Annotated in this window: 67 protein-coding genes (1 of these 67 only partly in view); 39 read left to right on the forward strand and 28 right to left on the reverse strand. The window is 34.5% G+C overall.

What is annotated here, in order from left to right; genetic code table 11:
• Positions 1-137: 137 nt before the first annotated feature.
• Positions 138-776, reverse strand: a complete 639-nt coding sequence (locus FVB9532_RS17070; protein WP_150546400.1) for a DUF2652 domain-containing protein — start codon at positions 774-776, stop codon at positions 138-140.
• A 247-nt stretch (positions 777-1,023) separates the two neighbouring features.
• On the opposite strand from FVB9532_RS17070, the gene FVB9532_RS17075 reads away from it, so the two are divergent.
• Together FVB9532_RS17075 and FVB9532_RS17080 are read left to right on the forward strand one after the other, a co-directional pair.
• Positions 1,024-1,581 (forward strand): Crp/Fnr family transcriptional regulator, encoded by a 558-nt coding sequence (locus FVB9532_RS17075; RefSeq protein WP_150546401.1) that lies wholly within the window; start codon positions 1,024-1,026, stop codon positions 1,579-1,581.
• 79 nt (positions 1,582-1,660) lie between these two features.
• The gene (locus tag FVB9532_RS17080) at positions 1,661-2,461 is read left to right on the forward strand and encodes an SDR family oxidoreductase (protein WP_150546402.1); all 801 of its coding nucleotides are present in this window, start codon (positions 1,661-1,663) and stop codon (positions 2,459-2,461) included.
• 182 nt (positions 2,462-2,643) lie between these two features.
• Here FVB9532_RS17080 and FVB9532_RS17085 read toward each other — a convergent pair whose 3' ends face one another.
• From FVB9532_RS17085 to FVB9532_RS17110, 6 genes are all read right to left on the reverse strand, one after another.
• On the reverse strand, positions 2,644-3,375 hold the full coding sequence (locus tag FVB9532_RS17085) for a helix-turn-helix domain-containing protein (RefSeq protein WP_150546403.1): 732 nt from the start codon (positions 3,373-3,375) through the stop codon (positions 2,644-2,646).
• 60 nt (positions 3,376-3,435) lie between these two features.
• The gene (locus tag FVB9532_RS17090; RefSeq protein WP_150546404.1) at positions 3,436-3,846 is read right to left on the reverse strand and encodes a PTH2-like family protein; all 411 of its coding nucleotides are present in this window, start codon (positions 3,844-3,846) and stop codon (positions 3,436-3,438) included.
• A gap of 13 nt (positions 3,847-3,859) precedes the next feature.
• Complete coding sequence (locus FVB9532_RS17095; protein ID WP_150546405.1) at positions 3,860-4,714, reverse strand: bifunctional helix-turn-helix transcriptional regulator/GNAT family N-acetyltransferase; 855 nt, start codon at positions 4,712-4,714, stop codon at positions 3,860-3,862.
• Positions 4,715-4,733: 19 nt separating this feature from the next.
• Positions 4,734-6,068: a tyrosine-type recombinase/integrase gene (locus FVB9532_RS17100; protein ID WP_150546406.1), complete on the reverse strand. Its 1,335-nt coding sequence runs from the start codon at positions 6,066-6,068 to the stop codon at positions 4,734-4,736.
• Positions 6,069-6,435: 367 nt separating this feature from the next.
• A complete protein-coding gene (locus FVB9532_RS17105; RefSeq protein WP_150546407.1) occupies positions 6,436-7,698 on the reverse strand; it encodes a type II toxin-antitoxin system HipA family toxin in 1,263 nt (420 codons plus the stop codon).
• Positions 7,698-8,018 (reverse strand): helix-turn-helix domain-containing protein, encoded by a 321-nt coding sequence (locus tag FVB9532_RS17110; RefSeq protein WP_150546408.1) that lies wholly within the window; start codon positions 8,016-8,018, stop codon positions 7,698-7,700. Before FVB9532_RS17110 ends, FVB9532_RS17105 begins: the two co-directional genes overlap by 1 nt.
• 509 nt (positions 8,019-8,527) lie before the next feature.
• Between FVB9532_RS17110 and FVB9532_RS17115 the strand changes: the two genes are divergently transcribed.
• Positions 8,528-10,258 carry an APC family permease gene (locus FVB9532_RS17115; RefSeq protein WP_150546409.1) on the forward strand — a complete coding sequence of 577 codons (1,731 nt, stop codon included), beginning with the start codon at positions 8,528-8,530 and terminating at the stop codon, positions 10,256-10,258.
• Positions 10,259-10,835: 577 nt separating this feature from the next.
• On the opposite strand, the gene FVB9532_RS17120 is transcribed toward FVB9532_RS17115, so the two are convergent.
• From FVB9532_RS17120 to rimK, 10 genes are all read right to left on the reverse strand, one after another.
• Positions 10,836-12,098 carry a cation:proton antiporter gene (locus tag FVB9532_RS17120; RefSeq protein ID WP_150546410.1) on the reverse strand — a complete coding sequence of 421 codons (1,263 nt, stop codon included), beginning with the start codon at positions 12,096-12,098 and terminating at the stop codon, positions 10,836-10,838.
• Positions 12,098-13,606 (reverse strand): malate dehydrogenase (quinone), encoded by a 1,509-nt coding sequence (mqo, locus tag FVB9532_RS17125; protein ID WP_150546411.1) that lies wholly within the window; start codon positions 13,604-13,606, stop codon positions 12,098-12,100. Before mqo ends, FVB9532_RS17120 begins: the two co-directional genes overlap by 1 nt.
• A 122-nt stretch (positions 13,607-13,728) precedes the next feature.
• Complete coding sequence (locus FVB9532_RS17130; protein ID WP_150546412.1) at positions 13,729-14,280, reverse strand: HdeD family acid-resistance protein; 552 nt, start codon at positions 14,278-14,280, stop codon at positions 13,729-13,731.
• 26 nt (positions 14,281-14,306) lie between these two features.
• Positions 14,307-15,626 (reverse strand): chloride channel protein, encoded by a 1,320-nt coding sequence (locus tag FVB9532_RS17135; protein ID WP_150546413.1) that lies wholly within the window; start codon positions 15,624-15,626, stop codon positions 14,307-14,309.
• A gap of 205 nt (positions 15,627-15,831) precedes the next feature.
• Complete coding sequence (locus FVB9532_RS17140; RefSeq protein ID WP_150546414.1) at positions 15,832-16,302, reverse strand: hypothetical protein; 471 nt, start codon at positions 16,300-16,302, stop codon at positions 15,832-15,834.
• Positions 16,303-16,313: 11 nt separating this feature from the next.
• On the reverse strand, positions 16,314-16,772 hold the full coding sequence (locus tag FVB9532_RS17145; protein WP_150546415.1) for a hypothetical protein: 459 nt from the start codon (positions 16,770-16,772) through the stop codon (positions 16,314-16,316).
• Between the two features lie 15 nt (positions 16,773-16,787).
• Positions 16,788-17,228, reverse strand: coding sequence for a hypothetical protein (locus FVB9532_RS17150; RefSeq protein ID WP_150546416.1), 441 nt, complete (start codon positions 17,226-17,228; stop codon positions 16,788-16,790).
• Between the two features lie 194 nt (positions 17,229-17,422).
• Positions 17,423-17,701 (reverse strand): Pycsar system effector family protein, encoded by a 279-nt coding sequence (locus FVB9532_RS20065; RefSeq protein ID WP_353681653.1) that lies wholly within the window; start codon positions 17,699-17,701, stop codon positions 17,423-17,425.
• A 741-nt stretch (positions 17,702-18,442) separates the two neighbouring features.
• Positions 18,443-19,324, reverse strand: coding sequence for a succinylglutamate desuccinylase/aspartoacylase family protein (locus tag FVB9532_RS17155; RefSeq protein ID WP_317132302.1), 882 nt, complete (start codon positions 19,322-19,324; stop codon positions 18,443-18,445).
• A 107-nt stretch (positions 19,325-19,431) separates the two neighbouring features.
• Positions 19,432-20,316: a 30S ribosomal protein S6--L-glutamate ligase gene (gene rimK / locus FVB9532_RS17160; protein WP_150546418.1), complete on the reverse strand. Its 885-nt coding sequence runs from the start codon at positions 20,314-20,316 to the stop codon at positions 19,432-19,434.
• A 677-nt stretch (positions 20,317-20,993) separates the two neighbouring features.
• On the opposite strand from rimK, the gene rraA reads away from it, so the two are divergent.
• The gene (rraA, locus tag FVB9532_RS17165) at positions 20,994-21,482 is read left to right on the forward strand and encodes a ribonuclease E activity regulator RraA (protein ID WP_150546419.1); all 489 of its coding nucleotides are present in this window, start codon (positions 20,994-20,996) and stop codon (positions 21,480-21,482) included.
• Positions 21,483-21,486: 4 nt separating this feature from the next.
• Here the strand turns inward: rraA and FVB9532_RS17170 are convergent, their stop codons facing one another.
• A complete protein-coding gene (locus FVB9532_RS17170) occupies positions 21,487-21,948 on the reverse strand; it encodes a universal stress protein (RefSeq protein ID WP_150546420.1) in 462 nt (153 codons plus the stop codon).
• A 1,314-nt stretch (positions 21,949-23,262) separates the two neighbouring features.
• On the opposite strand from FVB9532_RS17170, the gene FVB9532_RS17175 reads away from it, so the two are divergent.
• The 15 genes from FVB9532_RS17175 (at position 23,263) to FVB9532_RS17250 (ending at position 36,612) form a co-directional block, all read left to right on the forward strand.
• Entirely contained in the window at positions 23,263-23,985 is a 723-nt protein-coding gene (locus tag FVB9532_RS17175; protein WP_150546421.1) for an aspartyl/asparaginyl beta-hydroxylase domain-containing protein, read from the forward strand.
• Positions 23,986-24,070: 85 nt separating this feature from the next.
• Positions 24,071-24,601 (forward strand): DUF7000 family protein, encoded by a 531-nt coding sequence (locus FVB9532_RS17180; protein WP_150546422.1) that lies wholly within the window; start codon positions 24,071-24,073, stop codon positions 24,599-24,601.
• Between the two features lie 355 nt (positions 24,602-24,956).
• A complete protein-coding gene (locus FVB9532_RS17185; protein ID WP_150546423.1) occupies positions 24,957-26,081 on the forward strand; it encodes a Fic family protein in 1,125 nt (374 codons plus the stop codon).
• 16 nt (positions 26,082-26,097) lie between these two features.
• The gene (locus FVB9532_RS17190; RefSeq protein ID WP_317132303.1) at positions 26,098-26,646 is read left to right on the forward strand and encodes a MepB family protein; all 549 of its coding nucleotides are present in this window, start codon (positions 26,098-26,100) and stop codon (positions 26,644-26,646) included.
• A gap of 453 nt (positions 26,647-27,099) precedes the next feature.
• The gene (locus tag FVB9532_RS17195) at positions 27,100-27,441 is read left to right on the forward strand and encodes a type II toxin-antitoxin system RelE/ParE family toxin (RefSeq protein ID WP_013070214.1); all 342 of its coding nucleotides are present in this window, start codon (positions 27,100-27,102) and stop codon (positions 27,439-27,441) included.
• Complete coding sequence (locus FVB9532_RS17200; RefSeq protein WP_013070215.1) at positions 27,425-27,733, forward strand: type II toxin-antitoxin system RelB family anti-toxin; 309 nt, start codon at positions 27,425-27,427, stop codon at positions 27,731-27,733. Before FVB9532_RS17195 ends, FVB9532_RS17200 begins: the two co-directional genes overlap by 17 nt.
• A 1,001-nt stretch (positions 27,734-28,734) precedes the next feature.
• On the forward strand, positions 28,735-29,598 hold the full coding sequence (locus FVB9532_RS17205; protein WP_150546425.1) for an SDR family oxidoreductase: 864 nt from the start codon (positions 28,735-28,737) through the stop codon (positions 29,596-29,598).
• Positions 29,599-29,610: 12 nt separating this feature from the next.
• On the forward strand, positions 29,611-30,147 hold the full coding sequence (locus FVB9532_RS17210) for a GNAT family N-acetyltransferase (RefSeq protein ID WP_150546426.1): 537 nt from the start codon (positions 29,611-29,613) through the stop codon (positions 30,145-30,147).
• 20 nt (positions 30,148-30,167) lie between these two features.
• Positions 30,168-30,731: an AAA family ATPase gene (locus FVB9532_RS17215; protein ID WP_150546427.1), complete on the forward strand. Its 564-nt coding sequence runs from the start codon at positions 30,168-30,170 to the stop codon at positions 30,729-30,731.
• 891 nt (positions 30,732-31,622) lie between these two features.
• Positions 31,623-32,414, forward strand: coding sequence for a penicillin-binding transpeptidase domain-containing protein (locus tag FVB9532_RS17220; RefSeq protein ID WP_150546428.1), 792 nt, complete (start codon positions 31,623-31,625; stop codon positions 32,412-32,414).
• The gene (locus FVB9532_RS17225; RefSeq protein ID WP_150546429.1) at positions 32,338-32,676 is read left to right on the forward strand and encodes a GNAT family N-acetyltransferase; all 339 of its coding nucleotides are present in this window, start codon (positions 32,338-32,340) and stop codon (positions 32,674-32,676) included. Before FVB9532_RS17220 ends, FVB9532_RS17225 begins: the two co-directional genes overlap by 77 nt.
• Positions 32,677-32,871: 195 nt before the next feature.
• Positions 32,872-33,930, forward strand: a complete 1,059-nt coding sequence (locus tag FVB9532_RS17230; RefSeq protein WP_150546430.1) for a DUF4917 family protein — start codon at positions 32,872-32,874, stop codon at positions 33,928-33,930.
• 688 nt (positions 33,931-34,618) lie between these two features.
• Positions 34,619-35,770 (forward strand): hypothetical protein, encoded by a 1,152-nt coding sequence (locus tag FVB9532_RS17240; RefSeq protein WP_228482383.1) that lies wholly within the window; start codon positions 34,619-34,621, stop codon positions 35,768-35,770.
• A gap of 259 nt (positions 35,771-36,029) precedes the next feature.
• Positions 36,030-36,320, forward strand: a complete 291-nt coding sequence (locus FVB9532_RS17245) for a type II toxin-antitoxin system RelE/ParE family toxin (RefSeq protein WP_317132304.1) — start codon at positions 36,030-36,032, stop codon at positions 36,318-36,320.
• Position 36,321: 1 nt separating this feature from the next.
• On the forward strand, positions 36,322-36,612 hold the full coding sequence (locus FVB9532_RS17250) for a type II toxin-antitoxin system RelB family anti-toxin (protein ID WP_150546431.1): 291 nt from the start codon (positions 36,322-36,324) through the stop codon (positions 36,610-36,612).
• A gap of 150 nt (positions 36,613-36,762) precedes the next feature.
• On the opposite strand, the gene FVB9532_RS17255 is transcribed toward FVB9532_RS17250, so the two are convergent.
• Entirely contained in the window at positions 36,763-36,987 is a 225-nt protein-coding gene (locus FVB9532_RS17255; protein ID WP_150546432.1) for a helix-turn-helix domain-containing protein, read from the reverse strand.
• A 133-nt stretch (positions 36,988-37,120) separates the two neighbouring features.
• On the opposite strand from FVB9532_RS17255, the gene FVB9532_RS20070 reads away from it, so the two are divergent.
• Positions 37,121-37,252, forward strand: a complete 132-nt coding sequence (locus FVB9532_RS20070; RefSeq protein ID WP_150546476.1) for a SymE family type I addiction module toxin — start codon at positions 37,121-37,123, stop codon at positions 37,250-37,252.
• 668 nt (positions 37,253-37,920) lie between these two features.
• Here the strand turns inward: FVB9532_RS20070 and FVB9532_RS17265 are convergent.
• The 3 genes from FVB9532_RS17265 to FVB9532_RS17275 all read right to left on the reverse strand — a co-directional run bounded on the left by FVB9532_RS17265 (position 37,921) and on the right by FVB9532_RS17275 (position 39,281).
• Positions 37,921-38,361, reverse strand: a complete 441-nt coding sequence (locus tag FVB9532_RS17265) for a carboxymuconolactone decarboxylase family protein (RefSeq protein ID WP_150546433.1) — start codon at positions 38,359-38,361, stop codon at positions 37,921-37,923.
• Positions 38,351-38,641 carry a DUF1097 domain-containing protein gene (locus tag FVB9532_RS17270; RefSeq protein WP_150546434.1) on the reverse strand — a complete coding sequence of 97 codons (291 nt, stop codon included), beginning with the start codon at positions 38,639-38,641 and terminating at the stop codon, positions 38,351-38,353. Before FVB9532_RS17270 ends, FVB9532_RS17265 begins: the two co-directional genes overlap by 11 nt.
• A 76-nt stretch (positions 38,642-38,717) precedes the next feature.
• A complete protein-coding gene (locus FVB9532_RS17275; protein ID WP_150546435.1) occupies positions 38,718-39,281 on the reverse strand; it encodes a Crp/Fnr family transcriptional regulator in 564 nt (187 codons plus the stop codon).
• A 247-nt stretch (positions 39,282-39,528) separates the two neighbouring features.
• Between FVB9532_RS17275 and FVB9532_RS17280 the strand changes: the two genes are divergently transcribed.
• The 7 genes from FVB9532_RS17280 to FVB9532_RS17310 all read left to right on the forward strand — a co-directional run bounded on the left by FVB9532_RS17280 (position 39,529) and on the right by FVB9532_RS17310 (position 44,327).
• Complete coding sequence (locus tag FVB9532_RS17280) at positions 39,529-40,179, forward strand: hypothetical protein (protein WP_150546436.1); 651 nt, start codon at positions 39,529-39,531, stop codon at positions 40,177-40,179.
• A 102-nt stretch (positions 40,180-40,281) separates the two neighbouring features.
• Positions 40,282-40,989 (forward strand): hypothetical protein, encoded by a 708-nt coding sequence (locus tag FVB9532_RS17285; RefSeq protein ID WP_150546437.1) that lies wholly within the window; start codon positions 40,282-40,284, stop codon positions 40,987-40,989.
• A gap of 99 nt (positions 40,990-41,088) precedes the next feature.
• Positions 41,089-41,358, forward strand: coding sequence for a type II toxin-antitoxin system Phd/YefM family antitoxin (locus FVB9532_RS17290; RefSeq protein ID WP_041578649.1), 270 nt, complete (start codon positions 41,089-41,091; stop codon positions 41,356-41,358).
• Positions 41,359-41,637 carry a Txe/YoeB family addiction module toxin gene (locus FVB9532_RS17295; RefSeq protein ID WP_150546438.1) on the forward strand — a complete coding sequence of 93 codons (279 nt, stop codon included), beginning with the start codon at positions 41,359-41,361 and terminating at the stop codon, positions 41,635-41,637.
• A gap of 38 nt (positions 41,638-41,675) precedes the next feature.
• Entirely contained in the window at positions 41,676-42,242 is a 567-nt protein-coding gene (locus tag FVB9532_RS17300) for a Crp/Fnr family transcriptional regulator (protein ID WP_150546439.1), read from the forward strand.
• A 61-nt stretch (positions 42,243-42,303) separates the two neighbouring features.
• Positions 42,304-42,756, forward strand: coding sequence for a DoxX family protein (locus FVB9532_RS17305; protein WP_150546440.1), 453 nt, complete (start codon positions 42,304-42,306; stop codon positions 42,754-42,756).
• A gap of 776 nt (positions 42,757-43,532) precedes the next feature.
• A complete protein-coding gene (locus tag FVB9532_RS17310) occupies positions 43,533-44,327 on the forward strand; it encodes a hypothetical protein (RefSeq protein ID WP_150546441.1) in 795 nt (264 codons plus the stop codon).
• Between the two features lie 37 nt (positions 44,328-44,364).
• Here FVB9532_RS17310 and FVB9532_RS17315 read toward each other — a convergent pair whose 3' ends face one another.
• Positions 44,365-44,739 (reverse strand): winged helix-turn-helix transcriptional regulator, encoded by a 375-nt coding sequence (locus FVB9532_RS17315; protein WP_150546442.1) that lies wholly within the window; start codon positions 44,737-44,739, stop codon positions 44,365-44,367.
• A gap of 93 nt (positions 44,740-44,832) precedes the next feature.
• On the opposite strand from FVB9532_RS17315, the gene FVB9532_RS17320 reads away from it, so the two are divergent.
• The 9 genes from FVB9532_RS17320 to FVB9532_RS17360 all read left to right on the forward strand — a co-directional run bounded on the left by FVB9532_RS17320 (position 44,833) and on the right by FVB9532_RS17360 (position 51,462).
• Complete coding sequence (locus tag FVB9532_RS17320) at positions 44,833-45,378, forward strand: NAD(P)H-dependent oxidoreductase (RefSeq protein WP_150546443.1); 546 nt, start codon at positions 44,833-44,835, stop codon at positions 45,376-45,378.
• A gap of 291 nt (positions 45,379-45,669) precedes the next feature.
• A complete protein-coding gene (locus tag FVB9532_RS17325) occupies positions 45,670-45,924 on the forward strand; it encodes a DUF6364 family protein (RefSeq protein WP_150546444.1) in 255 nt (84 codons plus the stop codon).
• A complete protein-coding gene (locus FVB9532_RS17330; RefSeq protein ID WP_150546445.1) occupies positions 45,924-46,346 on the forward strand; it encodes a type II toxin-antitoxin system VapC family toxin in 423 nt (140 codons plus the stop codon). The genes FVB9532_RS17325 and FVB9532_RS17330 overlap by 1 nt, the downstream gene beginning before the upstream one ends.
• Positions 46,347-46,389: 43 nt before the next feature.
• Positions 46,390-46,656 (forward strand): hypothetical protein, encoded by a 267-nt coding sequence (locus tag FVB9532_RS17335; RefSeq protein WP_150546446.1) that lies wholly within the window; start codon positions 46,390-46,392, stop codon positions 46,654-46,656.
• A 449-nt stretch (positions 46,657-47,105) separates the two neighbouring features.
• Positions 47,106-47,888, forward strand: coding sequence for an enhanced serine sensitivity protein SseB C-terminal domain-containing protein (locus tag FVB9532_RS19545; RefSeq protein ID WP_194716573.1), 783 nt, complete (start codon positions 47,106-47,108; stop codon positions 47,886-47,888).
• Positions 47,889-48,064: 176 nt separating this feature from the next.
• On the forward strand, positions 48,065-49,054 hold the full coding sequence (locus tag FVB9532_RS17345; RefSeq protein ID WP_150546447.1) for a hypothetical protein: 990 nt from the start codon (positions 48,065-48,067) through the stop codon (positions 49,052-49,054).
• A gap of 181 nt (positions 49,055-49,235) precedes the next feature.
• The gene (locus FVB9532_RS17350) at positions 49,236-49,796 is read left to right on the forward strand and encodes an HAD family hydrolase (RefSeq protein ID WP_150546448.1); all 561 of its coding nucleotides are present in this window, start codon (positions 49,236-49,238) and stop codon (positions 49,794-49,796) included.
• A 3-nt stretch (positions 49,797-49,799) separates the two neighbouring features.
• Positions 49,800-50,432, forward strand: a complete 633-nt coding sequence (locus FVB9532_RS17355) for an amidophosphoribosyltransferase (protein ID WP_150546449.1) — start codon at positions 49,800-49,802, stop codon at positions 50,430-50,432.
• Positions 50,433-50,463: 31 nt separating this feature from the next.
• Positions 50,464-51,462 carry a DNA-processing protein DprA gene (locus FVB9532_RS17360; RefSeq protein WP_150546450.1) on the forward strand — a complete coding sequence of 333 codons (999 nt, stop codon included), beginning with the start codon at positions 50,464-50,466 and terminating at the stop codon, positions 51,460-51,462.
• A 61-nt stretch (positions 51,463-51,523) separates the two neighbouring features.
• Here FVB9532_RS17360 and FVB9532_RS17365 read toward each other — a convergent pair whose 3' ends face one another.
• Positions 51,524-51,739 (reverse strand): helix-turn-helix domain-containing protein, encoded by a 216-nt coding sequence (locus FVB9532_RS17365; protein WP_150546451.1) that lies wholly within the window; start codon positions 51,737-51,739, stop codon positions 51,524-51,526.
• 95 nt (positions 51,740-51,834) lie between these two features.
• Between FVB9532_RS17365 and FVB9532_RS17370 the strand changes: the two genes are divergently transcribed.
• Positions 51,835-52,044 carry a SymE family type I addiction module toxin gene (locus FVB9532_RS17370; protein WP_150546452.1) on the forward strand — a complete coding sequence of 70 codons (210 nt, stop codon included), beginning with the start codon at positions 51,835-51,837 and terminating at the stop codon, positions 52,042-52,044.
• 75 nt (positions 52,045-52,119) lie between these two features.
• Here FVB9532_RS17370 and FVB9532_RS17375 read toward each other — a convergent pair whose 3' ends face one another.
• The 4 genes from FVB9532_RS17375 to FVB9532_RS17390 all read right to left on the reverse strand — a co-directional run bounded on the left by FVB9532_RS17375 (position 52,120) and on the right by FVB9532_RS17390 (position 54,664).
• The gene (locus tag FVB9532_RS17375) at positions 52,120-52,746 is read right to left on the reverse strand and encodes an FMN-dependent NADH-azoreductase (protein ID WP_150546453.1); all 627 of its coding nucleotides are present in this window, start codon (positions 52,744-52,746) and stop codon (positions 52,120-52,122) included.
• Between the two features lie 168 nt (positions 52,747-52,914).
• Positions 52,915-53,622 carry a Crp/Fnr family transcriptional regulator gene (locus FVB9532_RS17380; RefSeq protein ID WP_228482384.1) on the reverse strand — a complete coding sequence of 236 codons (708 nt, stop codon included), beginning with the start codon at positions 53,620-53,622 and terminating at the stop codon, positions 52,915-52,917.
• Positions 53,623-53,798: 176 nt separating this feature from the next.
• Positions 53,799-54,275, reverse strand: a complete 477-nt coding sequence (locus tag FVB9532_RS17385) for a GNAT family N-acetyltransferase (RefSeq protein ID WP_150546454.1) — start codon at positions 54,273-54,275, stop codon at positions 53,799-53,801.
• On the reverse strand, positions 54,275-54,664 hold the full coding sequence (locus tag FVB9532_RS17390) for a GNAT family N-acetyltransferase (protein ID WP_228482385.1): 390 nt from the start codon (positions 54,662-54,664) through the stop codon (positions 54,275-54,277). Before FVB9532_RS17390 ends, FVB9532_RS17385 begins: the two co-directional genes overlap by 1 nt.
• A gap of 132 nt (positions 54,665-54,796) precedes the next feature.
• Here FVB9532_RS17390 and FVB9532_RS17395 point away from each other — a divergent pair, with 132 nt between their 5' ends.
• Both FVB9532_RS17395 and FVB9532_RS17400 read left to right on the forward strand, forming a co-directional pair.
• A complete protein-coding gene (locus FVB9532_RS17395) occupies positions 54,797-55,228 on the forward strand; it encodes a MarR family winged helix-turn-helix transcriptional regulator (RefSeq protein ID WP_150546456.1) in 432 nt (143 codons plus the stop codon).
• A 147-nt stretch (positions 55,229-55,375) separates the two neighbouring features.
• Positions 55,376-56,004, forward strand: the 5' portion of a protein-coding gene (locus tag FVB9532_RS17400) for a GAF domain-containing protein (protein WP_150546457.1). It continues 496 nt past the right edge of the window; 629 of the gene's 1,125 nt are visible here — the first part of the coding sequence; it begins with the start codon at positions 55,376-55,378; its stop codon lies beyond the right edge, outside the window.

A 56,004-nucleotide genomic window follows, 5' to 3' on the forward strand; every position in this document is an offset into this window, starting at 1 on the left:
GTTGAAAGAAAACTATGGAAATTTATTGACCTTAATTTTAAATGCTATTTTCAGGACAAATTATCTGTGTAAAAAATTGTGTTCGTAAGGTTCGACTATATATGTTGCTAAAAATCTATAATAGCTTTAAACTACTTTTATAATATTTTGGAATATTCGTGAGAATGAATATTATACTGCTCAAAATTGGATTCGTAATCAAAAAATGTGTACTCTAACTTAATTAAATCTCCGTATATTTCATAGAGTTGGCTACCAAAATAATAGCAAGGAGTTAGATGATTTTGATTACTAGCTTTTAAATAACTTTCTGTGAATAATAAATAAGAATTACTTTTAACAGAATTTTTAAGTAACCTATGCGCTTCTATCACAGTTTTACCATACAGTTTTGTGAATTTATTCAACTTGTAAGTGGCGATTCTCCCATAATGCACAATCATTTTAAGAGTGAGGTCAATTTGAATACCAGTATCATTTTTAAGTTGCTTTAGTTTATTGTTAAACTTGTCTAACATTATTTCAAATTGTTTTCTAATTTGAAGTGGGGTGATTGGATTTTTTGAATAAAAAAGCACCGCATCTCCTTCAATTTCTGAAATTTGAAAATTATATATATTATAATCAAGGATTGTTGATAATAATTCTCTGGTTATTTTTTTTCCGATTTCGAATTCGGTACTACTCACGAATTTTGTAAATCCGCTAATGTCTGGAATAAGCACGATGCCATCAAAAGCTTTTGAAGAATCATTATTTATTAAATTTGATGCCATTTTATTAAAGTTTATAAAATCAAATTTCTCTTTGTGACCAGTGAGTTATTGATAGATTTTGAAGAATTCAATTTCGATTAGTAGCAAAATTATAATGCTTAAGATTTTTTAACTTGTATCAAATCACTGTAGTGCATAGCTGTTGATTTTTTTAATATCACCGACATCTCGGAAAAAAAACGTTTAAGTCCACTACTTTTTACCAAATGGTAAATGATTTGAGATTGGTATTAATACTTTTGTATTAATGGAAGAATTTATAGAGTATATTTTACAGTTTGGAGACCTGAACTCTCGGCAAATAGACTTGATTAGAAGCAAAGCAAAGGTTGTAGAACTTCAGAAAGACGACTATTTTGCTGAAGCGGGAAAGGTGCTCAAGCAGGTGGGATTCATTATTGAAGGAGTGCTTCGTATTTGTTATTACAATAATAAAGGCGAAGAAATCACCAAGATTTTCATCGAGGAAAATCATTTACTGTACAATCTGAAAAATGTGCCTTCTACAGAATATATTCAAGCGGCTACAGATTGTAAGCTACTCGTATTTTCAAATAAAGACTGGGTTGAAATTTCTGACACCATCATCGCCTGGGATAGTATCATTCAAAAAATCACAACGAAAGCACTTTTTCAAAAACTAGAGCGCGTGAGTCCGCTAATCTCACAAGATGCAACGACACGCTATCTGGAATTTATGGAGAAATACCCAACGCTGGTCAATCGTATTCCATTATCCTATATTGCTTCCTATTTGGGCATCACCCAGCAATCCTTGAGCAGAATACGGAAGAATATTCGTTAAAATCGCTTTTTACCAAATGGTAAACAGGTTCCTCTTTTTATTGGGGAACTTTGCTGTATAATTTTTTAAAAATAAAAAAATGAACAAGACAATTTTTATTACAGGAGCATCATCAGGACTAGGAAAAGCAAGCGCAAAACTTTTTGCTGCAAAAGGATGGACAGTCATTGCCACAATGCGCCAGCCGGAACAAGAAACCGAGCTTACCCAATTCTCTAATATTCATCTTTTGAAATTGGATATCAGTGACGTTAGTCAGACAGCAGAGATTGCATCAAAAGCAGAAGAAATTAGTCCAGTAGATGTGGTATTGAATAATGCCGGTTATGGCTTGATGGGGCCTTTTGAAGGGACAACTGACGAACAAATAGCGCAGCAAATCAACACCAATTTTTTAGGAACCGTATTGGTAACCAAATCGTTTCTTCCGTATTTTAGAGCACGGAAAAAAGGGAATATTATTACGGTAACTTCTTCAACCGCCAATATACCATATCCTTTTGTAGCGGTGTATGCAGCCACCAAAGCTGCTTTAGAAACGTGGACAGAAGGATTGAGCTATGAGTTAAACAACTTTGGGATTGCTATAAAGACCATTGTTCCGGCTTATATGCAAACCAGTTTTGGAAGTAAGGCGCAACTGGTTTCACATCCCGATTATCAGGAACTTTTCGGTGATTATATGAAAGCTATGAAGGCAGATGCTTCCGCTAAACGTGATACGCCGGAAAGCATTGCCGAAGTCATTTACGACGTAACTCTAAATAATGATACCCAGTTACATTATACTGCCGGTGAACTTTCAGCAACAGAATACAAGTGGCTTAGAAAAGACGGAATAGAAGAAGTGATGGATAAAATGAATAAGCGCTTTTTTTAAAAGAGGCTTAAATTAATTTAACGGATATAAAATGTTGGTTCATTATCATTACAGTGATAACTAACAAAACTATTATTAAAAAACCTCAGAACTAACATATACTGTTGAGTCTGGGGTTTTTTACTTTAGATCGAATCTATAAGGGAGGCAGGATTCCTATGGATTAGCTATTTGAGGGTCAGCTAATATACCTCGATTAAATCGCTATTGTGTTTTAAGGCTTTTGGTGGCATTCCAAACATCTCGTACATATATTTATTTAATTGTGGAAGGTCATAAAAGCCGGTATCGTATGCAATGTCTGTGAGGCTTCTGTCTTTATCTGAAAGAGTGAGATAAATGGCCTGCCGTAAGCGGGTCCACAATAAATATTTTGAGAGACTACTACCAGTTTGTTGCTTAAAAAGTGATGCTAGACGGGACGGAGAAAGAAAAACGATATCGGCAAATGTTTGTGGCGTGATATCAGACTGAAAATAATTGGCTTTGATGTAATCCACAATTTTTGTAATCCTGTCATCATAATCGGTTAAGGGTAATTTGGCGATTAAGGCATCGATTATCTTGTAGATGTCTAAACTATCCTTTTTAGTTCCAAAGAAATTATTTGTTTCTGACGGCGAGTCAAAAACTATATTATCATCTTCTTTAAATCTGCTTGATAATTCTAAGCCAATGGTGGAATAAGGTTCTATATTTAAAACATTTAATGTTCCCTTTTCTGCAACACAAAAGTGGCGAACGTGGGGTTTTATCAGAAAACCGTGAATACGTTCGTATAATGTTCCATCAATAGTAGAATTAAAAGGAGTATCATTGGATAAGACAATTTGATACGCTGAATGATGATGAATTTCAACGGTCAGGTTACGGGCTTTCAATGCTAGAATAAATGGGTTATTCGACTGTTTCATAACTAAATTTAAGTTTGTTTCATATCAACTTATTATAAAATGTGATAAAATAATAAATGGTTAGGAATGGAATTTCAGTTTGTCAATGGCTTTATCGACTTTTTTATTCTCCCCATATATAATAATACCAACTAAATCCAATTCAGCATCGGTATGCTTGGCAACCTCTTTTAAATTACCTTCCTCATTTTTAGTTGAGAAGAGTTCTTTAGTAAAAACACCTATATGCAACTCTCTTTCCTGTGACCTATTAAAAGTTCTTTTCATTTGCTCAGTTGTTTCAGCTGCATAGACAAGTATTGGATGTTTTAAAAAGGGTAGGTAAGGTGTACCTGATGCACTAAGGAGCGCTGCACCGTGTGTTTCAGGAAATGCTATTGCTACTGAACTTGACAGAAAAGCGGTGACATTTAATTTCTGCCAATAAGCCAGATCGTTTAATACGACTATGGCGATCTTATTTTTATACATATTATATTATTTTTTATTTATTCTTTGTGCTAATATTGCAAGCCATCTGAATGTTGCATCTTTCATAAGGGGTGGGATGTCCTGTAATTTTTTTAAACCCCAGTTTTTGATAAAGGTTAATAGCTGGTTTCAATATCGTGTTACTCTCAAGGTATATATTTTTTCCTCCTTGCATCCTTGCCCAATCTAGCGCTGCTTGGCCAAGTAACCAGCCTATATTCTTACCTTGAGCAAGTGGTGAAACAGCCATTTTAGCAAGTTCAAATTCATATTTGCTATCATACATTTTAATCATTGCACACACACCAACTGGTTTATTTTGGTATAGTGCCACCAAAATAGCCCCGCCTTTTTTTAAAATATAACCTTCCGGATCGCTTAAGGATTTATAGTCTGTTTCTTCCATCTTAAAATATGAAGAAATCCATTCTTCATTCAGTGATTTAAATGCTGCTGCATATTTTGACTTATATTTAACAATTTTCACATTTTTACTTTCCCTAAGTTTTTTTTCTTCGGTCACTCTCCGTAGTAAAGATTTTTGTTCGAGTAGAAATTCCCACTCTTCTATAGCCTTCCATAAATTATACGTTGCCTGCGATTCAATAGCTCCAATTGCGCTTTCTAAATCAATATACTGATCTTGAATTTTTTGGTTATAACTCGTTCCTTTTTTAGACAGACGCACCAAATTTCGTCTTCTATCGGCAGGGTCTTTTTTATTCAGAACAAGCTTCGCTTTGATCATTTCACTTACTATGTTACTTACTGAAGGGTGAGAATGTCCAATTTCAACTGCTAGTTCCGTAATGGATTTTCCTTGACCTTGGGACAACGCATAGAAAATCGGAAACCATTTTGGTTGCATTTTTATACCATAAATTTATTTAAAAATTGATTACACTATCCAAAGCATCATCTGCATCTTTATGAATAAAGTTGGCTTGATAATTTAGTGTGGTTTTTAGGTCACTGTGGCGATATAATTTTTGTAGCATTAAAGGATGTATTCTATCACCAGCAATATTCCCAAAACTATGCCGGGCAATGTGGTTTGATAAGTTCTTGTCAATACCACATTGATTAGCTATACGCTTCAGGTATTTATTAAATAGTTTTGTCGCATTTCTTGTCTTTCTAAAAATATCTTCATCATTGTTAGAATTGGTATCTTTTAAGAAAGGAAAGACATATCCATTATTTTCTGCTTTGTTCTTTTTGTAATAATTTAAAATGGTATTGGCTTTATCTGGTATTTTAAGACTTAAAGGCTTTTCATTTTTATTCATAACATAGTAAAGCCTATCATCATTAAAATCTGACCATTTTAATTTTATCACATCAGAGATGCGTATTCCGGCAAAATAAAAAGCAATTAACCATACATTGTGTGTATGCCAGATTGATGATTGAGGTTCAAATTCCAACGATTCTATTTTTTCAATTTCCTTAATCGTAAGACCGATTTTGTTGCCAGAACCAATTCGTATCTTTTCTTTTTCTCCTGCAAACGGATAAAATTTAGAAGCAACAATTCCCTTTTTTATACCAATATTGAAAAGGGTTCTTATGAAAATTAATTGATTAGTAATTGTGCGAGTTTTCTGATTTAGATAAACTGAACAGAAAGTTTTATATTTTTCTATAAGCGATTGATCTATATCCCGGAATTTTAAAGTTTTATTTTTCTTAAAATGATTAATGCCGTCCATAAAAGAATATTCGCCTTTACGAGACTTGCTAACCCTGTCCTTTCTTCTTTGTTGTATATCTTCAATCACTTTCTTTTTGGGTAATGCGGATTTAAGCGTTAAAAACTCTTCAATGTTATATAATATAGAAAGCTCAGATTTGGCTACTGAGAAAGTTCCACGGTCATATTTACTTTTAACTCGTTCTGATGCAACTGAAAAAAAAGATTTAGAGCCTCCAGGTCCTTTCAATTTTTGTTTAGCCTGTTGGGGTGTAATATTATCATCTTTAGAATCAAAATATAGATCATTGGCTTCTGTCAACTTCTTCATCAAAAAGTTGTTTAGCTTTTTATGATTTGGATGGGTTCTTTTAGCTTTCCCAGCAGCACTGTCCCAATCCTTTTCAAGGAGGTACTGCCCCAAAAACTTATAATTTGTTTTATAATTTTCGCTTATTCTTAGTGCTAGTGGAGCAGTACCGTCTTTTCTTTGTTTATTTCTTCGTCGAACAATTTTGATGCTTGCCATAATTACTGCTTTAGAGATGATACAAAGATATAATAATATTAAAAAAGGGGTACAGAATAGGTACAGAATAATTTAATTTTAAATAGTTTTAATTTATTTTTTAAATTATTAATTATCTTAAAAACAATTGATTATAAAGGCTTTTGTGTTGTTTTGATGGTGATGAGTGTCAAGCTCATAACCCGAAGGTCACTGGTTCGAGTCCAGTTCCCGCTACTAGCAATGACAAGGCTTCACAGAAATGTGAAGCCTTTTTTTATATCCCTTAGTACAGAATAAGTACAGAATCATCACATTTTCAATTTGACATTTCCCTTGATTTCAAATGATATTATTTTGTAGCAAGAAATAGTATGGATGAACTATTTTAATACTTAAATGCATTTTTCATTAATTCCATTTCGTTTCTTGGAATACCTAGATCCGTCGCTATTTGTTCCCATTGGGCTACATTCTGACCAATTGTATTGATAATAGCATCGGCCTCTTTTTCTTTTAACCGAAAATATGGAGCTACTTCTCGTACAAGATCAAAATCCAACGCATTATCGGTTTCTGAAATATTAAGTTTTAAACCGTTACCGTTCGGTGTTGGATTGATATCATAAGCTGGCGAAAGTATCCAACCCGAATCCCTCAAAAGGAATCCGTGATTGCGAAGATGATCGTCGGTATTTGATATGGCTATATTAAAAACAATGCGCCTCCATAATTTTTTGAGATCGTTATTAACGTCAGTTCCATTCTGCATCAAAAATTCCACAAGCTCCAAATAACTAACCCCATCTTGATAGTCCGTTCCATCACTATATCCTAATAAGGTCATTGCAGAGGCAAAGTGCGTTCGGGTGCCATTGTTGTTACGATCAAATCGTTGTGTTAGAAATGTATGTTGATGATGCGAAAATTTTTCTACCCTTGACGGTGCCATTTCAATACCAGATTGAATGGCAAGCCGATAGGCAAGCATTTCCCAAGCGCCCATATCCTGACGATCATTTTGACTTGGGAATTTAGCAATCCATAAACTTCCTTCGGTATCCCGAATGTTTGCCTTGGGTCTTGCACCTCCCAAAGAAGATCCTGGTGCCATTAGCATATTAAGCCATTTTAGGTATTCCGGATTTTCTGAGGCATCTTCTTTTTCTAGTTGTAAGCTGGCAAATTCAAGATCCCGAAGTGCAGCAAGAGGTGGTGCGGCCATCGCTTCATCATCATCTAAAAATGCACCATCGGACGTTGTTTTAAAACGAAGTCCTCCCATTCTGTTATTATCATAAACTCCGAGTAGGTAATCCGATTCCATTAAAGTGTTAGGCCGGCGTTCTTCTTTCCTAGCTTTAGCAGCCTCTTTACGCATCATTAGAACTCGACCCCATCGATCAGGTGAGGAATCCAAGAAAATACCGAAATTGGATTTCTCATCAGTCAGGTACTGGGCTCCTTCGAATAATTGTAAATCTGGATCTATGATCTGGGCATAATGCGATTGTAACCATTCTTTAGCATATTCAAAGGAAAATATTTCTTTTCCTCTAGATGGCGTAGCATATAAACTCCCCATTAAGAATGGATCTTCAATTCCATCCCAATGCGCATATACCAATATTTCTTTTCGTTCCTTTGTCATTATTTCTTGGTATTTTTTGGACCACGTTCTTTAACGGTTAGATCGGCATCCTGTATTTTTCTACCCAATGTATCATCTTTGGCCAAAAGCAATATATCCTTCTCCAATCCTAATACTAATAAAACCTGGAGAATAATACCTAAAGAAACTGAAGGACTTCCTTTTTCTAGGGAAGAAAGTGTAGGTCGGGAAATCCCTGCCCGCTCTGAAACCTGATCCATCGTTAGTTTCCTGCGTAAGCGTGCCAACTTGATATTTTCTCCCACTGCTTGTAAAAGCTTCTGGTTTTTAGGTAGTAGTATAAGGCTGTTTCTAGGCATAACGTTAAATATTTTTTACAAATATATCTAAAAAAGTAAATAGTATTTTACGTTATTGAAACAAATAATATAGGGGGCTTAATTTTGTCCCAAAAAAAGTATTTTTTTAGGACAATTGAATTTGTTACATATATTTTCCACTATAGAGTATAATTAGCCATTAAAGCATTATTCTTTTATTGAGTTCACTCAGCATATTCCCCTTCATTCCTCGAAAAGCTACATTCCGGGCGGCAGCGCTTCCCTAAAAAGTCTTGGACACCACCCCCCAATTTCTCCTTTTCATTTCGTTAACCCTCCCGATACTCTGGAAAGGATCACTGCATTCCCAATCCGAAATCGTGAACGGAGTCCGCTCCATCGGAATTCCATTTAATCATTTAAAGCCCTTTTCAACATTTGAAAACTCATTCGGTTTCAAAATTCAATAGTTGAAGAATTACGTACTGCTACCTAAGTAGCATTAGTCAAAACAAATTAGCTTTATTTTTGATTCATAAAATTTCAGAATGTCTAAAAAACTTAACCAACTTGAAGCTACTGCCATTTGTGGAAATGATATCAGCTCGTCTTGTCTTTATGTTTCAGCGCTTGCTATAGTCTATGCTGGGCAGTATGCCTGGGTATCCTTATTAATAGTGGCTGTTGTGCTTTTCTTTTTTAGACGGATTTATGGTGAAGTGGTAGGTGCACTGCCGTTAAATGGCGGAGCTTATAATGCCCTGCTCAACACGACTAAAAAATCTACGGCATCGCTTGCAGCATCGCTAACAGTACTTTCTTATATGGCCACTGCTGTAATTTCAGCCAGTGAGGCGGTAAAATATGCTTATAGTATATGGAACGTTATCCCCATAATACCTACTACTATTGGGTTATTGTTGCTTTTTATGGGGCTGGTAATCATTGGTATTGGTGAATCTTCAAAAGTGGCTATTGGTATTTTTATTTTTCATTTGATATCTCTTACCTTATTATGTGGTTTTTGCTTGTTCTTTTTGTTTGAAAACGGATTTGAAACCTTACTTGCAAATTTTAGCAAACCTGTAAAAGGAGGGATTATTGCAGCTTTATTTTTGGGTTTTTCCGCAGCAATGTTGGGAATAAGTGGTTTTGAAAGCTCGGCTAATTATGTAGAAGAACAGCAAAAAGGAGTGTTTCCGAAAACACTTCGTAATATGTGGATTGTGGTTACGGTCTTTAATCCGTTGATTGCGTTTTTAGCATTGGCGCTTATTCCAATGGATACCGTGGTGGCCAATCAAGATTCATTACTTTCTCTAATGGGTAAGACGGCCTCTGGAAGATGGCTTGCCTACATTATAGGAATAGATGCAGCATTGGTCTTGAGTGGGGCGGTGCTTACCTCTTTTGTAGGAGTAAGTGGTCTTATGCAGCGTATGGCACTGGACAGGATATTGCCAAAACTATTGCTTAAAAAGAACAAGAAAGGTAGCGCTTATTTTATCCCATTAATGTTCTTTCTCTTATGCACTTCAATTTTGCTAATAACGCAAGGTAACCTCGCAAAACTGGCGGGAGTGTATACCATTGCATTTCTTTCTGTAATGTGCTTGTTTGGAATAGGGAATATCTTATTGAAAGTAAATCGAAAGCGTTTACCTCGCCCCGAACGTGCAAGCTGGTTAGTTCTTTTTATAGCGATAGTAGCTGTAGGGTCAGCTATTATAGGCAATATTTATCTGAACCCCGCGTATCTAGCGATTTTTATAGAATATCTTATTCCCACATTGGCTGTTATTTTCTTTATGTTATATAGAGTTAGGATTTATAAGGCCTTTTTACAAGTTTTGGAATATGCATTTCCAGATAAAGGGAAGTTGTTTCACAAGTTAAGGAGCATAACAACTAAGGCTCTTAATGAAGTAAATAGCCAGCAGTTTGTCTATTTTACCAATCACGATAATGTAGCAAAACTTAACAAGATAATGCAATACGTTAAGCACAACGAATCTACTCGGCGTATTAAAATTATAACGGTGCTAGATACTGGTGAAATTGTTCCCGAAAATTTAAAAAATGATGTAAAAGTACTGGATCGTGCGTATCCTGAAATAGCTATAGAATTTTTAGAAGAGCCTGGTGTTTTTGGTCCTGAAAAAATTTACGAATTATCAAAAAGATGGGGAATACCCACTAACTTTATGTTTATAGGTTCTCCTGGAGATTCATTCCCTTATAAAATTGAGGAATTGGGTGAGGTACGCTTGATTATTTAAAATATCCCGATAGAAGAATAAATGAAACTTACTATGTTTCCTGCTCTTAAAAGCTGTAACTATCTGCTTTATTTAATTGAAGTAGTAGTTTCACTTTAATCCACCTTGAAAATTAATATCATAGTGGTAAAATGCTCTTTTTTCCATTTACTATCATGAAGGCAAAATGTTGCTGTTGTGATTATTACTACCTGAAATACCACACTCATCACACTGTGTTTTGTGATCCATCAGACTAATGCCAGTCACAAGCGGAACGATAGCCCTAACAATAGGAGTAAACCGAGAATAAAATAATGAATTTATACCATAGAGATATGATATTTCTAGGCTTTGTCATCTTTATAAGTCACATTGCCTAAAACGCTACCAGAAACGACCATTAAGCCGGCATCAAACCGGCAATGGAAAAATTTATCGAACCAGCAGCGGCAAGAATTTCAATAAGAAACAGTAATCCGTCTCCTGGCAACAGAGGAGCTATATAGACTATGGTATAAAAACAGATACGCCCCAATGAGGATAGGAAGTAGATAGATGACTAAGCCAGTCGTCTAGGTTTGCGAAAAATCTGTTATCATTTGGGTTTAACTTTCATAGGTTTCTGAAAATGAGTTATTACTCTTTCAAGGGATAAGCCCTGTATAATGATAGAAAAAACCACCACGATATAGGTAATGGGAACAATAATATCCCAAGCACTTGTTTTAGAAAGGGATAGTGCCATTGCAATGGAAATACCACCACGCAATCCACCCCAAGTCATAATCATTGAAGTTTTAGATCCAAATGAATTCCATTTTTTTAAAAAGTTAACCAATACTTTTACCGAAATATACCGGGCAATCAGTACAATTGGGATGGCTATTAAACCTGCAAAAATGAGTTGTTTGCTGAAGGTAATAAGCACAATTTCCATTCCTATAAGCACAAACAAAATGGCGTTGGAGAGAATATCTATCAATTCCCAAAACTTATACACATATTCTTGGGTTTCAGCTTGCTTTTTAGATGAAGTATAAGTCTTGTTGCCAAGGAAAAGTCCGGATACCACCATAGCCAAGGGGCCGGAAAGTCCAAGTTTTCCTGCAAGGGCATAACCTCCCATTACCATTCCCAGTGTAATTAGTACTTCTACTTCATACGAGTTAATTTTTAAAATAGCCCTGTGGGTAATTCTACCTAATACGATTCCAAATAAAATACCTCCCAAGACTTCCAAAAAAACCAGTTTTACAATTTCTGTAGTTTCGATAGCTTCGAAACTACCTGCTGAAGCAATTTTTAGTAGGATAATGAAAAGTACCACACCTATTCCATCGTTGAATAGACTTTCTCCTACAATGTTTATCTCTAAAGTTTTATGGATCCCTGCTTTTTTTAAGATACCCATTACGGCCACAGGATCTGTAGGCGAGATGAGAGCTCCAAATAGGAAACAATAAATTAAGGGTAAGCTTACTCCAAACAACGACAAGCTATAAAAAAGTGTAATCCCAATAAATGCTGTGGAAAGCAATACTCCTAATGTGGTAAAGGCAATAACATTCCATTTTTGAGATTTCAGTGCATTGAAATCTACATGTAAAGCTCCCGCAAATAACATAAAGCTAAGAATACCATTTAATAAAAGTTTCTGAAAATCGATAGTGCTTACCAGGCTCTTTTCATAACCAATATACGATGGATACCAAGAAGAAACAACAATTAGGCAGAGCGAAAACAATATAGATATGATCATAATACCAATACTGTTCTGCAATTTTAAAAACCGATAGTTAATATATGCAAACGCAGATACCAGCACCATTAACAGTGCACCTATGTTGAATGTATCCATTATTTTTTTGCAGTTGTTAAGTTCAAGGTGCTTTCTGAATTTTTCAATTGCTCATCAAAAAAGGCTTCGGTAACATCATTATTCCAAAATGGTAACATTTCATTGAGGGTTTTTTTTCCATTTTCAGAAAGTACTATTTCAGGAAATGCTTTTTCCAAAACCTCCATCATTATTTTTACCGCAGTAGATGCACCTGGTGATGCGCCCAATAGACAGGTAATACTGCCATCTTCACTACTTACCACCTCGGTGCCGAATTCTAATTTACCACCTTCAAATTCATCTTTTTTTATGGTCTGTACCCGTTGTCCAGCTACTAAAATTTCCCAGTCTTCATCCTTGGCATCTTTTACAAAGGTGCGCAATGCATTCATCCTGTCCTCAAAGTTCATCGAGAGTTGTTTTACTAAATACTCAGTTAGAGGTAGATTGTGCCAAAAGACCCCCCACATAGAATGAAGATTTTTAAACTTGATGGATTTGAACAGGTCTAAGTTTGAACCTTCTTTTAAGAATTTTGGGCTGAAACCTGCAAAAGGACCAAAAAGTAATTCCCGTTTTCCATTTATATAGCGCGTATCTAAATGAGGAACAGACATAGGAGGATCACCTATCCCTGCTTTGCTATAAACCTTAGCATTATGCTCATTGATGATATTCTCATTTTTGCAAACCAACCACTCACCGCTAACCGGGAAACCACCGTAACCTGCTTTTTCCTTTATTTCCACTTTTTGCAATAATAGCAAACTCCCGCCGCCAGCTCCTATAAATACGTGTTTGGCATCAAAATGTTGGGTCTCGCGGGAATGTGTGTCTTTTATTTTTACCGTCCAATCTATAGTGTTATCTGGGTCAACATCCAGTACTTCTTTGTTGCAATAAACGGGGGTGTCAAATTGTTCTTCTAAAATTTGAAATAGTTGCTCGGTTAACACTCCGTAGTTCACTTCAGTTCCGCGTTCAATTCTAGAAGCAGCCATAATTTCATCATCAGCTCGATCGTGCATCATAAGCGGGAACCATTTTTTCATTTGAGCAATGTCCCTTGTAAATTCAATGGTGTCAAACATAAAATGTTGGCGCATTGACTTATACCGTTTTTCAAGGTACTCAGCATTTGTTTTACCCATTACCCAACTGTGGTGTGGTACATTGCAAATAAATCTTTCAGGATTTTTAATAAACCCTTTTTGGGTAAGGTAGCACCAAAATTGCTTTGACATCTCGAACTGGGTGCAGATGTCTATGGCTTTCTTTATAGTCACATTTCCATTGGCATCTTCAGGAGTATAATTGAGTTCGCAAAGAGCAGAATGACCTGTTCCGGCATTATTCCAAGTGGCAGAACTTTCCTGAGCCACCTTATCCAATCGTTCTACGATAAGAACTTTTAAATTGGGTTGTAATATTTTTGCAAGTAAAGCCAAGGTAGCGCTCATGATACCGCCACCTACACAGATTAAATCATAGTTTACTTCGGGTATTTTGTTTGTTTTTATTTTCATAGTTATTTTCGCTAAGGAACTTTAATAATACATCAATAGAATAGATGTATGTGCTACTGGGGTAGTATTTCTATTGATGGGTTGAGTACATTATGATCAAATAAGTAATGCTTATTTTTTTCTTATCGATTCTGTCGCTGCTGTAATCCTAAAATCAATCGATATATTCCGATAAAGATAAAGGCAAAAGCGGTCATATAAACGATCGATAATTCGCCTATCCCTGGTTTTGCAAGTATAACCAAGCCGATAACTGCTGAAAGCAAAGCAGTTATCAGTAATGCAGAATAAACAGCTTTCGGTCCATTTTTAAGTTCGTAATACATTGCGATTCCCAGAAAAGCCCTAAAGAGAAACCAAAATCCCAAGAATAGAGGTAAGATTTCCATTGTAAGGTTTTCATGAGCCATTAAAATACCTCCAATGGCAATATCTACAATACCACCCACTAAATAAAACCCCCATTGTTTTGAATGTTTGCTGGCGCTTATTGCATTGATAATTTCAAAAAAACCAGAAACAAACATCCAGATACTAAAGTAAATAGCAAGTGTGATAAAGGTTTCTATGGGGGTGAAACAAAACCAAAATCCGGTTCCTATAAAGAATATGCCTAGCAGTATGTTTAACCACCAGTATTTGTTGTGCATTTGTAATGTGAGTACTTTTTCCATTTTTTTAGAATTTAAATTAGTTTTTATTAGGATGGTGTATTATTCTCATTAGGGTTTTCTTCTTTTACTTCTTTGTCCAGCATCTTAATTTGGCGTCCTATTACAGTTGTTAAATGCGAGGCCTTTTTCAATGCGAGTATTTGTGTGGGGTAGATGCTTCGGTTTCCGGTAATAAAAAATGAAATGATACATGCAAGAGAAGCGTAGGGAGCAATGGCAGCGCCAAATAATTCAATGCCCATTATACAAGCTGCGATAGGAGCATTTGTGGTGCCACCTAAAACAGCAACCAATCCTATAGCGGCAAAGAGGGCAGGGTCGTTTCCTGTTAGTTGCCCAATTAAAGCGCCTAAAGTTGCACCCACAAAAAAAATGGGTGTTACCACGCCACCGCTACCGCCAAAGTTGAGCGTAACCGACGTAACAATAATTTTTAAAAAGAACAGGTACCATACTATTTTTACACCATTAAAAATGCCTGTTACGGTGCTGGTTCCAAGTCCAAGTGCTTCGGTTCCAAATAAGGAGCCTATTAAAATAATAATACTACCTCCTATGAGCCCTTTCAGTAAAAAATGTATTTTAATTTTGTTTGTTAATGCTTCCGTCCTATTCATAACCTCAATAAATAAGAAAGCACAAATACCAAAGGCAACACCCGCAAGGGCAACCTTCAGAATAAAAAATTCATTAATACCAGCTGTAAAATCAATGTGATAATCAGTGCGAGTAACCCCCATTAAATGGGTTATGTAAAAGGCTGTGATACCCGCAACAAAAGAGGGGAGTAGTACATCATATAATAATACACCCACGAACAATACCTCAATACCAAACACGGCTCCCGAAATAGGTGTGCCAAAAATAGCGGCAAAGCCGGCACTTATACCGCAAATCACCAATTTTTTACGGTCTTCATCATTAAATTTTAAAATATCTGCTAAAAGGGAAGAAAGTCCGCCACCCATTTGTGCACTCGGGCCTTCCTTACCCACAGAACCACCGGAAAAAAGGGTGAGCAATGTGGTGATGAGTTTTATAGGGATCACTGCAACCCTAATTCTACCGGCTCTTTTATGTATGGCTTCAATTACCTTTTCGGTACCGTGCCCTTCAGCATCTGGGGCGAGGTATTTTATAAGGACGATGTTTGTGATAAAGAACACTGGAGCTATCCAAAAGTACTTGCTGAAATTTTGTGAATAGGCCGTGCCCCAATCAAGAAGTTTAATAAAAAAAGACACCAAAAGTCCAGAACCCAACCCGATAATGGTCGCTAAAAAAAACCAACGAACCACATCGTAAAAAATAATCTTTTCTTCTTTTAAGTATTTAGGTTGGACCATTCGTTGAGTAGCTTTTTTTCATTAAGGTCTTTAGTTGCCTTACTTTTTCCATCCAAGCCAAGATAACGTACGAGTAAATCTGATAAAGAAAAAGCCTATGGCACCAATACGTTCTGTGATCCAGATGGCAAAACCTTCAGGTTATTTTAGGTCGTCTTTAAAAATATGGGTTTTTTAACGGACATTTCGATACGATGGTTAAAAGTTAATCTGTAGTGATGGCCGTTCTATCTATCTGTGCATAAAAAGAAAGTAGCCAATCTTTTACCTTTTTTCCCGCCTGTTCATCTACTAAAGGATTTAAATGCGTGGTATCTTCCCGTTCAATCCAAATAGTAAGCATTACAGAATCTAGACCGTTTTGGTTTAGAAATGGTCTAAACATCGCCATAATATCTACCTTTTCATTGTCTAGAATTGGGAATATCACTTCTTCAGTTTCCATAACCACGACATCTCCATTCTTGATTGGTTCTCCAGATTTTCCTTGATATTGATGTAAAAAATCCCGCCATTCACTTTCTACAAAATCCATTTGTACCCCTGTTATTGTAGCGGTAAAGCTCTTACTTGTACCTGCTTGTGGCGCCTGACCTTCCTGTATGGTATAGTTATGTTGCGCGTTTGCGGTAATTGAGGTTGTTACAATTGCAAGATATAGTAACCTACGTATCATGATTTACGGTATTAATGGGTTCCATTCATCTTCATGATTTCTTGGTCAAAAGCCAGTAACCATTGCTTTATTTTATTTGCCGAATCCTCATGTGTTTTTGAAGAATAAAAAGTACCATCCTTAAATTCTATCCACAGGGTTATCAGGACTCCTGTTCCCCTATCATTAGGCGTAAAGCGAGTATGGAGGGTTACGAGTTCATTTTTTATAAAAGGAAATGCTACGTGTTCACTTTCAAATTCAACATTGGCTTCGTTGTTGGAAACCAGGTAAGTAGTGCCCCCGTGTTTCTCGATATATTTTTGCCAATGGTACATCACAAAATTTTCGCTAGTCCCAATAATATTTCCTGTAAAGCTAGTGGCAAATTTGTTGTAAGGAAGATTTCGTTCCAAAATTTCATAATTAGTTTGAGCAACTAATGTGGAGGTTGCAATTAGTAAAAATGAAATGATACATAATTTTTTCATAATGGTTATTTTAGGTTAGGAATCAATTTCTTGAATTAGGTAATCCATACTAAATTCAAAACTGTTATTTTTTAGATATGTAAAAAGCGCTTTCTTAAATTCTTTTATGCCCAATGCAAGAGTTTTCATTTTTTTGGAAAATGTGATATGGTCTAATCGATATGTTCTATTGTCTTGAAGGCTTCCTGTCAAAATAATTTTTGCTAATAATTTTTCGTGAGAGTACAACTTAGCTAATAAATCGTCTGAGAGTTTAAAAAGTAATGCATCAATGTTTCGATAAATTTCCTTGTGATCAAGATCTATCGTAGTCCTTGTGTCGATTTTCTTTATGATAAGTCCGTTAAGGAAATTCAATTCTTCCGAATAAAATTCAACATCATCAATCCATTCTTTGGTTTGATGATGAAGTTCTTCCTGAGAGGCTTCCAATAATAATTTAGCGGCTATAGTCATATTTTTTGCAAATAGCGTTATTTGGTGTTTGAACTCTTCGAGAGTTGTAACTTAATTATTAGGTAAATGTAATATGGATTGTAAAAAGGAAGTGCTACCTAAGTAGCACTAAGATTATTTTTTATGATTTTTAAGCTTTTCTTACTACTTGTAATTGGTACGGAAAAGTAGTTCAGCATCAAACTAATTACCGTTTACAAACATATCGACATATACAACACGGAAAATAAATGCATTATAAGTGCAACACAAATACCGCCTACTAAAATATAAAGGGAATGTTTTAAATATAGTGGCTTTTGTGCTAATGCTTTACCTAAATAGAAAATGTCTTCAATGATAGCATGATGTATGGCTTCAACATTAGATGAAATAACTGTCATTGCTTTTTTATAGTCAGAAAGCTTTAAATCTTTAAAATTTCCGAAGAACAACGGGTTTCCTTTTTTTGAACTAAGATGGTCTTTAAATATTTAGACATGAGGCTTCTAAGGGGTGATGGCGAGCATACTAGTGTATGCCTTATCACCTATTTCTTTTGATTGGGCAAGTTTCCCTTAGCTTCTTTTTTTGAGGCTTTAAGGTCTCTTTCTCTTGTGCTTTTTGTTCTCGACCATAAAATTGCTATTAAATATGCTTAAGAATAGAGCCGTTCAGCAATTAACAATGCTATGATGACCAAGAGGATCATAATGATGATTTTTGTTTTTTTTGACATTTCGTTTTTAATTATTATAAATCAAAAATAGAAGTATTGATGCAAAGTGAATGCTACTTGGGTAGCACTTAAAACATTTTATGTAATTTAAACTATTATCATACAAGGAATAGATGAACGCGAACAATTAGTAAGATTGCATAAAAGATTTCCAATAATGTTTTATGGTCATTATACCACAGATGAAGATGAAAAAATGATATAACGATAATGAGAACCTTCATCAGTTCCCTGCCTGTTTAACTGAATAGTATTTTGAGTGTGCCTACCTGAATACCCTGTTCTTTAAGTGTATTGGAGTTGCATTTTCATTATTATAACCCATTGCCTTCTGTGTTGATTGTGCCTCGGGGATAAACTTTAATGCAGCAGAATTTTTGCAATAGCGGCTATGCGAAGGTGCCACCTATCATAAAAAGATGCCCAGATGCATTTCTGTAAATTGCGCATTAATACAATGCTATTCCCCCAAAGAAAAATAGCATTGCTAAAATTGTTACGCAGTTTCTGTTGAAATATGGAATATGGCATCACCTTGATATACCATTGGGGCGTGATTGATGTTAATGATATAGCCGTCATTGCTTGCCTCTACGATATGGCTTTTTGAGCCGTAAGGGTCTGATACAGTTGCTAATCTTTGTCCTTTTAGTACATGTTCGTGAATACCAATCTGAACGTGCAAAAACCCTGAGTGGTCTGTACGGATCCAATGGTTTTGAGTTATAAGCACATTTTTATGGCGTTCTTCAGGAGCTTCAAAATTGGAATTTAGCATTTCCAAATAACTCAGAACTCGTTTTATGCCATCAAGTGCTTCCTTGCACATTTCTTTGTCAAGGGCGAGACTTTTTCCACTTTCATTTAAAAGAATTGGGATTCCTTTTTTTGCGCACGTCTCTCGATATGAACCTTCAATTTTATCTTCGAAGAGTGTAAAAGGAGCATCAAAAATAGCGGCTAGTTCTTTCACATCCTCATTATCACGTTCAATACGTATTTGTGCAGAATTAAAACGCTCTCCACCTCCTGTATGAAAATCCATACATAGGTCTGCCACAGGTAAAATCTCGTTTACAAAATGATAAGCAAATCTGCTTGCCAAAGAGCCGTCTTTATGACCAGGAAATTCACGGTTTAAATCTCTACCATCTGGGAAGTATCTTGACTGGTTGATGAATCCAAAAACATTGATGATTGGCATACAAATAATAGTACCCTTATCAGGTTTGTTAATACCGTGCGAGATCACTTCGCGCACTATTTCCATTCCGTTCACTTCATCACCGTGAATGCCAGCTGTAATCAAAACTGTTGGGCCAGGCTTTTGAGACCGTTCCACAAATACAGGCACTTCTACCGCTGTGTCTGTAAACAAATGAGCGATGTTAAAATTCAGTTTTTTACTTTCACCCAAGGCTATAGAACTGCCTAATATTTTTAAGTTTTCTTTATGTTCTTTTAACTTCATATCATTTCTAATTTTTAGTCTGTGTTTTTTTCTATGTATTTAATAATACTTACCGCAATATCTTTTTTGGTAGCACCTTCAATCCCTTCAAGACCCGGTGAAGAATTAACTTCCATTATGAGGGGGCCTCTTTCAGATTGTAATAAATCGACCCCAGAAATGTTTAGGCCCAACATTCTTGCAGCTTTTATAGCAGAGTTTTCTTCCTCATCAGATAGTTGTATTAATTGAGAGGTACCACCTCGATGCAAGTTGGATCTAAATTCGCCTTCTTTTCCTTGTCGTTTCATAGCACCTACCACTTGGCCATCTATCACGAAAGCTCTAATATCTGCACCCTTGGCTTCTTTTATAAATTCTTGTGCAATGACTCTTGCTTGTAGCCCGTTGAAGGCTTCTATAACAGATTTCGCGGCATTTTGCGTTTCAGCCAATACAATCCCAAGACCTTGCGTGCCTTCCAAGAGTTTTATAATGAGTGGTGTACCTCCTATATAAGATAGAATTTGCTCAGTATGATTTGATGAATAATTGGTGAAAACTGTTTTTGGGATTCCTATGTTTCCTTTGGTTAGTAACTGTAGGCTTCTAAGTTTGTCCCGTGATCGAATGAGCGCTTGAGATTCTAACGTGCTAAACGTTTTCATCATTTCAAATTGTCTAATAACAGCAGCACCGTAATACGTATGCGTAGCTCCTATACGTGGAATAACAGCGTCAACATCTTCAAGAAGCCGACCTTTATAATAAATTGTAGGTTTTTTTCTCTCTATTACTAAATCGCATTTCAAATAATCTATTACTTCTACATTATGACCTCTTTTTTTGGCCGCTTCGAACAATCTTTGTGTAGAGTACAATTTTTTGCTCAGCGATAAAATTTTAATAGTTAAGGGCATAATGAGATATAAATATATAAGTAAAGAAAATTATAATCTTATAAAAAAAGTGCTACCTAAGTAGCATTCAAACTATATTTTAATTTTTAGATTTATATCGTTTAATTTGAGGGGGTAGTGATTGGTTTTTTTATAAAGATTTAACCAATTGTCGTGATATTGAAACTAAATAATTTGCTTTTTTGAAGTGTATACTGTCTGGAAAATGACATAAAAACCTAAAAGAAGACTTTGGTTCACTTAGTGATGTTGAAGCTGAGGTAGAAATAAATCAAGTGAAAAAGACCACAAGATGATGAAGAAAGAGCATCAAGATATTAAAAAAGATTAACAGAAGAAATGAAGGAAGCTAAAGAAATGGAGTAATTCTCATAAATCTGTCAAGAAAAAATTCCGTTTAAGCTTGTTTCAAAGAATTTATTTATTTTCAAGATCAAGTAATAGTTGTAGTGCCTTTAAATTTTATCAGCTTCGTTAATTGTGGGTTTTACATAATTAACTATGTATATAAGGTCCAACATTTAAAGATGGTTTTTTTTAGAGGTAAAAGCAGCAATGCTTCTATAATGGACAGAAAAAGAAAAATAAATAGTTGAACAACCTAGATTAATGAAAAAAAGCATCCGCAATTATACCGAATGCTCCAACAATGTTTCAAAACTAAAAATAAGAAAGATATGACATTTAAAACAGCCGATTTATGTGATGCAAACCCCAATACTGAAAGCATCAATATTGTTGACAATATTGGATTTAAGGATTATGGTGGGAATTCAAGATTTTACGGAAATATACAAACCTTAAAGTGTTTTGAAGACCATAGTTGGGTCGAAAAAATGCTTTCTGAAGATGGTACAGGAAAAGTGCTGGTTGTGGATGGAGGAGGATCTTTAAAGTGTGCCATTTTGGGTGATAGGTTGGCCAGTCTTGCCGTTAAAAACAATTGGAATGGTGTCGTTGTGTATGGAGCCATTCGTGATTCGGTTACTATTTCTAAGTTACCCATTGGTGTCAAAGCTTTGGGAACATATCCCATTTCAAACACTAAAGATACGGTTTGGCAAAAAAACATTGGGATTGAATTTGCCGGAACCTATTTCTGGTCTGACCAATACATATATTGTGATGAAGATGGAATGATTACATCACGCTCAAAACTAATTTAAGTTGTTAATCTTGTTTTATAGGAACTACGAGTAGGGGTGTTTTTGAGTGCCTTACAATTTTTGTAGCAATATTTCCCATTAATACGTTTTCCATAAAACTATGACTATGGGTGCCGATAACCAATAAATCTGCACCCCAAGTATTTACGAAATCAAGGATTTCAGAGTCGGCATTAATACCCTCTAAAACTTTAGTTTCTATACTGGGATTACCCAAATATTCAGCGGTGGCTTTTAGAAATATTTCGGTTTCAGCTTTAAGATTATCTACAAGTTTTATATCCTGTTGAATGAAAAATCCTTCATATCCCATTATGGGGTCATAATCGTATTGATACATTTCAACATCATATATGACGTGCAGTAAAACTACTTCGGCATTTAAAGCCTGAGCATATTCATATCCTAATTTTGCAACTTTTTCAGCAGATGGACTGGTGTCGATCGCAATACATATTTTTTTCATATCTATTTATTTTGAGAATAACTTCCTAAGCCAGTAAAATAGGAGCTACACCTAAGGCATAATAGTATGGTCTTAGTATAGCCTAAATTACGATTTATATTTTTATAGTCTTTTTTCATTCATATAAAGCCTCCTATCATAAAAGCAGCATTAAAAATACGCAATGCCATTGATTCATAGATGCCCGAGATTGTAAAATATAATCACAGTACTTATATAATAGCTGCATAAAACCATGCAAAACAGCTGTCTTACTAACTGTGCTTGTCTTCTAAACTGAAAGGCCTCGGTGATTGATTTATTGTTTTTATTAGTATGAAATGACTTTAATTGTTTAATACCGTAAATATAGCGTGATAATTAAATAAATACAGCTACCTAAGTAGCAGTTTGATAATTGTTTAAAATAATTTTAATGCATCGGTATATTCACGGCGGAACCATTGTTTTTAGCTTTTTTACTAAAAAGATAATCGGGATGCAAATTAAAAAGAACGCTCCTAGGGTCATAAATACATCTACAGAAGTAACCAGTTACACCTGCTTGGTAAGCATACCTTAAAAAATGGCCAATACTTGTTTTTTTGCATGAAAATCCTTCATTCCCTTTGCTACAAGATTTACCGTCATTTGGTTCAATCTTTCGAGCACAGTTAGATTAGTATTGCTTAAATGACTTGCTAATACACTTTTATTCTGTACAGTTTTATTGCCCAGGTAGGTGGCGAGTATGGCAACCCCAAAAGAGCCACCCAACTGCTGCTTCCTGTGTATGGGTACTTCACAAAAGACTTTTGAGAATGATCCTTTTCTTCCGTTAAACCATTAAAATCCTTTATAATTTAATTTCCAGTCAAAATCAGTAAAATGATTTTGAAACTCTTAAATAGGAGTTTTATATAACTTATCTCGGTCTAGTAAAAAATGTTGTCGTTTAGCAGAAAAAGTCTGTAAGCATCCAAGACGAAGTTTTTAACTTTCGCAGAAATAAACAGAGTGATGTTTCCTTGTTTTATTTCTTCAACATAGTATTGGGCTAACGTAGACAAAAGTATTTGATAGGTAGAATGAACCCATCTAAATCCTAAAATTATCTTTTATGATAGATGAGATTCTGTAATTCTGGAAACTAGTTTGTTATAAATTTGGTATTTTAGTCTAAATTAATGGATAAGCAGGAATGTAAATTCTGGTTATTAGGTAAGAGGGTGATGCAATAAAATTTACAGTTTTAAAAAAATACAGGTTGCATTTACAAGCATTTGTAAATGAATTATAGAATTGTTGGGTTTCATTAAAATCTTAAGATTGATAATGCAAAAGCATACTAAATATTTAAAGTTTCCTTTTCGGTTTAATAAAGAGAAACTGATCCAAGACTTATCATTAATTCTTGACAGAAATTGGATTGCACATTTTAATAAGTCAGGCTATGATGGAGATTGGAAAGTTATTTCATTATATGCTCATAACGGAGACGAATCTAATATATATGCACTTTCAACAGCTAACTCAATATTGTCTGAAACAGCAATACTTAAAGAATGTCACTATTTTAAGGAAGTGATTGACTTTTTTGAATGTCCCATACTTAGTGCCCGTATCCTAAGACTAGGGGTTGGTGCAGAAATTAAACCCCACAGAGATCATAAATTAGGCTATGAGGATGGCAATTTTCGTTTACACATACCCATCGTAACAAATCCAGATGTCCAATTTATTCTAGATGGTATCCAATTAACGATGTTACCGGGGGAGTGTTGGTACACCAATGTAAACTACGTGCATTCTGTTATAAATTCAGGCGAGTCAGATCGAGTTCATTTGGTGATAGATGGCGAGAGGAATGAATGGTCAGATCAATTGTTTTTCTCATTAGCTCCTAAGGAAAGCTTTCAAGCCATCCCTGAAGAAAGTGATTCTCCAGAAAAAATTAAACAAATTATTGAACAATTAAAACGAAGTAATGAGCCAATAGCAGAACAATTGATTAATGAATTACTGCTAAAATTGACAGAACTAAAGGAAACACAATAAAACCTAAAAATCATTAAAACGCATTTTAGCCAAAACCTTATGCTCAAGCTAGCAAAACTATGAGCTGAAATGTACCAAAAGTTAAATGAAGAATTTAAACAACTACGTAGCGATCTATCAAGAGCAACTTGAAAAAGGAGACATTTTAATAGCATACAATGCGCTTGTAAAATTCGTTATGAGTTTAAGAACAGAATTCATCAAAACGCTATCTGACCATTATTCGTTTACAGGAATTCTTCATGGATATATGGATTTTACCTATTTCTATTATTCAAACGATTTTTTAAAAAGTAAAAAATTAAAACTGGGGATTGTTTTGAATCACTTAGAAATGAGATTTGAGGTTTGGCTTTTGGGAAATACCATACCGATTCAAAAAAAATATTGGGAACTGCTGAAAAACTCAAAATGGAATAAAGAAAAAACAGAAATGCCTAAATATGCGATTCTTGAAACTACTATAGCAGAAAATCCTGATTTTAACAATTTGGATCAACTAACCGAACAACTAGCAACTCAAATGGTTCAGGCTTCTGAAGAAATAGTGGACTATCTTAAAACATTAAATCAAGTACCTAGATATGAAACCGGTAAGCGTTCAGCAAATACCTGAATCTAGATGTTTTCATTCTTTTATTTCTTCAACATAACATTAGACTAACGTGGACAAATATATTTGATTATGTGAACCGGCTATTTTTTTAGGAAAGGTTTTTTTGATGGGCTATTTTTCTCTTTTAAGGGAAACCGTGATTGATATTGGTTTTTTTTGGTAGATTTTATGATTGAACTAAAGTGAATATCACACAACGCTTGTTGGGATATGGCTAGATTGAGCAACATTAAATAAGACACTCGGCTAATTAAGATTTTAAGTATATACTTAACTTAACTCATTCCTTATTTAATATTTTTTTAATATTCTTAATTAAGATGTATCTTTATTTAAGTTTGTAATTAAATAAAAAATGAAAACCTTCAAATCTGGTACCTACATAAACCAAGGTACACATAAAAGCTTTCAACCTACTAAAATAAATCAACAATGGACAATTGAAGATATGGAGGTATTAGCTCTTTTAAGTCAAGCTGATAGACAACTAGGAAGACTAGATATGTATTCAGAACACATTCCAAATATCGATTTATTTATCAGAATGCACGTTTTAAAAGAAGCAACACAATCAAGTAAAATTGAGGGAACAAAAACAAATATAGAAGATGCTTTATTAGATAAGGAAGATGTAAATGATGAAAAACGAGATGATTGGGAAGAGGTACAAAACTATATCGAAGCATTAAATTCTGCTATCAAAAGTTTAAAAAAACTACCTTTTTCCTCTAGATTAATACGTGAAACACATAGAATATTATTGCAAGGAGTTAGAGGAAAGCATAAACTTCCTGGAGAATTTAGAAGCAGTCAAAACTGGATTGGAGGAGCAAGTATTAATGACGCCACGTTTATTCCACCTATACATACGACTGTAAATGAATATATGGGAGATTTAGAGAATTTTGCTCATAATTCCCAATCATTTTTTCCTGATTTATTAAAAATTGCTTTAATTCACTACCAATTTGAAACTATTCATCCATTTTTAGACGGTAATGGAAGAGTTGGTCGATTAATGATTATATTGTATTTAGTTGAAAAGGGAATACTAAAAAAGCCTATTCTCTATCTCTCTGATTTTTTTGAAAGAAACAGAATGCTTTATTATGACAACCTAACAAGAGTTAGAGAAAAAAATGATTTAAATCAATGGTTTAAGTTCTTCTTAGTTGGTGTAATTGAAACTGCAAAAAACGGAATAAACACATTTGAGAGTATTTTAAAACTACAAAAAGAAGTTGAATTTAAATTACAAACCTTAGGAAGTCGTTCACACAATGCGCAATTGATTTTAAATCATCTTTACCAAAGACCAATTATTGATGCTCAAAAAGTTAAAGATTTGACAGGCTTATCATTACCTTCGGTTTACAAATTAATAGAAGAACTTGAAAAATTAGAAATATTAAATGAAATAACTGGAGGAAAAAGAGGAAGAATATATTTATTCGGAGAATATACTAAACTATTTAAATAAATACGTTGCCAAAAAATTGCTTTCTAAAAGCTTTTTAATTTCAAATCAACAAAGCAATCAAGTAGCACAAATGGACAAAAATCTAAGTCAGATTAAAACCGAAATTTACGATAAATGCGCACTTGAGCTCTCCGACTTTAAAACCGAAACAGAAAGCAAAGCATACAATGCCTGTCGATTTCAACTCAACGGAATGCATATTTTGAGCCGAAATGCTAAAATCACACCCAAGAAAGCCGGACAATTTGTGACCTTTTGGAAACGACAAAAGAATGGTCCCATTGAACCTTTTAGCGGGAATGATGCCATTGATTTTTATGTGGTCAACGTACGGACAGAACATAAATTTGGGCAGTTTGTATTCCCCAAATCGGTACTGATAAAAAAAGGAATTCTCGCTACCGAAAATAAAGATGGAAAGCGCGCCTTTAGAGTTTATCCACATTGGGATATGGTGAAAAGCAAACAAGCTGAAAGGACGCAAAAATGGCAACTGAATTATTTTTATGAAATAAGCAGTCTAACCAATTTACAAAAGGTGAATCAATTGTATACTAACCAATAAAGCATTGCTTGGCAGGCGTTCGCCAAACCTTTTTTGATCTTCTTTAATTATTAGCCTAACTCCGCAGCTTATCCTAAAAATAGTATCTTTAATTTCTAATTGACACTTATACAAGTCCGAGAGATAACACAACTCCATCAAAATAGATCGATTACTAGAAACCATAAAGCTCTATACATCCCTTAGTCCGCAGGAAATAATACCGTAAAACCCTCAAATTTATGAATTCACAAGAATACTTTTTTACAGAAGCTTTATAAGAGAACTTCATTTTTACTGTTCTGTAAAACCTGGTTTTGGATGCATTTTTAAGGGAAACAGTAATTGAAATTTAGCGTTTCAGGTTAGATTTATACTGAATAAAATACAACTTGTGGGGTTATAAGTATCCGTGTACGTGTTGCTGAAAAAGGAAAAGTTGTCTTATTGGACTACTTTTTTTACATTTGTACTATGAATAAAAAACGGGAACTTTATTTTTTCAAAAATTACTTTGAGGAATTTTACGAAGCCCAAGCTGATAAAGTAAAGAAGAAAATTATTTGGACTTTAAAGGTAATTGAAGAAATTGATCGAATTCCCGATATTTATTTAAAACATTTGAAAAACACGACTGGTCTCTACGAAATAAGAGTCCAGGTTGGAAATAACATTTTCAGAATTTTCTGCTTTTTCGACTTGGATAATATTGTGGTTGTTGGTAACGGATTTCAAAAGAAAACGCAAAAAACACCAAAACAACAAATTGAAAGAGCAGAACAAATAAAAAGAGAATACTATGAAAGCAAAAAATAAAAACCTGAAGAGTCTTGACCAGTTTGTCGATGAAAAGGTGGGAGAAAGAGGAACTGAAAAACGAGAGGCATTTGAAACAGAATATGACGCTTTCAAACTTGGTGTATTGATTCAGCAAGCCAGAGAGGATAAAGGTCTTACTCAAGAACAATTGGCAGAATTAGCAGGAACAAACAAATCCTATATTTCAAAATTAGAAAGAAATTTAAAAGACATTCGATTTTCCACATTACAGAGAATTATCAACGAAGGATTAGGTGGACATTTAGATATTTCTATCAAATTTAAATAATGCTAAACACTCAAATAAATAAGCGACAGTGAGCTAAAAGAAAGGGATTAATAATAATTGATATTTTCATCATTTTAGGTCATTGTGTAAATTTTCGCAATAATACTTATTTGCGTCATTCCGGGCCTGCCCGTCCGGCAGGCGTGCTCGACCCGGAATCTCATACCGAATTTTAAAAAAAGACTTTGAAGATGAGACCCTGAATCAGACCCGCCTCGCCGGCAGGCAGGCTCAGGGTGACGACAGATTGTGATGCTCCATTCCGGCATACTTTTTATATCCGTAGCAAAACAAATCAATTCCGCAGCGCTGGATGTGTAGGATGGCCTAGCGCAGCGGTTGCCATCCGCAGGATAAGGAATTTGATGTAGTTTTCAAGGATGTAAAAATAAGCCTAGCGTTTCCTGCCCGCCGGCAGGCGGGTTTGTTTCTTTTTTTGGCGATGAAAAAAAGAAAGGGATTATGAATAGAATCTTTAATCTGATAATGTATTGAAAAATATAATCTAGAGAATAAGATTCTGAACTAGAATATTCAACCTAGTTAATCAACATTTCGACTCCGCTCAATGTGAGAATCCGGGGTGACGACGCCAGATTATAATTATTAGAGACGTTCATTCTAAAAGAGAAAATAGAATACCAACTTCAAGGCTGTCAATTCGAGTGGAAATCGGTGACGATTTTTGTATCGAGAATAAGTCTTGAAGTCAATAATTGATATCGGAATGTACGATAGATTGATAGCAATAATAAAGAACAAAGTTGAGGTTGATAGCAAGGTTGTTAGTAAGCATTTTAGGTCATTGAGTAAATTTTCGCAGAAAATTTGTATCTAAATGCTCCAAAATGAAACGCTTTAAACCTGGAATTTTTTACGGGATATCAATAGCATTGTTTTCAAGGATGAAAAAAAGAAAGGAATGTTATTACAACAAAACCAAACTTCTTGACCATCGTCAAGAAAATTCGGTGAGCAAATCCCTAGCTTTGTCTTAAAAAATGAACGCAAAAAAAGTATTGGTTGCTGGCGCCACCGGATATTTAGGTCAGTATTTGGTCAAAGAATTGAAAAGACGAGGCTTTTGGGTAAGAATATTGATCCGTAGAGAAGCCCAAAAACAACTATTTACCAAGGTTGACGATATTTTTGTAGGTGAAATCACCCGTCCCGAAACCCTAAACGGAATCACGCAAAACATCGATTGGGTCATTTCTTCCGTGGGGATCACCCGGCAAAAAGATGGGTTAACCTATATGGATGTCGATTACCAGGGCAATGCAAATTTGCTAAACGAAGCCTTAAAAGATCAGGTCGAAGCATTTCAATACATTTCAGCCATCAACGGAGATCAGCTAAGGCAGTTAAAAATCTTTGAAGCCAAAGAAAGATTTGTCGATGAATTAACCAATGCTGCTATTCAGCAAAGCATTATCCGCCCTAATGGTTATTTCTCTGATATGAAAGACTTTTTAACAATGGCAAAAGGCGGCAGGGTTTACCTTTTTGGAGACGGAAAGCAACAGCTAAATCCCATTCACGGCGCAGATCTCGCCGAGTTTTGTGTCGATAAAATGATCGCCGGCAGCCCGGAAGAAAGCGTGGGCGGTCCCGATATTTTAAGTCAAAATCAACTCGCCAGCATCGCCTTGCAAGCCTGGAGCAAACCCATTAAGATTTATCACTTGCCCGATTGGATAAGAAAAAGCATCATCTGGTCGTTAAGAACTTTTACCTCTTCTAAAACCTACGGACCCATTGAATTCTTTTTAACCGCAATGGCCAAGGATAATATCGCTCAAACCTATGGCACACATCATCTTAACGAGTTCTTTAAAGAAGAAGTGAACAAAGAAAAAGCATAAAATAGAAGCCTAATGATACTGGAAATTGATGACCAACTACAACTGAAAAAGTTAGAAAAAACCGATGCCGAAGTGATTTTTAGAACCATCGATAATCAGCGAGAATACTTGGGGAAATGGCTTCCGTTTGTTGCATTGACAAAAAAGCTAGCCGATACCCAAGCCTTTGTCGATACCGTGGTGAAAGCATCCGAAGAAAAATCTGAATACGTATTCACCATTCTGAAGAATAGCGAATTCGTCGGACTTATTGGCTTGAATGGAACAGACAAAAGCAACCAAAAAACAGAAATAGGCTATTGGCTTTCCGAAGCATATCAAAAGCAAGGCATTATGACAAAATCGGTAGCCAAAATCTGTGAGTTTGCTTTTCAGGAACTCCAACTTAACCGCATCCAAATCAAGTGCGCGGTGGGAAATCACTCCAGCAGTAAAATTCCGCAAAGATTAGGCTTTACGCTCGAAGGAATACAAAGACAAGGAGAGCGCTTAACCGGAAATGTATTTACCGATCTGCAAATTTACAGCAAGTTAAAAAGCGATGATTAAGCTAAAAACGAGCAAAAAGGATGATTCCATTCAAACAACACCCCAATTTTCACATCATCACCGGCGGTCCCGGCGTAGGGAAAACCACCCTGTTAACGGAACTCCAAAACAGAGGATATCCCGTAGTTCCGGAAGTAGCGCGGCAACTGATTAAAGAACAGCAACAAGCCAACGGAGAAGCCTTACCGTGGAAAAATAAGGAATTGTACAAGCAACTAATGTTCGAGCGTTCCGTGGAAAGTTACGTGCAAACCGAAAAACATAGAAACAACCGGAAGCCCGTATTTTTTGACCGCTCGTTTTTAGATACGCTCTGTTATGCCCAACTTATCGGTTCCGCAATTAGCGAAGAAATGCAATCGTATGCGGAACATTGGAGGTACCATACGAAGGTTTTTATACTTCCGCCCTGGCAGGAAATCTACCAAACCGATCACCAACGCAAACAAGATTGGGATGAGGTGCTGTTAACGCATACCAAAATGAAAGAAACTTATAATCACTATGGCTATCAAACCATCGAAGTCCCCAAAACCGAAGCAAAAACCCGAGCAGATTTTGTATTGAAATATACTGGAGCATAAAGCATTTTAGTTCATTGCGTGAATTTTCGCAATAAGGCTTATTTTGCGTCATTCCGGGCCTGCCCGTCCGGCAGACGGGCTCGACCCGTAATCTCATACCGAATTTTAAAAATAGACTTTGAAGATGAGACCCTGAATCAGGCTCAGATTGACGACACATTGTGATGCTCCATTCCGGCATACTTTTTATATCCGTAGCAAAACAAATCAATTCCGCAGCGCTGGGCGTAGAGGATGGCTTATCCAGTGTATTGCCATCTGCAGAATAAGGAGTTGGTGTAGTTTTTATCATTTTGGGGTCATTGAGTGAATTTTCGTAGAAAATTTATATCGAAATGTCACTAAAATGTAAACCGTATCATATAATAGACTATGGCAATAATATAATTTATTGCTTATCGGTAATTTTCAATAAGGCTTATTTGCGTCATTCCGGGCCTGCCCGTCCGGCAGGCGGGCTTGACCCGGAATCTCATACTGAATTTTAAAAATAGACTTTGAAGATGAGACCCTGAATCAGACCCGTCTCGCCGGCAGGCAGGTTCAGGGTGACGACGCCAGATTATAATTATTAAAGACATTCATTATAAAACAGAAAATAGAATACCAACTTCAAGGCTTTCAATTCGAGTGGAAATCGGTGACGATTTTTGTATCGAGAATAAGTCTTGAAGTCAATAATTGATATCGTAATGTACGATAGATTCATAGCAATAATAAAAAACAAAGTTGAGGTTGTTAGCAAGCATTTTACGTCATTGAGTGAATTTTCGCAGAAAATTTGTATCGAAATGCCCTAAAATGAAAACCTCAAAACCACATTTTTTACAGAAATTTGACACCGACTCCAAAATAAACTTCAATCTAATTCAGCAAAGCAAAAAAACAAAAATGAAATACATACCCATACTTTTAATCCTTTGCACCTCTACGCTCCTCGGGCAAAACAGGTTCCAAAATAGTTACGACAGTTTAAGACTCGAGGGCAGCACGACCCTTTACGACTATAAAAACAAACAATGGATCTTTACCGATGCGCAGGATGCCGAAATTCCCACGCTGCCCGCATCCACTTTTAAAATCCCCAATTCCCTTATGCTGCTCGAACAAAAAGCAGTAAAGGACGAAAATGAAATCTATCAATGGGATGGAGAACCAAAATCACATTTTGGATTTCCGTTTAAAGTTTGGGAGCAAGACACCGATTTAAAAACCGCCTACAAGAACTCCACCATCTGGTTTTATGTAAAAGCTTCCCAAAAAATCAAAAGAAGCACCTATAAAAACCTGCTGAACAACATCAACTACGGAAATAACAAGCTAAGTGAAGCAGGAGATGATTTCTGGAATTATGGAAATTTTGCGATATCCCCTAAAAATCAGGTCGAATTTTTAATCGATCTTTATGAAAACAAGCTACCTTTTTCTCAAGAAAATATGGAAAAGGTAAAAGAACTAATGATTTCAGAACACAAGGAAAACTACACCTTTCGCGATAAAACCGGATGGACAAGAACCAACGGAAAAGACATCGGCTGGTGGGTAGGTTATCTCACCACTAAGGATAATGTGTACTTTTTTGCCACCCGACTGACCAAAGCTATCGATGAAGAAAATCCAAATTTCTTTAGCGGAAGAAAGCAAGTCACCCAACAAATCCTCAAAGAACTCAACGCCTACTAAAGACGAAATCGGACTTTGGCTACTTCCCGAATTTTGGGCACAGGGAATAATGACCGAGGCACTTCCTTTAATCACCCATTACAGATTTAAACAACTTCACCTTCACCAAATGGAAGGTTTTGTAGAAACCGAAAACACCAATTACAAAAAAGCAATGGCCAAGCTCGTTTTTAAAGAAGAACGCACCCTACAAGAAGCCGAATTTAAAAGCGGAAAACCCATAAACCTTGAGGATTTTATAAAAATGAATCCTAAAATTTAAAAATAACTAATGATTTGTTTATATACGGGTTAATTTTTTAAGTATTGATAATTAATACCTTATAAGGTATTTTGTCGATTTTTTTAGCCTTTAGGGGAAACCGTAAGGAAGTTTGTATGGTTTTGGTTAGGTTTATAAAGTATAAATAAGATTGATGTTTTTATACAATTTTTGTGTGTAATTAAAACCGATAAAATGGAAATAGAAAAACTAATGACTTACCAAGAAGTTGTAGATTCTTTAAATAAGAAAAAAAGAAAAAAGCATTTATTATTTGGCAATGGATTTAGTATGGCTTTTGATAACAGTATTTTCTCGTATAATGCATTAAGCAAATTTATAGAAGATAGTGGTGACCCAATGGTTGTAAAACTTTTCGAACGACTTAATACGAAGAATTTTGAATTAATAATGCAACAACTTGATAACTTTTGTGAAATCGCTGACCTATTTAGTAATGATAAAACTTTAGTACCGAAGATAAAAGCAGTTACGGAACAGTTAAAAAAAAGTTTAATAGATGCAGTAAAAGAGCTACATCCTGAACACGTCTTCAAAATTCCTGATGAAAAAAGCGAATCTTGTATGAAATTTTTACAAGAGTATCTTTCTCGAGACGGATTGGTATTTTCAACAAATTACGATTTGCTTCTGTATTGGGTTTTAATGAGAAATCAAGTCAAAAATGCAATCGATGGATTTGGTCGAGATTTAGAAACTGATTTAGATAGTGGAGAATTCATTCCATCAGAGGAATTGGAATATTCCGAATTGAGATGGGGGAAATATAAAGAAGAAATGACCATATTCCATCTTCACGGAACTTTGCCAATTTTTGATACCGGAATTAATATAGTAAAAGTGGAATACGATAACGCTCATTATCTTCTCGAAAATGTAAAGGAAAGAATTGACAATAAAGAATATCCCATTTTTGTTACTGCTGGCAATGGAGAAGAAAAACTTAACCATATAATGCACAATAAATATTTAACTCATTGTTATGACCAATTATGTGCTATTGAGGGTTCGCTTATAACATTCGGTTTTAATTTTGGAAAATATGACTACCACATAATAAATGCCGTGAACAAAGCGGCTAAAATGGGGAAAAAAGTTAAGGACAAACTTTGGAGTGTTTACATTGGAGTTTATTCCGATGAAGATTTGGAATATATTAATGAAATTAAAGACAAATTCAAATGCAAAGTAACACCATACAATGCACGAACAGTTAACATTTGGAATAATTAAATTAGAAAATGAAACTTTTAATTTATGAAAAAAAGCTATTTGATTGGTTATGATTTAAATAAATCAGTCAAGACTATACAACACTAACACTAATCGAAGCGATTAAAGAATTAGGAATTTGGTGGCATTGTTTAGATAGTACTTTTATTGTTAAGTCATCGTCAACCACAACTTTAATTAGAGACCATTTAAAACAATTTATTAATTCAAATGATGAACTTTTAGCGGTCTGCTTAACAGGAGAAGGAGCTTGGGCTGGATTTAGCAAAGAGTGCTCTGACTGGTTAAAGAATAACCTATAATAACTAAATAGAAAAATGAATGTAAGTAATTGCTTGTTTTCGCTTACTTCTTAAAAATCGCGAGTATTTTTAGGTTGGTGTTGGCTTGCAGTTTACCGCTAACAAACGTAAATTCTCATAGGCGAAACACTTTTGCATAAGTTTAAAAAACTACCAAAATCAATGATTCATTATTCATCTCATCAATTATCAAATCTGGTTGACTGGAATGTCCAGAAGCAATTCAATTATGTGAAAAAATATACTTTTAATACAAGTTTACGTTCAAAAATGCTATGGCGGATTCGGTTATGTCCAAATCCACTTGAAATTATTAACGCTAAGCTAAACATTTATAAATAAATTTTTTAATAATTCATTATTCCAAAATTTGAAAAGACAGATAAATGATTACTAGGCAAGACATTTTTATAAAAGTAATATTAGAAAGGCTTCCCAAAAATACTTGGATTAATCTTTTGGAAATTTATCAAATAGTAGAAAGTAGCATCGATCATTTCGAACCAGGAGATTTGGAGCCATTGGCTGATTATAATCAACAGGAAAGGTGGAAACGAAATGTTAGAAATGCTTTACAAACTCTTAAGGCAAAAGGTAATATTAAGTGGGACGGAAAGGCTAACTATTTTCTTGGAGTTAATTCTAATAGCGCAGAAAAAAAATCCACAAGCGAAAAATCTAAAACAGAATTAAGCAATACTGATAAATTATATGTGCAACGAGCAAAACTTGCTTTTCCCATTTTGGTAAGACAAGCTAGAGCTGGAAAGCCAATATTTTATTCTGATTTGGCTCAGGAAATTGGAATGTCGAATGCTCGTAATTTGAATTATGTATTGGGAGCTGTAGGTAATTGGATTAAAGAATTACAAAAGAAGACTAATAAAAAAATACCATTATTAAACTTTATAGTTATCAATAAATCAGAAGAAATTCCAGGTTCTGGAATTGAAGAATTTAGTGAATATTCTAATTTTCAATCGCTAAATAAAGGTCAAAAAAGAAAAGCAGTTGACAAAGTACTTACCGATATCTATTTATACAAAGATTGGTATTGGGTGTTAACCGAGCTTAATTTAAAACCTTTAGAAACAGATTTTGACCAAAAAATAAAAGAACCCAGACCAAATTACGGAGCAGGAGGGGAAAGTCAACAACACAAAGACTTCAAAAATTATATTGCTGATAATCCAAAACTTTTGGGACTTTCATCAAAACTAATAGGTATTACAGAATATGAATTACCTTCAATGGATTTGATAGATGTAGTTTTTAAAAACAAAGATGAAATAATCGGTATTGAGGTAAAGTCATATATTTCCAATTCTGCTGATATTCAAAGGGGATTATTCCAATGTGTAAAATATAAAGCTTTATTAGAATCAGAGCAGATAGTTAATGACCATATTCCAAATAGTAGAGTAATACTAGCTTTAGAAAAGGAATTACCAAATAATCTAATTGCAGTAAAAAATCAATTAGGAATAGAGGTTTATGAATATAAAAGAAATATAAAAAAGTTACAAAACAATCATTAAAACCAATTGCTAGTTCTAGCCTAATTCAGAAAACCCTATCGAATTTTTATGCTGATGAATACTTTTTGATATATAAGGTTATTCCTAAAACATACCACTATTTATAGTTTTTAAATTCTTTTCAGCGGAATAAAATTATTGAAAATCAACAATTTCCTGTACATTAAATTTTTAAAAAACGTAACTTAAAAGTTACCTTAGAAAGGAGAGAAAAGTAAGGGAGGTTATAGCGTACAAACATTATTTCGAAGAATTTCTTTTGGCTCAACCAAATAAAGTTCAGGACAAAATATATAAAGTCATCGAAATAATTGAAACCTATGAAAGAGTTCCTTCTAATTATCTAAAAGCATTAAAGGGAACCTATAGACTTTACGAAGCAAGAATTAAGCTTAGTTCGAATATTTGGCGGGTCTTTTGCTTCTTCGATAAAGGAAAGCTTGTTATTCTCTTAAACGGATTTCAGAAAAAAACACAGAAAACACCGAAAAAGGAAATTGATAAAGCGCTGATTTTGATGAAAATGTATTTTCAAGAAAAAAATAAATAAAATGGATACTAAAAGCTGGAAAGAAATAAAAGATACGGTTTACGGAGAAAAAGGAACAGAACGCAGAGATGAACTGGACAGAGATTTTGAGTCTTTTAAAATCGGACTGCTTTTAAGAAAAGCCAGAGAAGATAAAAATTTGACCCAGGAACAACTCGCAGCATTAGTCGACAAAAAACGGACTTATATTTCGAGGGTGGAAAATAACGGAAGTAATTTAACGCTAAAAACACTTTACGACATCGTTGAAAAAGGACTTGGCGGGAAAGTAAAAATATCAATCGAAGTATAAAAGTAGGTTTAGGAATACGTCCAGAATCTTCCAAAATAATTCAATAGTAGTTATTCTAATGTCAAGTATTTTGTTTCATTTACTTGACGTATGATTAATATGTATTACCTTTGCAAAGTAATGGGAGTTACACAAAACAACCAAAAATTCCTAAGACACTTTTAAAAGCTCGTGGAGTGAAAGTTCCAATCCCTTTGCAATTTTTATAAGTGTAAGTAAACGAGGGTTGGTTTTTCCGTTTTCAATCATATAAAGCTGTGTTCTACCTATCTCACAATCAAAGGCAAAAGTTTTTTGATCTAAGTCCTTTTCCTCTCGTAATTGCTTGATTCTAGCACCCAGTTTTTCGAAATATTGTTGTTCTTTCGTGTTCACTATACCGAATTTCAACAATTTTTTTATATCTTGTGTTCGTTATTCCGAACATATGGAAATGAACCGATTTAGAAAATTAAAAATTTATAGTAAGTTTCGTACCCGGCGGTAGGATAATACAACCGTTCCCGAAATTCGACTTCAAGGTAAATGGCTGGAAAATTTAGGCTTTAAAGAAGGCGCTCAAGTAAAGATTAAAGAACAACACCATCAACTCATCATCACCGTTCTTCAGCAAAAAAAAGAAGGAACTAATCACACATAAACTATGGTTTCAACTTAAAAGTCTGTGGTCATAAAACCACCACTATTTTTATACAAAACCATTATTCCACGCTAAAAAAATTATAAAAGCGTAGCATAACACATATTTAGATGATCGGCCTACTTTTTATTTCCGTAGCAAAACAAAACAATTCCGCCGCGTTGGATGTGGAGGATGGCCTAGCGTAGCGTTTGCCATCCGCAGGATAAGGAATTTGGTGTAGTTTTCAAGGATATAAAATAAGCCTAGTCCTTCCTGCCTGCCGGCAGGCGAGTTGGTTTCTTTTGCTTGTCCTGAGCTTTTGTCGAAGGGTTGGCAATGAAAAAAAAGAAAAGGATTATGAATAGGATCTTTAATCTGATAATGTATTGAAAAGCATAATCTAGAGAATAAGATTCTATCTAGTTAATCAACATTTCGACTCCGCTCAATGTGACAATTCAGAGTAACGACATTTAGTGATGATTCATTTCATAAATTCAGTATAATTTTTCACCCATTTTGCGTTATTGAGTTGATTTTTACAGAAAATTTATATCGAAATGTTCCCAAAATGGAATTTCAAAAAATCACCACATAAACAAACCGCTTCAATACCCATTGGGAGAAGCGGTTTTTTAATTTATCTTCGGTTTCCACACTAATGATTGAAAAAATATTCAGTGGAATTAGTTTTCGTGTTTTAAATGCGTGGAGATCCCAATGCGGTTCCATAAATTGATGGTACCAATCTGCATAATAATTTGCGCGATTTCATTCCCCGTAAAATGTTTTTGCGCTGCTGTATACGTATCTTCAGTCAGGCCTTTTTGTTGAATATGGGTGATTTCTTCCGTCATTTTCAGCAATACGTTTTCTTTCTCATCAAATAGCGGAGATTCCCACCAGGCACTTAAAGCAAAGATCCGTTGGTGGGTTTCCCCATAGCCTAGCGCATCTTTCGTATGCATTTCTATACAGTAAGCACAGCCATTGATTTGAGAAGTTCTGATTTTGATCAACTCCTTTTCGATATGCGTCAGGCTGGTAGTCGCTAAATAGTTTTCCAAGCCAAGCATCGCTTTGTACGCTTCCGGTTCAAGTTGTTGAATGTTAATTCTATTTTCCATTGTATTTATAATTTGAAATGAGTCCATCGAATACGGTATAGACATAGCCAAAACCAATCCCTAAACCTAAACAGAGCATAAGCATAGGCAGATTGTTTAAAGAATCTGATGAATAGCTAAACCAGGCGGTCATCCCTAAAAAATAGGTGATGAGATTATTAAAAAATTTCAGTTTAGTCACCCAGGCCGGTAGTTGTAGTAAGATACAAACGTAAATCGATAAGGCGGCCAGAAGCCCTAATACAATCGATTTTAAACTATCTTTTAAAGTGATTTCCATTGTTGATTTGTGTTGCATACAAACCTACAGGGAATACAGGTGAATATTCTTAATCTAGATTAAGAAGCAAAGCGCATTACATTTTGGAGCGGATTTTACTAATAAATTCTGGCGTTACCCCAAGGTAGGAAGCCAACATATATTGAGGAACACGTTGCGTAAATGCAGCATTCACTTCTATAAAATGCCGGTATTGTTCTTCTGAAGATAAACTAAACAGAAATTCCAGTCTTTTTTGAAAAGCCATATAAGCGCGTTCCATTATCCTTCTGAACAAACGTTCCGTTTTTGGAAGTTGTTGACAAAGCTGTTCAAATTTATCTGAAGTTAAGCAATATACTTCGGTAGGTTCAATCGCTTCAATAACCAGTTGTGAAGGCGTATCATTCAGCAAGCTTTCGTAGTTGGAAATCCACCAATTGTCGATACCAAAATGATAGATCTGCTCTTTACCTTTTTCGGTATAACCATACATTCGAACACATCCTTTTTTGATATAAAATCGGCTTTGGCACCGCTCTTCGTAGGCCAATAATCGCGTTCCGGGAGCAAAGGATTTCGTTTCCAGGTAAGATAAGAAAACGGCATATTCTTCTTCAGATAGGCTAATGTAGCGTTGTACGTATTCTTTTAAGCACATTGGTTCAGTTCATTTTTTGGCAGACAAATCTCATTACAAATATACACGGGTAGGGACAATAGTTTCCATTTCGAATTTTAAGGGGTGGAGGTTTTTACGGAAATCAGGGATTTAACAAGTATTGTTCCTCATAAATTTTTCAGCCTTTAGCGCAAACCGTAAGGAATGTTGTAGGTTTTTGTTTATTTTTATAATATAACTAGTTGTGTTATACGTATGTTGCCACACATTTGAAAAAAATGCACTAATGAACGAAATGATTTATAAACCTGACGTGCGAATAAATAATCCGATTTACTTATTAAGACAAGCGGAAGAATTAATTAAAATAGCAAAATCTAACGAAAACGTCTCATCGTTGATTTACGCTTCGTTAGAATGTCGAATTGCGCTTGAGTTAATGGAATTAAATTTTCTTCTACATTCTGTTAAACGAGAGGAAAGGGAACAAATCATTGATGATTCCAAACCAAAGAATGGAATTGACCGAGTAAACAATAAAGTAGGAAGTTTAAAATTTAAATATCAACAATTTTTACAAGCAGTTTGCGAGATTTTAGACATCGATAATGAATTTTATGATTATAAAAAATCGAAGAACTTACAGCACGAATTAAGCACATACATCCATTCTTATTATTTAATAAATGTTGAGATAAAATATCAATCAGCATATATGCAAAAATGTTTAGAATTGATTTTAAAGGTCATAAACTTTGTTAAAAGCTCAATGCCTTATAAAGATGGAACTTACACAATGTTGGGAATGGAAATAGCATCAATGCCTGTAGAAGATAGAATAATATTGGACGAGTGGAAAACTTCGACCAAAATGACTTACGAAGAACTAAAAGAAATGCTGAAATCAAATCATAATAAACGTAAACAAAAAGAATAAAAAAACGTGTGGTAACAATTTGCTATCTTTCGGTTACGGCGGAAAATCATAGCTAATTTTCTGCAACGAGCCATACGCAAACACGTTGGTGTAATTAAAAATATGAGAACAGCAATTAAGATTTCATACTACGGCGAGCCTGAAGAAGGTTTCAATATTTCGGAATTTAAAGGACTTACTGAATTCAAGAATGATTTAGATGAAGATTATTATGCTTTTATACAGAAAAAAACAGATGGATACGGTGCTGGGTTTTATGAGTTGGCTGTCGAAATTTTATCCGACTTAAACTTACAGCAATTCATTGAATTTATTGGAACTGGAATTGCTTATGATGTTCTTAAATCGGGAACTGAGAATATAATTTTAAAGCCCTTTCTGAAAGCTTATAAAAAATTGAAAAGAAAAAATAGGAGTATTGATATTCAAGAGTTGAAGTTTTCATTCAAAGATTCAACCATTACCATTTACAAAATTTATGAAAACAGCATTTTCGGTGAATTAGAAAACATCTTACTTGGCTTATCTATTAATTACACCAATTTATATTTAAAAAGTGGCGAAAAACCCTTCGAATTAAACATCCCAATTTTCAAGAATCCAAACGAAAGTAATGGTATAAAATATAGATGTCTGTTGAGTGTAGATGAAACTATTCAAAATATTAATAAGGAAGATTATTTCATATATTGGGGTGCATATTACCAATTTAAAGGTTGGTTTCACGTTTTTGACTACAAAAAACAGGAATTGACAAATGAGTTTTATTATACTGAAGAATTGTACTTGGAAAAAGTTAAAGCAGAATAACCCAAACCCTTTATAATTAATTGGAAAGTGCTTATTTGTAAATTAGGTACAAATATTGTACATTTATTCGTACAATATAAAGTACAATAAATAGTAATGATGAAGGCAATAACAATTTCCACGCTGCGTAAGAATATAAAAAAACATTTCGACTATGTTTCAAAGTCAATGGGAGTAATCGTTGTACCAAGAACTAAAGGAGATGATGCTGTAGTTATAATGTCTATTAGCGAGTATAATTCATTAAAAGAAACCGAACACCTATTATCTACAAAAGCCAATAGAAATAGACTAATGGAATCTATTGAACAAATGGAAAAAGGAGAGTTAATTGAATATAATGATGAAGAAATAGAATTAGCTCAATAAATGAATATCGTTTTTACGACACACGGATGGGAAGATTTTACATACTGGTTAGAAAATGACGCTGATACTGCAATTAAAATAAAAAACTTATTAAAGGAAATCAAATCAAACCCTTTTAAAGGAATAGGAAAACCAGAACCTTTAAAACACGGACTTAAAGGTTTTTGGTCAAGAAGAATAACAGGTGAACACAGGTTGGTTTATAAAGTATCTGGGAAAAAAGGCATTGACCAAAAATGCACGATAATTCAGTGTAGATTTCATTACGATGATAAATAAAAGCCAATTACCAAAAAGCACAACCAAAAAACACCCAAATGGACCAAATCAGAAAGTTTATTGATCATATTTCTCCAATAAGCGATTCTGACTGGGATTTTTTCTCTTCCAAACTAAAAGAAGTACCGTTTCACAAAAACACCACCCTATTAAAAACCGGAAAAATAGAGCAGCATTTATCTTTTATTGCTAAGGGAATCGTTCGCCTTTATATCCCAAAAGAAGAAGCCGATGTAACCTTCGGATTTTTATTTGAAAACGAATTTGTGACCGCCTACGATTCCTTTTTAACCCAAACCCCTTCTGAATACCAGATAGAAACCTTAACCGAAACCATTTTGTGGCAGATTTCCCATAAAGACTTACAAGAAGTCTATAAAAACACCACCATCGGGAATATTATTGGCCGCAAAATGGCTGAAAATATGTATCTAAGAAAATCAAAAAGAGAACTTTCCTTATTAAGCCAAACCGCAGAAGAACGATATCTAAGCCTGTTTTCTGATAGACCAAAACTATTAAAACAAATTCCCTTAAAATATATAGCTTCCTATATTGGCGTAACGCCACAAGCCTTAAGTAGAATAAGAAAACGTATTACTTAACCTAGGTTCATTATTTCTATTTCCGCTTTACAGAACTTTGTATTTCTATAAATTAAGAAATATGAAACCATTAATTGTTCTGTTAGTAAGTTTTACCCTCGCTTTGTTGATCATAAAACTGATAAGTAAAACCTATGATTTTAGAAGATCGGCGAGAATTGCAATGGCCCTAATGCTGGTATTTACGGCAATTGCGCATTTTGCATTTACCAAAGGAATGGCGATGATGATCCCAACATTTATACCTTATAAAAACTCCGTAGTTTATGTAACCGGAGTCTTTGAAGTTTTACTTGCCATAGGTCTTCTAATTCCGAAACTTAAATACATAACCGGGTGGGCACTTATTCTCTTTCTTCTTCTCATACTACCCGCTAATATTTATGCATCCATACATCAAGTAAACTATCAAAAAGGCACATTCGACGGAAATGGACTTACTTATTTATGGTTTAGGATTCCATTGCAATTACTGTTTATTGCCTGGACTTATGTTAGTACCATCCGAACTTAAAACAGGAAAAACCGATAGCTAAGATTTATAAAAATTTTGATGATTCATTCTCGGCCTACTTTTTAGTTCCGTAGTAAAACAAATCAATTCCGCAGCGGTGGATGCGGAGGATGGCCTAGCGTAGCGGTTTGCCATCCGCAGGATAAGGAGTTGCTGTAGTTTTTATCATTTTGGGGCATTGAGTGAATTTTCGTAGAAAATTTGTATCGAAATGTCATCAAAATGTAAACCGTATCATATAATAGACTATGGCAATAATATAATTTATTGCTTATCGGTAATTTTCAATAATGCTTATTTGCGTCATTCCGGGCCTGCCCGTCCGGCAGGCGGGCTCGACCCGGAATCTCATACTGAATTTAAAAAAATAGACTTTGAAGATAATACCCTGAAATAGAAGATTCACCTAGTTAATCAACATTTCGACTCCGCTCAATGTGACAATTCAGAATGATGATACGTTGTTATTATTCATTAAAGATGTTCAATTTTATTTCATCAAAAAACACGAATGCATTATTCCTGGCCTACTTTTTAGTTCCGTAGTAAAACAAAACAATTCCGCAGGATAAGGAGTTGTGATAGTTTTTATCATTTTGGGGCATTGAGTGAATTTTCGTAGAAAATTTATATCGAAATGTTACCAAAAGCAATAAACTACAGTGGGCTAAGAAAGAAAGGCAGGGAGGTAGTTTTATATCAAAGGTTTTTAGTTAGTTTTATAAAAGAAATAAAACGAATATGTTGATACGAATACGCCCACAAACCACTAAATTTTGAAAAAGCTCCTTCACGGCATTATCTTCCTTCTTTTAACTGTTATTACCCAAATAGGCGGTATAATATATCTTATTTCAATTGTACTTATTAAGTCAACAGCACACAAAAAGCTGATAAAACGGCTAGGGGTATTTATAGCACTTTACCTCATCGCCATCTTTTTGATTGTTCCGAATGTGGCTCCAATTTTTGGCCGTGAAAAAATCAAAGAAACCGAATTTTTAAAAGCACATTCCATATTTTATAAACTGGCCAATAGAAATTATGTTCGGCCGGAACTAAATAAAACCCTCGCACAGATAGCCAGTGAATTTGGACAACAGCATAACGGAATAAAAATGGTTTATTTAGATGCCAATTTTCCATTCATTGATAAATTTCCGCTTTTACCTCATTTAAGTCATAATGACGGAAAGAAAATAGATGTTTCGTTAATCTATGAAAATCCGAACGGACAATTGACCAACAAGAAACCATCGGTTAGCGGATATGGTGTTTATGAAAGTCCGAAACCTAAGGATTATAACCAAACTACAGTTTGTAAAAAAGAGGGGTATTGGCAATACGATTTTCCTAAGTATTTAACTTTAGGAAAGATTAATAAAGACATTCAATTTTCAGAAAACGGAACACGAAATTTAGTGGATCTCATTTTGAAACAGCATACTATCGGAAAAATGTTTATCGAGCCACATTTAAAAACGCGACTTCATCTCGCGAATGAAAAAATAAGGTTTCACGGCTGTCAGGCAGCACGACACGATGACCATATACATTTCCAATTGAAATAGAAGTTAGACCACAACAAAGAGATTTGCTTAGTTGTTTTTAATCCGCATTAACAAATTCCCCTTTTTCGGTTACGATTTGATTGCCCCATTTAGTAATTGATTCCAACACAGGAATAAAAGATTTTCCGAAATCTGTTAATCCATAAACAACTTTGATCGGTGGTTTTTTGCCATACACTTTTCGGGAGACCAATCCGTCTTTTTCCAATTGCTTTAGTTGCAAGCTTAGTGTCATTTCGGTAACTGTACCCATTTCCCTGCGGAGTTGGCTAAACCTTTTGTTGGCATCCATCAAGTGGTATAAAATAACCGCTTTCCATTTTCCGCCCACCAAATCCATCGTTAAACTTACCGAACACGGATAAATTTTTCCATTTACTTTTACATAATCACCTTTACATTCTTCTTTCATCACTAGTTATTTTCCACCTATCCAAATCGATAGGTATTGTAAATGTAGTACACTAAAAGTAGTTTAGCAACTCAATTAATTATAGTATACATTATGGCATTAATCATTTTAGGACATCCCAATTATAAAAACTCCTTCGCCAACAAAACGGTGATCGAAGAACTCAAGAAAAGCGATTTGGATTTAGAGATAAGAGATCTTCAGAAACTATATCCAGATTACAACATACACATACAAGCAGAACAAGAAGCATTATTGAGACATCAAACCATTGTATTTCAATATCCATTTTACTGGTACAATATGCCCGCCATTTTAAAACATTGGTTTGATGAGGTTTTTGCATATCAATTTGCGTATGGTTCCGAAGGCGACAAACTCAAAGGCAAGAATTTCGTACCCAGTTTTACTGTCGGCTCCTCAGAAAGCAGTTATTCCGTTTTAGGAAGTCAGCACTTTCGGGTGTACGAATTTTGTAAAAACCTAGAGCAAACAGCCTTGTTTGCCCATATGAATTACGTAGATCCTATTTACTTCCACGGAACCTCCCTGGCCGCCGGTTATACCGAAACCGATATCAAAAACAACGCAAAACAACACGCTACAAAATTAATAAAGCACCTAGCCGAATTGGGATAGAATCAAACACGAAAAATTTTCGTACAAAACCTTACTGACGAGAAGTGATTAGCGGTATTTGTCATTAGAAATATCATATCCTAAAACTATACCTACCTAACTTTCCGGCCTACTTTTTTATCATTTTGGGGCATTTAGTGAATTTTCATAGAAAATTTATATCGAAATGTTACCAAAATGAAATTCTTTTGCACTCAAAAGCTTTACCGATAAACGTGTGATTATTAAAAAATAAGCACGTGTTTTGAAATTAGTTGTATATTTATAGTTATTCAGTTTAAAATAAAGGAGATGAATACAAAGCTGACGTTAACAATCGAGCAGGAAGTCATTAAAAAGGCAAAAGAATATGCGAAAGATAAAAATCGCAGCTTATCAGATATTATCGAAAATTATTTGAAAATGCTGACTAAAGAAGAACACAAAGAAATAGCCAAAAAGAATAATCCGGTTGTAAAGTCATTAAAAGGATCTTTTAAAATCCCTAAAAAAGAAATGGATTATAAAAAAGAATTAAGACAGCGCTTAGACGAAAAATATTCTTAATGGATAAAGTTCTTATTGATACCGACGTCATCCTGGATTTCTTTTTTGATCGTGAACCCTTTGCGGCATTTGCCACAGAAGTTTTTAATTTATGTGAAGAGAACAAGATAAATGGATTTACTACGCCAGTTATCATTTGCAATGTGTATTATTTATTAAGGAAATCGGCCAAACACGAAATCATAATTGAAAAAATAAAGCAGCTCTTAACGATAATAGATATCATAAAAATAGATAAAGAAGCCGTTTTTGGAGCTTTAAATTCTAATTTTAAAGATTTTGAGGATGCATTACAAAATTTCTCAGCTATAGAGAATGATGAAATAAAAATAATACTAACTCGAAATATCAAAGATTTTAAGAAAAGTGAACTTGCCGTTTTAACTCCGGAAACCTATTTAAAAGGAAACCCCAGTGAATAAGCATCTTATTAAACCAAAAAGCTAGTTCTACCTTAAACACCAAATGAAACTATTTCCTATCAATAAATATGAGCTTAAACTAAAAAGAGAAAGTTCGAAGGCCTTATCAGAGCTAGAAAATAAAACCCTATCAAAAGAACAGTTTGTTACCCAATGGAATAATCAGGCGTTCATTGGAAAAGTTGGAAAAGATGAATTTGAGTTGATACCTTCAAAAAAGCTAATCGGACAAATATGTGTTCTAAAAGGTAAATTTGAAAATGAAAAAGGAAAAAGGAAGCTTAGAAATAAGGACAGGAAAAATCTTTAGAATCATTTTTTTAGCCGTTACGTTGTTTTCGTTTTCCGGAATAATTACTGTAATAATTCAAACGAAATGGTCAGTTATTGTTCCACTTGTTTTGATAATTATAATTGCAAGATTCGTTTTTCTGGAATTGGGTTTTAGACTTGTTTCTAAAAACGCACTAAATAAATTAACAGCAATTATCGGGATTAAAAAGTTGCATAAAAAATAGTGAGGCTATCACAGCCTTTTTAAGACATTACCCCTAACTTTCCCTTAAAAAATAAAATGAGTCAGATAGATTGATTTTGAGAAGTATAATGAAGCAAAATTGTATTGATAATTTAATTTTAGTTACTATTCTCGATACAAAAATTTTAACCGATTTTTACTCCAATTGAAGGTCTTGAAGTAAAACAGTAAAGTGTATCAGAGGTTACTATAATAAAAAAACAAACTTTAAAACTTAGAAAATGGGCCTATTCAACCTTTTTAAAAAGAACAAAACACAATCGACTTTTCCAGAAAATGAACTGGAAAAAAGTTTAATAAAAGCCTCTTCAGACGTTTCGGCCCGAAGTGAATTCTACACCAAATTACTATGGAATGAACTCATTGTATTGACCAGCGGACACAACCCATCACAGGAAGGAAGAAGAACCTTAGAGGAAGATACTGAAGTTCAATTTGTCACCTTTAAAAACGGACAAATTCCCGTATTTACCACAACCAATAGAATTTTTGATAAAGGCATTATCAAAGAGCAAGTACCATTTATGGCAATGAAAGGCCAGGACCTATTTCAATTGACCAAAGGGGCCACACTTGTATTAAATCCGTATTCAGATTACGGCAAAGAATTGATGCCGCAAGAAATTGAAAACCTTTTAAACGGTTCTATTTTTCAGCAAACCCATCAAACCGAAATCACCAAAGACACCCAGGTGTTAATCGGCCAACCCGCAACCTATCCCAGCCAATTGGTCAAAGCCCTGGCTCAACTCTTTAAAGAAGAACCAAGCGTAAAATCTGCCTATCTGGCAAGCATCAAAACGGACCATACAGAACATCAGCCCCATTTAATTATTGGGATTGATGTAGAAGGAAGTATGTCGTCTATTTCTGGGAAAGCCGGTGCGCTCGCAGAACAAATGATAGGAAAAAATGAAATCATCGATTTTATAAAAATAGAAGAAAACAATAGCATATCTGCCTATTTTCTCGATCAAACCCAAGCCTTTTACCAACGGAAATAAAAAGAGTAGGGAATAGGTGTGTCATTATTTTAAAATCTAATTTAAACTAATTACCTCTTAAAAGTTTTCTATTTTACGGAAAACCGTAAGGCACAAGTGTAGTTGTTAACTAGTTTTATTTTAAATAAAATTAGATTGAGTTTCCAGCTTGATAGGTAACATAAAAAAAGGGAAATATGACGACATTAAAAGGCGCAATGCGCTCGTACGGTGCAGCTGTAAGAAGAATTGAAAGAGAACAACAACGGCAAGCACGAGAAGCCGCTAAAAGATTTAAAGAGCAACAAAAACTAAAGGAAATTGAGAATGCGCAGCAAGCTGTTTCTGACTGGCAAAATTATGTCGAAACCATTCAATCTGTTCATAAAAATTGTACCGAACCCATAGATTGGGGACAAATTGAAGAAACAAAAAAACCAATAAAACCAGCTCTTAAGACTAAAAATGAAAGTATTGCAAAAAATAAATTAAACAGCTTTAAACCATCGTTTTTCGATAAAATTTTTGGCACTTCTCAAAATAAAATTAACCTGCTTTCCCAACAAGTAGAACAAGCTAAACTAAAAGACAAAGAGGAATTTGATAGTGCTTATAAAAATTATTTAGAGGAGTTAAGTAGCTGGGAAGAATTGCAAGAGATTAGTGCAGGAATTAAAAGAAAAGACCCCACATCCTATAAAAAAGCACTTCAGTATTTTGACCCCTTTTCAGATATTGGAGAATTAGGAACAAAAATCAGTTTCAATTTTGAAGAAAATCACATAGATATTGATTTACACATTAATAGTTTAGATAGCATACCAGATTACGAATTGAGGCAAACTTCTACTGGAAAACTATCAAAAAAGAATATGCCCAAAACAAGGTTTAATGAATTATATCAAGACCATATTTGCAGTGCTTCTATGCGAATTGCAAGAGAAGTATTCGCTTATTTGCCAATAGACTATGCTAGAATTAATGCGATGGCAAATATCGTAAATACAGCAACCGGTCATTTAGAAGAGCAGCCCATTTTGTCAGTAATATTTCCGCCTCAAACCATTGAAAGTTTGAATTTAGAAACAATTGATCCTTCAGACAGTATGCGAAATTTTGTTCATAATATGAACTTTAGTAAAACAAAAGGATTCTCGGTAATTGAAAAAGTCGAACTGGAAAAATGATATGTGTGAATATTGATAAGTTTTCTCAAAACCTCTTATTTAAATAATTATTAATAGAAATTTTTTCATTTTACGCTAAACCGTAATTAGCGTTGAGTTTTCTTGGTTAGTTTTGTAGATGAATAATAAACTGCTTTTATAGGTTCTTTAGTGTGAAATAAAAAAATGTAACTATACAGAAATGGAGATAACAAAAGATAAAACCTTATTTTTTGATATGGACGGAACATTGATTGATACGGATTTTTCAAATTTTTTATCATATGAAAAAGCGATACAATCTGTAATTAAGACAAATGAAAAACTTACTTATAGTCCCAAGAGAAGGTTAAATCGTTTAAACTTAAGATCCAAATTCCCAAATATTTCCGATTGTGATTATCGAAAAATTGTTATCCTCAAAGAAGAATTTTATAAAGAAAATTTGCATCATACAAAACTAAATAAGGAAGTTGAGGAAATATTATTACAATATTATAAAACCAACAAATGTGTTCTAGTGACTAATTGTAGGAAAGAAAGGGCAATGCTGACATTGAATTATCATAATCTAACTAAAAAGTTTTGTAACTTATTTTTTGGTAATTATTCGGATAATAATAAGAGAATCAACAAATACGAAAACGCTATATCAATTATGGGACTATCGCCTCATAATATTATTGTTTTTGAAAATGAAAGTCAAGAAATTGAATATGCTAATAAAGCGGGAATAGTTATGAGTAATATTTTAAGTATTTAGATTATGATACAGTTTACGATTAAACAAAACGATTTTCTTTCTAAAGAAATTGAGGCCTTTTCTCATACAGATTATATAGGCTACGACAGACGTGATGAAATTGAAAATTATCCGATGTATTTGTTAACTTTAAAGAATGATGTAAATCGTAATTGGAGGGAGTCCTTGCTTAAAGATGCTCAAAAGTCATTACTTGCAGCTCTTTCTAGTGATCTTCCAGAAATTATAGATAAGATTGAACCAGAAAATTTAACCGTTTGTGTAGTTCCTCGTGCCAAGAAAGAAAATTCATATAGAAAAGATCAATTACTTTTCAAAGAAACCATCAGAATCGCAGTTAATAAATTAGGAGATGATTTTATAGATGGAACACAATTTATATCAAGACACACAAACACAAAAACCACGCACTTAAGACGGCCTATTGATGATTATGATAACGATGGTTCAGAACCATATCCAGGTATTAGTGGAAATACCTGTAATTTTTCAGAAAATCTAAGAGGTCGTGATATCCTTTTGATAGATGATATCTATACGGAAAATATAAATATCGATGAAGATATGATACAAGCTCTCTTGGATTGTGAAGCAAATTCAGTTACCTTTTACGCTGTTGGAAAAACTATTCATTAATAGCTAGTATTTATTATTTGATAATCACAAAATGAAGTATACGGATAACGCAATAAATATAATAACTGCCAAATCTTATAAAGGAATAGGTAATGCTTGGTTGGTTAAAAATTTGAAAGGAAATGAAGATGTGAGTACAATCGTTTCTCTTCTAAATAATAAAATTAGTGAGAAAACCAGTATTGCAGAATTTAAGCATTTGAAAGAAATGTTTGAGAAAAAACTTAGTGATAAATTTCAGGATTTCTGTGATGGTATTGTAGCTATGGGTGATAATGATTTTCCTCAATATCGTGGAAATGTAAAAGATAGTGAAAAACCTGTTTTCCTTTATTATAAAGGAGATATTAATCTTTTACGTATTGAGAATAAAAATATATCTGTAATAGGGCTTTTAAGTCCTGATGAAGATATAGAAGAAAGGGAAAGAAATGTTGTTTCGGAATTTGTAAAAAATGGAGCTACAATAGTTAGTGGATTAGCATTAGGCTGTGATAGTATTTCTCACAAAGAAGCTTTAGATAGAAACGGCAAAACAGTGGCTATTTTACCGAGCCCACTTTATAATATTATGCCTGCTACAAATAAAGGTCTTGCTTTCCAAATTGTTGAAGAAGGTGGATTGCTTATAACTGAATATGGTAATGATTTTAAAAATGGATTGGAATTAAGTAGTCGTTATAAAGAACGTGATCGGTTACAAGCTTTATTTTGTGAAACAATAGTATTGTCTGCAAGTTATGCTCAAAATAGTGCAGAAAGATGGAAATTATTTGGTGAAAAATTAGATAGTGGGGCTCGTTTAGCAATGGAATATGCCAAAAAATATAATATTCCAAGGGCAGTTATGTATGATAAAAATCTTGATGATTGTAATCCAATGTTTGATTTAAATCGAGACTTGATTAAGGAACAAAAAGAAATTACAGTAATTGATCAAATTAATATTTCGGAAATTGTAAATAAGATTATGGATAACAGTAGTAAAATTAAAAAGTTAAATACCGTTCAAGGAAATTTATTTCATTAAAATAATTTAAGAGAATGAAAAATTATTTATAAAAATGAGAATTCTTTCAAAATCTCTAAAACTAAAAATCCACCAACTTTTTTAAAGGAACTTCTAAGGCTTTAGCAACTTCTAAAAGCGAGTAGAGGGTTGGATTTACTTTTCCATTTTCCAGTTTTTCAATTGCCTGTCGGTCTTTTGCACAGGCACGGGCCAAATCTGATTGGCTCCATCCCTTTTGACTTCTTAATTCAACAATACGTTGACCAATTTTATTTTTAAGCTGCTCTTTATCCACAACACAAATGTCAATTAATTATACGACAATTTTGTCATACAAGAATTTGACAAATCAATTAAAATTAATAGTTTTGTCATATATAAAGATGACAATTGAGCACCTTCAGAATTTTAAAAATATATAGTAAATTCCGTAATCGCAGATGGCGAAATAATTACACTGTTCCCGAAATCCGACTTCAAGGAAAATGGCTAGAAAATTTAGGCTTTAAAGAAGGCGCTCAAGTAAAGATTAAAGAGCAACATCATCAACTCATCATCACCGTTCTTCAGCAAGAAAAAGAAGGAACTAATCAAACATAATGAGATAAACCTAAAAACCCATTCCTTCGATAACCAACAAAAAGCACTTCAACCTTACCAATTTCAGTCAGACCATTAATCAAGAGCCCTGATTTTTTCATAAATCATTTGTTTCGATTGCTTAAAAAGTTCCCCACCAAACTCCTCATTATCCAACGAGATAACCCGCGTATCTTTTACGCCCATCATTCCGAAAACAAATTTTAAATAAGAAGTCTGAAAATTCATCAGTTCATTTTTCTCCCCTTCCGCATAACCTGTATCGCCCCGTGCTGAAAGAATAAAGAGTTTTTTACCGTTCAATAAGCCCACATAATCGCCATCGGGCACGCCAGATCTAAATTTCCAGGTTTCGTTAATACGCATAATTTGGTCGATATACGCTTTTAAACCGCTAGGGATTGACCAGTTGTACATTGGGGTAGCCAGCACATAAATATCGTGTTCCTTGATTTCACGTACCAGTTCATCACTCAGCATCACCCCACGCTGATTTGCTGTTGTCCGTTCTTCAGGCTTTATAAACGCACTCGCAATCCAAGCCTCATCGATGGGTGGAATTTCCACCAATCCCACTTCGCGATACGTAAAAGTGTCTTTAGGATGTTTACTTTTCCAGTTTTCAACAAATAATTCAGCGAGCTTTCTACTTTGTGATCGCTCTTCCCTAACGCTGGAATTAATGATTAATACTTTGTCCATTTTTAACTTTTTAAGTTCAGGACAAAGCTGAGGAATATTCAGCTTAAAAAAATTGACCTAGTTCAAGATGAATTTTTTATCTGACTTCGATCGTATCGTTTTTTATCATTTTGGGGCATTGAGTGAATTTTCGTAGAAAATTTGTATCGAAATGTTCCCAAAATGAACTCAGCTATTTCGAATCCGACTTAAAAACTCGGCCGACATATTTAAATACGAAGCGATGAGGTAATTGGGAAACCGTGCTGAAATAAGCGGATACCTATTTTGAAAATCTACATACCGCTCTTGGGCATCGAGTACCTGATTGAAAATAATTTTTTGTTGTAGCGCGCCTAGGTAACGTTCTAGAATGATTCTGAAAAAACGTTCGAGTTGAGGAAGTTCTTCCAGCAATTTTTGAAAGGACTCGTAAGAAATCTGGAGCAGCTGGGTATCTTCTACCGCCTGAATGTTGTAAATAGAGGGCGTTTGCTGCTGAAAACTATGCATATCGGTAGCCCACCAATCTTCAATCGCAAAATAAAGAATTTCTTCTTTGCCGGATTTCGGATTGATAAAATAAGCTTTTAAAGCACCTTTTACGACAAAATTGTCGGTTTTGCAAACCCTTCCGTTGCGCAATAAATATGCTCCTTTTTGTAAAGCTTTTTCAGTCCAGTAGTGAGAAAAAACTTTTTCTTCCGCCTCCGTAAGCTTTACAATGCTATTTACTTTTTGTAGAAGTTGTCCCGTCATTTCAATGTTTTTATACGGAATTGAAATTACAAATTTGTCAGTTCGTTGTGTAGTAAAACATCCCAAAATAACATACGAGTACTCAAAACCAAAAACCGTAATCGATTTTTCTTGAGTTGAAAGTCTAAAAGTATTCATCCTGGACGTTCAATTTTATCATTTTGGGTCATTGAGTGAATTTTCGTAGAAAATTTGTATCGAAATGTTCCCAAAATGAATAACCGACAGGGAGCTTTATAGACTTCAATTTAAAAAATATTCTAGGATCCTTAAGTCCATTGGCAACTTAAAGCATCAAATTAATCTAGCAAATACTATAGTGTTTTCAGCATCCAGATGTTACAGGAAGAATGTCCTGAATTTCCTAAACATTCATCCAAGCTTTTAAAACCCAATTTTTTGTACCAAGAAACCGCATTGGAAAATTCGGGTAAGCTTTCCAGGTAAAGTTCCCGGTACCCAAATTGCAGGGCAGAAGCCAGAGAAGCCTCCATCAATTTTTTCCCTAAGCCTTTTCCACGAGCTTCTTTGCTGATGTAGAATTTAACCAGTTCGGCACAGCCCTCAGGCAAACCTTCGGTAGGATATACACCGCAACAACCTAGGATTTTCCCTTCATCTTCAGCTACCCAAAGTTCAGCTTTTTCTATTCTGAAGCATTCATAAAGACTGTTCGTGGCCGCATCAGAATATACCGTTCCTTCTTTTGGTGCATTATATTCTTCGAACACATGCTTAATCAAGGTGGCCACTGCTTTATTATCGGTTCTTTTTATTTGTCTAATTTCCATTAGTGTAGTTCTAATTTCATATGATTATGCGGTATGCCTACCTCTGTAAAGGTTTCGCCGTAGGTGGTGAAATCTGCTTTTTTATAAAAGTCGACCGCATAGTGTCGGGAATGACACTGAATCTCTTTTAAGGATTTACTTTTGGCAAAAGTGATGATTTCCTTAAGCAATAACTGACCTATACCTTTTCCCTGAACATCGGGATCTACTGCCATTTGTATCAATTGCGCTAAGGTTTTATGTTCTTCGGAAGGAACCAGCACCGCACAGCCAATCACGTTGTCATTCTCTAGTGCTACAAAATGCCAAGAGCGCTCGTCGTGCATCTCCCAGGAATGATCGGGAATCCCTAGGGGGCGTAGCAATACTTTATTGCGAAGCTCACGCATCTCCTGATAATATGGAGAATGGGTATTTATATTTTTTATACGGATCATAGCTGAATTTTAGTATAAGATGTTGTATATTACTTGACAAAAGCAAATATAATTAAAGATACTTGATATAAGCAAGTAAATTTTATGAAGGAGATTGAAATTATACATAGTATTCGAAAATTCAACCGTAATTATGTGAGAAGTATTGGCTTGTTAGAAAAAAGCTTTTTAAACACGGGGTATTCGCTTACCGAGTCTCATATTTTGTATATCGTTAAAGAACAGGGCAAGACCACCGCAACCGAAATTAATAAGGTATTGAATTTAGATGAAGGTTATTTAAGCCGAATCATCAAAAAACTGATTTCAAATTCGATATTGACCAAAGAAAAATCAAAAGACGATAAGCGCGTTTTTAAAATTAGCTTAACAGAAAAAGGCATCAAAGAACAACAAAAGCTCGACGATTTATCTTCCGATTCCGTAGCCGGTATTATTTCACATTTATCCCTTCCTGAACAGGAAGAATTGGCCCATTCTTTTAATAAGATCATGGGCTTGCTGTATGGGGAATGAGTTGGGGATAGTATTGAAGGCGGGGTTTGAAAATTATTTTAAATTTGTATATTGTATTAATTATATAAAACCCTAAAGAGAAGGTTTCTTGATAATAATGTGATAATATATTATATTTAGACCTTTAAAATTGATATTGGCACTTGTATGATCCACGATAAAAAGCGTTTAGATGATTTAAAGTCGTATAAGATTTTAGATACTTCACCCGAGGAACAGCTTGACCAGATTACAGAACTAGCTTCGTTGATTTGCGATACCCCTATTTCGCTAATTACTTTATTAGATGATAAACGACAATGGTTTAAATCTAATAAAGGGCTTAGTAAGCCACAAACAAATGTCACACATTCTTTTTGTCAATATGCTTTAGGTAATCCCCAAGAGGTATTAGTGGTTAATGATTCTTGGCAAGACAGTCGTTTTAAAAATAGTGAATTAGTAGTTAATGATCCTAAAATCCGTTTTTATGCTGGTGCACCTTTAGCAACCAGTAACGGAAATGTTCTGGGAACCCTTTGTATAATCGATACTAAACCAAGGGAAATTACTGAAAATCAAAAAAAAGCCCTTGAGATTTTGGCTAAAAAAGCTATGGGACATATTGAATTGAGAAAGATTTTTCTCGATCAGAATAAAACCATTGCTATGGGCGTTCATCGGCTAAATAAACTTACTCAAAATATACCTGGTGGTATTTTTCAGCTACGTGTAAAGCCAGATAACTCATTTAAATTTGAATTTTTAAGCGAAGGGATAAAGGATCTACATCCAGA

Origin of the sequence: Mesonia oceanica (assembly GCF_902499555.1) — a bacterium.
GTDB classification, from domain to species: domain Bacteria; phylum Bacteroidota; class Bacteroidia; order Flavobacteriales; family Flavobacteriaceae; genus Mesonia; species Mesonia oceanica.

Excerpts from the sequence above, each read along its gene's own strand:
- FVB9532_RS17220 (WP_150546428.1), top strand. The coding sequence starts at position 31,623 with ATGAAATACATACCCATACTTTTAATCCTTTGCACCTCTACGCTCCTC.
- FVB9532_RS17360 (WP_150546450.1), top strand. The coding sequence starts at position 50,464 with ATGAAGTATACGGATAACGCAATAAATATAATAACTGCCAAATCTTAT.
- FVB9532_RS17145 (WP_150546415.1), bottom strand. The coding sequence starts at position 16,772 with ATGAAAAAATTATGTATCATTTCATTTTTACTAATTGCAACCTCCACA.
- FVB9532_RS17130 (WP_150546412.1), bottom strand. The coding sequence starts at position 14,280 with ATGGAAAAAGTACTCACATTACAAATGCACAACAAATACTGGTGGTTA.
- FVB9532_RS17180 (WP_150546422.1), top strand. The coding sequence starts at position 24,071 with ATGAAGAATTTAAACAACTACGTAGCGATCTATCAAGAGCAACTTGAA.
- FVB9532_RS17175 (WP_150546421.1), top strand. The coding sequence starts at position 23,263 with ATGCAAAAGCATACTAAATATTTAAAGTTTCCTTTTCGGTTTAATAAA.
- FVB9532_RS17295 (WP_150546438.1), top strand. The coding sequence starts at position 41,359 with ATGAATATCGTTTTTACGACACACGGATGGGAAGATTTTACATACTGG.
- FVB9532_RS17380 (WP_228482384.1), bottom strand. The coding sequence starts at position 53,622 with ATGAATACTTTTAGACTTTCAACTCAAGAAAAATCGATTACGGTTTTT.
- FVB9532_RS17150 (WP_150546416.1), bottom strand. The coding sequence starts at position 17,228 with ATGACTATAGCCGCTAAATTATTATTGGAAGCCTCTCAGGAAGAACTT.
- FVB9532_RS17275 (WP_150546435.1), bottom strand. The coding sequence starts at position 39,281 with ATGTGCTTAAAAGAATACGTACAACGCTACATTAGCCTATCTGAAGAA.
- FVB9532_RS17085 (WP_150546403.1), bottom strand. The coding sequence starts at position 3,375 with ATGAAACAGTCGAATAACCCATTTATTCTAGCATTGAAAGCCCGTAAC.
- FVB9532_RS17225 (WP_150546429.1), top strand. The coding sequence starts at position 32,338 with ATGAAGAAAATCCAAATTTCTTTAGCGGAAGAAAGCAAGTCACCCAAC.
- FVB9532_RS17095 (WP_150546405.1), bottom strand. The coding sequence starts at position 4,714 with ATGCAACCAAAATGGTTTCCGATTTTCTATGCGTTGTCCCAAGGTCAA.
- FVB9532_RS17330 (WP_150546445.1), top strand. The coding sequence starts at position 45,924 with ATGGATAAAGTTCTTATTGATACCGACGTCATCCTGGATTTCTTTTTT.
- FVB9532_RS17205 (WP_150546425.1), top strand. The coding sequence starts at position 28,735 with ATGAACGCAAAAAAAGTATTGGTTGCTGGCGCCACCGGATATTTAGGT.
- FVB9532_RS17335 (WP_150546446.1), top strand. The coding sequence starts at position 46,390 with ATGAAACTATTTCCTATCAATAAATATGAGCTTAAACTAAAAAGAGAA.
- FVB9532_RS17210 (WP_150546426.1), top strand. The coding sequence starts at position 29,611 with ATGATACTGGAAATTGATGACCAACTACAACTGAAAAAGTTAGAAAAA.
- FVB9532_RS17070 (WP_150546400.1), bottom strand. The coding sequence starts at position 776 with ATGGCATCAAATTTAATAAATAATGATTCTTCAAAAGCTTTTGATGGC.
- FVB9532_RS17390 (WP_228482385.1), bottom strand. The coding sequence starts at position 54,664 with ATGCGTGAGCTTCGCAATAAAGTATTGCTACGCCCCCTAGGGATTCCC.
- mqo (WP_150546411.1), bottom strand. The coding sequence starts at position 13,606 with ATGAAAATAAAAACAAACAAAATACCCGAAGTAAACTATGATTTAATC.
- FVB9532_RS17195 (WP_013070214.1), top strand. The coding sequence starts at position 27,100 with ATGAATAAAAAACGGGAACTTTATTTTTTCAAAAATTACTTTGAGGAA.
- FVB9532_RS17250 (WP_150546431.1), top strand. The coding sequence starts at position 36,322 with ATGGATACTAAAAGCTGGAAAGAAATAAAAGATACGGTTTACGGAGAA.
- FVB9532_RS17185 (WP_150546423.1), top strand. The coding sequence starts at position 24,957 with ATGAAAACCTTCAAATCTGGTACCTACATAAACCAAGGTACACATAAA.
- FVB9532_RS17090 (WP_150546404.1), bottom strand. The coding sequence starts at position 3,846 with ATGTATAAAAATAAGATCGCCATAGTCGTATTAAACGATCTGGCTTAT.
- FVB9532_RS17355 (WP_150546449.1), top strand. The coding sequence starts at position 49,800 with ATGATACAGTTTACGATTAAACAAAACGATTTTCTTTCTAAAGAAATT.
- FVB9532_RS17120 (WP_150546410.1), bottom strand. The coding sequence starts at position 12,098 with ATGGATACATTCAACATAGGTGCACTGTTAATGGTGCTGGTATCTGCG.
- FVB9532_RS17290 (WP_041578649.1), top strand. The coding sequence starts at position 41,089 with ATGAAGGCAATAACAATTTCCACGCTGCGTAAGAATATAAAAAAACAT.
- FVB9532_RS17140 (WP_150546414.1), bottom strand. The coding sequence starts at position 16,302 with ATGATACGTAGGTTACTATATCTTGCAATTGTAACAACCTCAATTACC.
- FVB9532_RS17200 (WP_013070215.1), top strand. The coding sequence starts at position 27,425 with ATGAAAGCAAAAAATAAAAACCTGAAGAGTCTTGACCAGTTTGTCGAT.
- FVB9532_RS17300 (WP_150546439.1), top strand. The coding sequence starts at position 41,676 with ATGGACCAAATCAGAAAGTTTATTGATCATATTTCTCCAATAAGCGAT.
- FVB9532_RS17265 (WP_150546433.1), bottom strand. The coding sequence starts at position 38,361 with ATGGAAAATAGAATTAACATTCAACAACTTGAACCGGAAGCGTACAAA.
- FVB9532_RS17285 (WP_150546437.1), top strand. The coding sequence starts at position 40,282 with ATGAGAACAGCAATTAAGATTTCATACTACGGCGAGCCTGAAGAAGGT.
- rraA (WP_150546419.1), top strand. The coding sequence starts at position 20,994 with ATGACATTTAAAACAGCCGATTTATGTGATGCAAACCCCAATACTGAA.
- FVB9532_RS17105 (WP_150546407.1), bottom strand. The coding sequence starts at position 7,698 with ATGACAAAGGAACGAAAAGAAATATTGGTATATGCGCATTGGGATGGA.
- FVB9532_RS17100 (WP_150546406.1), bottom strand. The coding sequence starts at position 6,068 with ATGGCAAGCATCAAAATTGTTCGACGAAGAAATAAACAAAGAAAAGAC.
- rimK (WP_150546418.1), bottom strand. The coding sequence starts at position 20,316 with ATGCCCTTAACTATTAAAATTTTATCGCTGAGCAAAAAATTGTACTCT.
- FVB9532_RS17230 (WP_150546430.1), top strand. The coding sequence starts at position 32,872 with ATGGAAATAGAAAAACTAATGACTTACCAAGAAGTTGTAGATTCTTTA.
- FVB9532_RS17395 (WP_150546456.1), top strand. The coding sequence starts at position 54,797 with ATGAAGGAGATTGAAATTATACATAGTATTCGAAAATTCAACCGTAAT.
- FVB9532_RS17305 (WP_150546440.1), top strand. The coding sequence starts at position 42,304 with ATGAAACCATTAATTGTTCTGTTAGTAAGTTTTACCCTCGCTTTGTTG.
- FVB9532_RS17215 (WP_150546427.1), top strand. The coding sequence starts at position 30,168 with ATGATTCCATTCAAACAACACCCCAATTTTCACATCATCACCGGCGGT.
- FVB9532_RS17115 (WP_150546409.1), top strand. The coding sequence starts at position 8,528 with ATGTCTAAAAAACTTAACCAACTTGAAGCTACTGCCATTTGTGGAAAT.
- FVB9532_RS17110 (WP_150546408.1), bottom strand. The coding sequence starts at position 8,018 with ATGCCTAGAAACAGCCTTATACTACTACCTAAAAACCAGAAGCTTTTA.
- FVB9532_RS17270 (WP_150546434.1), bottom strand. The coding sequence starts at position 38,641 with ATGGAAATCACTTTAAAAGATAGTTTAAAATCGATTGTATTAGGGCTT.
- FVB9532_RS17240 (WP_228482383.1), top strand. The coding sequence starts at position 34,619 with ATGATTACTAGGCAAGACATTTTTATAAAAGTAATATTAGAAAGGCTT.
- FVB9532_RS17345 (WP_150546447.1), top strand. The coding sequence starts at position 48,065 with ATGACGACATTAAAAGGCGCAATGCGCTCGTACGGTGCAGCTGTAAGA.
- FVB9532_RS17280 (WP_150546436.1), top strand. The coding sequence starts at position 39,529 with ATGAACGAAATGATTTATAAACCTGACGTGCGAATAAATAATCCGATT.
- FVB9532_RS17350 (WP_150546448.1), top strand. The coding sequence starts at position 49,236 with ATGGAGATAACAAAAGATAAAACCTTATTTTTTGATATGGACGGAACA.
- FVB9532_RS17315 (WP_150546442.1), bottom strand. The coding sequence starts at position 44,739 with ATGAAAGAAGAATGTAAAGGTGATTATGTAAAAGTAAATGGAAAAATT.
- FVB9532_RS17075 (WP_150546401.1), top strand. The coding sequence starts at position 1,024 with ATGGAAGAATTTATAGAGTATATTTTACAGTTTGGAGACCTGAACTCT.
- FVB9532_RS17080 (WP_150546402.1), top strand. The coding sequence starts at position 1,661 with ATGAACAAGACAATTTTTATTACAGGAGCATCATCAGGACTAGGAAAA.
- FVB9532_RS19545 (WP_194716573.1), top strand. The coding sequence starts at position 47,106 with ATGGGCCTATTCAACCTTTTTAAAAAGAACAAAACACAATCGACTTTT.
- FVB9532_RS17375 (WP_150546453.1), bottom strand. The coding sequence starts at position 52,746 with ATGGACAAAGTATTAATCATTAATTCCAGCGTTAGGGAAGAGCGATCA.
- FVB9532_RS17170 (WP_150546420.1), bottom strand. The coding sequence starts at position 21,948 with ATGAAAAAAATATGTATTGCGATCGACACCAGTCCATCTGCTGAAAAA.
- FVB9532_RS17320 (WP_150546443.1), top strand. The coding sequence starts at position 44,833 with ATGGCATTAATCATTTTAGGACATCCCAATTATAAAAACTCCTTCGCC.
- FVB9532_RS17325 (WP_150546444.1), top strand. The coding sequence starts at position 45,670 with ATGAATACAAAGCTGACGTTAACAATCGAGCAGGAAGTCATTAAAAAG.
- FVB9532_RS17385 (WP_150546454.1), bottom strand. The coding sequence starts at position 54,275 with ATGGAAATTAGACAAATAAAAAGAACCGATAATAAAGCAGTGGCCACC.
- FVB9532_RS17135 (WP_150546413.1), bottom strand. The coding sequence starts at position 15,626 with ATGGTCCAACCTAAATACTTAAAAGAAGAAAAGATTATTTTTTACGAT.